The following is a 57671-nucleotide window of genomic DNA, read 5'->3' as shown; positions in this document are numbered from 1 at the left end:
CACGCTGGTATTATCGGGTGCGATTAATCCCAGGCAGTAATTATCTGCTATATCCAGGCAATCCGAACCATATTTTCATAAAATCCGCCCTGCCCGCTAAACAAATAATGCCATTATTTTAATTTATGGCACTTATTGCGAAAAAATATTTTTCCATTTTGGCAAGATTTATCCAAAAACTGCTTTTTTTAGCAGTTAATGCTTTCGGATTCTTCAGAAATAAGATGAGTCATTCACTTTTATAAAACTTGAGGCATAATGTTTACGGTATGTTAAGTACGAAGGCAATATGCCTGATGGCAGACTCACGGAATCAGCCTTCATTTTCTCCAGACTGGTAAATGTCTGCTTCATCATCGATGAACTTCTATTGCTGGTTGCAGGGCCGCAATCACTCGAGCCTGGTGATTATAAATTACGTGCGCAACATACGTACTCAATCAAGTCAGCTGTAAATTCAACCTTCAGTTAATTCTGGTATGGCGATATTTTGCGGCTGAAGATGCTATTTGTGGAATGAAAATGGTTGAATAAAAAATTTTCAAAAAGTTTTCATAGTAATAATTTCAACTCCTTCACCAGCTGCTGTTATTGGTGATTTTGAATCTATGGCCAATTTGTCTATGTCTGAAACAAGCTCTATTCATTCACTTCCAATGCGATATGCGGATTTTCCATCTCTCGTTGAGGCGCTGGATTACGCGGCTCAGGGAGAAACCGGAATGAACTTCTACGACCGCAGGAACCAACTTGTGGCAGTGCTGGAGTACCGTACTCTGAAAGAGCGTGCAATGCTGGGGGCCCGCCGCCTGCTGTCACTCAACCTGAAAAAAGGGGACCGTGTCGCACTGATTGCTGAAACCAGCACAGGCTTTGTTGAGGCGTTTTTCGCCTGCCAGTATGCCGGTTTAATCGCCGTGCCTTTGGCTATTCCGATGGGCGTAGGGCAGCGCGATTCATACATTGCCAAACTGCAGGGTTTGATTCATAGCTGCAACCCTGCCGCAATCATCAGCGGTGAGGAGTGGATTCCACTGATTAGCTCAGTCACTGCCAATGCGCAGCAACTGCATATTCTCAGTGATGACGATTTCCGTGCGCTCCCGGCGCAAGACATGGAACTGCACCTCCCTGCCCCGGATGATATTGCCTACTTGCAATATACCTCGGGCAGTACGCGCTTTCCTCGTGGAGTGATTATTACTCACCGTGCAGCGATGTCTAACCTGCACGCTATCAGCCACGATGGCATCAAATTACGCGCCGGTGACCGCTGTGTCTCATGGCTGCCTTTCTACCACGATATGGGCCTGGTCGGTTTTATGCTGACGCCGGTCGCCACCCAGTTGTCCGTGGACTATTTGCGCACCCAGGATTTCGCCATGCGCCCGCTACAGTGGTTAAAACTCATCAGTAAAAACCACGGTACGGTCTCTGTTGCGCCGCCATTTGGTTATGATTTATCGCTGCGCCGGGCCAGTGAAAAAGAACTGGCTGAACTGGATCTCTCCAGCTGGCGTGTAGCCGGTGTAGGAGCCGAGCCCATCCCGGCCGAACTGCTGAGCCAGTTTGGTGAACACTTCAGCCAGGTTAACTTTGATAAAAACGCATTTATGCCTTGCTATGGCCTTGCTGAAAACACCCTTGCGGTAAGCTTTTCTGAGGCAAATAGCGGTTCACAGGTGAACGAAGTTGACCGTGATATCCTTGAATATGAAGGCAAAGCTGTTGCACCGGGGAAAAATACCCGCGCGGTATCCACTTTTGTCAATTGCGGCAAGGCACTTCCCGGCCACCATATTGAGATTCGCAATGAACTGGGCGCGGTGCTGCCAGACCGCCAGGTTGGGCAAATCTATATCTCCGGCCCAAGCCTGATGAACGGTTATTTCCGTGATGCCGCTTCACAAGAAGAGATTCAGTCTACCGGCTGGATGGACACTGGCGATTTGGGCTACCTGCTTAATGGCTACCTGTATGTCACCGGGCGTAAGAAAGACCTGATTATCATTCGTGGCCGTAATATCTGGCCGCAGGATATTGAATACGTTGCAGAATCCGAACCAGAGATCCGTTCAGGTGATTCTATTGCTTTCGTTAATGAAGAGCATGATGAAGGCGCGAAAATTATTCTTCAGGTGCAATGCCGTGTAACCTCAGAAGAACGCCGCGAACAGATAGTGCATTCTTTAACAGCACGCATTCAGAGTGAATTCGGTGTCGCAGTGGATATCGTCCTGCTGCCGCCACACAGTATTCCCAGAACATCTTCCGGGAAGCCTGCCCGTGCGGAAGCCAAGAAACGCTATCTGACAGAGGCTATTGGCGCACCGCTGAAGTTAGCGGGTTTTGCTCAATGAGCCACACCGTTGCGGTGACGGGTGCGACCGGTTTTATTGGTCGCCACATCACCCAAAATTTGCTGGCGCAAGGGTTTACCGTGCGGGCCCTTACCCGGACCGCGGGTAAACCGCCAGCAGCCAACTTAAGCTGGGTGCACGGTGACCTGGATAACCGCGATTCACTTGCGGAATTACTCAATGGTGCAGATTACGTTGTTCACTGTGCGGGCCTGGTTCGCGGGCATAAAGAAGAGACGTTTACACATTGCAATGTGACGGGCAGCCTGCGTCTGATGCAGTTGGCCCGGCAAACAGGCAGATGTAAGCGCTTTTTATTTTTATCCTCGCTTGCTGCCCGTCACCCTGAGTTGTCCTGGTATGCGAATTCAAAATACGTTGCCGAGCAACGTTTAATCGCAATGGCCGCCGCACATATGTCGCTGGGCATTTTTCGCCCGACTGCGGTCTACGGGCCGGGTGATAAAGAACTTAATGCACTGTTTAGTTGGTTATTACGTGGGTTACTTCCCCGCTTAGGGGGAGAAGACTCAACGCTGTCTTTCCTTCATGTTAGTGATTTAGCGCAGGCTGTGAGCCAGTGGTTACTGGCGGAAAAACCGCAGTCGAATTGTTATGAGTTGTGTGACGGGTTTGCCGGGGGCTACACCTGGCAGAACTTACAAGAAATTGGAGCCCGGGTGCGCCATGGCCGTGTGCGCCTGGTTGCAATCCCTTTCCCCCTGCTGAAACGCCTGGCAGATATCAGCATCTTCGCCAACCGCCTTGCCCGGAAAGAGCCGATGCTGACACACAGCAAACTACGCGAACTAACACATCCAAACTGGTCAGCAAGCAATGAACGCTTATCTGGCGATATTAACTGGTTTCCTGAGATCAGCTTGGAATACGCACTGCGTGAAGGGTTATTTTAATTTTATCGAGTAGAGGTATGCCAAGATTTCTATGGTGAATCGCGATGCTGTTATGGAGTACATCCTTTCCTGCTTAAGAGAAACGCTGGAAAACGGACCTGAAGTTAAACCGGATAGCGACCTGGTCAATGATCTTGGTCTGGAATCCATTCGCGTGCTGGATCTGTTAATGAAACTGGAAGATGAATTTGATATTTCTATTCCTATCAACATCTTATTAGACGTCAGGACACCAGAACAGTTACTGAATGCACTGATCCCTCATCTGGAGAAAGCTCATGGGACTTTATGATAAGTTTGCACGCCTTGCTAACGACCGCGAGCAATTCCAGACTTCAGGGCTGAACCCGTTCGGGACCTGTATCGATGAAGTGTACTCAGCAACTCAGGGCCGTATTGGCAATCAAAAAATTGTTCTGGCAGGTACTAATAATTACCTTGGGCTGACATTTGACCAGCAAGCCATTGCCGAAGGCCAGGCTGCGTTAGCTGCGCAAGGCACGGGTACCACCGGGTCCCGGATGGCAAACGGGAGTTATGGCCCGCATCTCACCCTGGAACATGAACTGGCAGAATTTTTTGACCGCCCTACAGCTATCGTGTTTTCAACCGGTTATACCGCCAACCTGGGTGTTATCAGTACGCTTGCCGGCCCGGGTTCTGTCGTATTAATCGATGCCGACAGCCACGCCAGCATTTATGATGCCTGTGCGTTGGGTGGTGCCGAAATCATTCGTTTTCGCCACAACGATGCCAAAGACCTGGAACGCCGCATGGTTCGCCTGGGTGACAGAGCCAAAGAGGCATTGATTATTGTTGAAGGCATTTACAGCATGCTGGGTGATGTCGCACCGCTGGCGGAAATCGCAGATATTAAACGCCGTTATGGTGGTTATCTGCTGGTTGACGAAGCGCACTCTTTCGGTGTGATGGGTGCAACTGGCCGCGGTCTGGCTGAAGAGCTGGGTGTTGAAAAAGACGTGGATATCATCATGGGGACGTTCAGCAAAAGCCTGGCTTCCATTGGTGGTTTTGCCGTTGGTAATAAAGATATGGACGTTTTGCGCTACAGCAGCCGCCCTTATATTTTTACCGCATCGCCTTCGCCATCCAGCATCGCCTCGGTTCGCGCTTCATTGAAACGCATTGCAGAGCACCCGGAACTGCGTGAAAAATTGTGGAGCAATGCCCATCGCCTGTATAACGGGCTGGCTAAACTGGGTTATGAGTTGGGGCCGCGCATCAGCCCTGTAGTACCGGTTATGATCGGCTCAAAAGAAACCGGCCTGCAACTCTGGCGTGACCTGATTACCCATGGTGTTTATGTCAACCTGGTTCTGCCCCCGGCAGCTCCGGCAGGTATTACATTGTTGCGTTGTAGTGTTAATGCTGCTCACAGTGATGCAGAAATCGATACAATTATTCAGGCCTTTGCTGAACTGAAAAAATAACTTTCATTACGTTAAAATAAATGCTGCCATGGGGTGATAAAACCGGGCAGCATTTATTTTGTTGCAGCCAAACACTCGCCAACAGTTCATCAATGTGAAGTAAGGCTGAATATAAAAATCTGTATTAATGCCTTGTTCCACCACCTGCACATTTATTTAATTTTTCCACTACTCCGTACTGCGCTGAGCAAGACACTGAACAGCACCAGCTCTCCATGCCGAAAATATATCGGCACGGAAGCTGTTATTTTCATATACAAAGAAAATGAATGCAGTATTAGCGGGTGGCTACCGGCTCAATATTTTCTGAGTGCGAGTAACCGTGGCTTTGCATAAATTGTGCAATGGCAGCTTCAGCCGCAGCAATCACTTCATCTATCGGTTTATTGGCATCAATATCCACGATATCTGCCCCGGAAAAAGTAAGTTGCGGTGTAATAGCAATTTTTTTCGCCAGTGATTCTCTGCGGTGATCTGGTTTACGGGCACAGGCCACATCCAAATCCACATTAAGCTTTATCACTAAATCAGGCTTATAACTCGCCATCCAGTGAAATGCGTTACTTTCTTTACCCGCCAGCCATTTAACAAAACGGCTTCCTTTGGTTTCCTCCGGAAATGATGTGCCATCATAGGCTCCCGGAATCTGGTCCTGTGGATAACGGTCGGCAAGGATAATCACCCCCTGGCGGCGGAACGCCAGCATACGCCGAAAACGCCATAACCTGCGTAAAACAAAGGAATAAATCACCAGTGCTGGCAACAAATTCACCTCTGATTTTGCTGATTTGATTTTCTTTGTATTGCTGGCAATAGACTTGCCAAACGCCTTGCCGATAAATGGAAGCTGTGAAACGGCACGCCCTACATTACCTGCCTGCTTTCCCAGGTGAACTTTCACGGCCGGGCCATATTTTTTCACATAGACAATAAGGTGTTCGCTAACCGTAGACTTCCCAGAACCGTCACTGCCTATAATCGCAATGAGCGGAGAATTTGGTTGATTCATAATAATTCACTCTTTCTAGTTACCAGAGAAATGTACCATTTTTCAGGCAAAAAGTCGCTGAGACTTGTTATTTCATCAACATTTAATAAATAGAATGTGTGTCATACAACAAAAAAATGGTAATTAGCACGAATGAATAAGAAAAATAGCATAAAATGTTAATCAACTTTCCACTACTATCCATTAGTTGCGGTTATCCTGACATCCTCTTTTCACTCTGTACAGAATCCAATATAATGTTGCTTTTATTATTGGATCTATTATTGTGAGTCACAAGATAATCCCTGCAGCTCCTCATTCCACTGTGCGCGTAATAGCAATAACTGGCTGTGATGGCTCGGGAAAATCGACTTTGGCTACCAGCCTGGTCAACCATCTTTCACAACAAGAACCCACAGAGTTGCTTTATCTGGGCCAGTCTTCCGGGCGAATAGGTGAGTGGATAAGTAGTTTACCGATTATTGGTGCTTCCTTTGGGCGTTATCTGCTTAAGAAATCAGATACTGTTCACGAAAAACCTTCCACACCACCTGGGAATGCCACTTCACTGGTTATTTTTCTGCTTTCCTGCTGGCGGGCATATAAATTTCGCCGCATGCTGAAAAAAAGCCGCCAGGGAAAACTCCTGGTCACTGACCGTTACCCGCAGGCAGAAGTGGCAGGCTTTCGTTTCGATGGCCCTCAGTTAGCCAAAACCGTTGGCGGGAATCAGTGGGTGCGCTGGTTACGTAACAATGAACAAAAATTGTACCAGTGGATGGCATCTTACCCACCGTTACTGCTGATTCGCCTGGATATTGATGAACAGACTGCCTTCTCGCGCAAACCCGACCACAAGCTTTCCGCTCTGCGCGAAAAAATAGCCGTCATTCCAAACCTGACATTTAATGGTGCCCAAATTCTGGACCTCAATGGTCGCGAACCGGCAAATAAGATACTGGATGAATCCTTACAGGCCATTCAGATTTCACTCACATCGTCAAAGCGGTAATCCTTTAGCCAACATGTTGTGTTGAAACCCATGAAAACAGATAACGAAAACAGCAAAAATACATCACCCATTACCTGTATCTCCGGGCTGGTTGCCGTAGTTGGTAGCGATGGAACAGGGAAATCGACGCTTACTAACGATTTAGTAAAAAATCTTAAAAAACAATTTATTACTGAAAGGCGTTATTTGGGGCTTATTTCCGGGGAAGATGGCGACAAAATAAAACGCCTGCCGGTCATTGGCACCTGGCTTGAACGTCGCCTGGCGGCAAAATCAGACAAAACACAGCGCATGAGCAATAAAGCTCCGGCACTGTGGGCCGCACTGATTATGTATGGTTTTTCTTTGTGGCGCGCTTCTAATCTCAGAAAAGTACAGCGGCTTGCACAAAGTGGAGTGCTGGTGATTAGTGACCGCTACCCACAGGCTGAAATATCCGGTTTCTATTATGACGGGCCGGGCATTGGGCCGGAGCGTGCTAAAGGCTGGTTATTAACCCGCCTGGCAGAACGCGAACGCCGCCTGTATCAACAAATGGCTTTGTTCCGCCCGGAATTAATTATCCGCCTTGATATTGATGCCGATACTGCCTTTTCACGCAAGCCAGACCACAGCTACGAAGAACTGAAAGATAAAATCGCCAACATGGTAAAACTGAATTACAACGGTTCCCGAATAGTTGAGCTGGATGCGCGCGCTCCTTACGATGAAGTACTTGAAAATGCACTCAATGCGATATACCCGGTTATAGAAAAATCCCAACGCCGGGAAGTTAATGCATAACGCTTTGCTAAGCGCTGACACCAGGCCCAGGCAACACCTGAGCGGGTTGTTTTTCCATTTAGCAGCGCAATTAACAGAGTGCAGGCAAATAGCATCTATGAATAAAATTGCCCGGGGTATAACAGAGTATTATCGAAAAGTCTGTATGCCCTGCATCTTACCCGGTAGTGCTGTTACCAGCCACCGATGTAACCAAACCTGTTACAGGCTGTGACCAGATACCCGTTTATCAAGGTATTACGTCTGTCACGCCAGCGGAAAAATCTGCAAGGCGTGCTTATAGTTTGTTAGCGATTACTAACCGGAATTACCGAGCATGGCTGGTTTTTTATTATGAAGCATTGGTTTTCTGATGGCGCATTTCGGGCCATTTTGCGTAACGCCGCTTATCTTGGCTCCGGAAGTGTAGTCAGCGCATTACTTGGTTTACTCGCCCTCTCCTGCGCGGGTAAAGGTATGACGCCGGAGTTGTTCGGTGCGCTGGTTGTTATTCAGGCCTATGCAAAAGCAGTCAGTGACTTTATTAAATTTCAGACCTGGCAATTCGTGGTCCAGTTTGGTACACCTGCGCTGGAAAAGCAGGACACACAACGATTCCGTGACGTTATTGCGTTTTCATTTGGCCTGGATATCGCCAGTGGTCTTGTTGCTGTACTCGGCGGCATGGCCTTATTGCCTTTTCTTTCCCATGCACTAGGGCTTGAAGGAAAAAATTTTTGGCTGGCAATTTTATACTGCACCTTAATTCCTTCAATGACAGCCGCAACCCCTACAGGGATTTTGCGTGTTTTTGACCGCTTTGATCTGATTGCCGTTCAGCAGGCAACAAAACCATTTTTACAAGCCGCCGGTAGTGTTATTTCCTATTATTACAACCTGGGCTTCACTGGTTTTGTCATTACCTGGTATGCCGCTAATTTATTTGGCGGGACATTATTTTGGTGGTTTGCTGCAAGAGAATTGCGCGCCAGAAATATCCATAACGCATTAAAGCCACGGCTTTTCAAAGTTGCACGCAATATAGAAGGCGCCTGGAACTTCGTGTGGACAACCAATTTTGCGCACACTATTTGGGCCGCGCGTAATTCATGCAGCACCGTTTTGGTAGGACTGGTTTTAGGGCCGGCACCTGCTGGTTTGTTCAAAATTGCCATGACATTTTTTGATGCCACGGGAACCCCGGCCAAATTACTGGAGAAAAGTTTCTATCCTGAAATCATGCGCTTAGACCCAAGAACAACCAAGCCATGGTTACTGGGTCTGCGTTCAGCATTACTGGCTGGCGGCATTGGAATCGCGGTAGCACTGCTGGTTATTCTGGTTGGCAAACCGTTAATTTCGCTGGTCTTCGGTTACAAATACCTTGAAGCATATGATTTAATCCAAATAATGCTGGGCGCCATCATTGTTTCAATGGTTGGTTTCCCCCAAGAATCGCTGTTATTTATGGCTGGGAAACAACGGGCGTTTCTGGTCGCACAAACTATTGCTTCGGGTTCATATATTGTTCTGCTGGTTGCCATGTCGCATCTGTTTGGTGTGCAGGGTGCCGCTTTTGCTTATTTTGGTGGGCAATGTCTGGATGTGTTGTTATCACTTGTTCCAACATTAAGTGCTTACCGTAATCGTTATTTACTGGGGTTCAATGTCCCCAGAGAGAGTAATCAATGACGAATAATACGTGGGAAAAATTCCCCGAAGACACCATCGAGTTGTTATTCACAGCAGTAGAAGAGGATGACAACGTTGATGAACACACCAGCCTGCCAGGTGTGATCGATTTGCGATGCCCCCACGAGAATATCTACCAAAACTACGCTCTGTGCCTGCAGTTTTGGCGTGATGGTTTTACTCGTGAAGAGCTGCTGGGTTTGGTAGAGAAATTCATTAAAAACCCTGACTTACCTCAGGCGGTACGGATGCGTTACAAATATATCCGCGCACGCTATAAGCATTTGCGTTTTGCTCAGCGGTTGTACAGCAAGAAACACCAGTCTTTTGGGTTGTTTAACACCACGACAGTAGTGTTGGGCCATTTTCAGGATGCATTTCGCAACGGTAACCAAAAAAACCTGAAATATTACGGCGCTATTTTGCGCATCCTGCTCAGTAAGCCCATCTGGTCCCTGGTCAGCTATGCAATGAGCCACTTTGAGCTGGAAACCGAGAGTGGGTTTATTGCCTACCGGCAGTCACAAATTCGGACTCTGGGTACGCTTATCAATCATCCGCAGCTTACCGGGGAAGAATTCCACGATGTGCGCAAGATTGTCAGCCAGCAGGTTTCTTTTTATGACACCCTGCGTTCAATTAATCCCGGCAACCAACAGGCATATGAGATGTCCAGGTTCCTGGCTGCAATTAACGGCATTATGGGCGACCAGCACGATGTGATGGTGGCAGATAAACTGTCAGGCGGTTCGATGTATGACGAAGCAACAGCGCTGGAACCGGATTTGCGCCTGCGCCTGGAACAGCTTCTGGCCCACTACCCGCAGTGATCCACTGGCCGTAAATTCCCTTTTACGGCCATGCACCTTAGCAAGAACACAATCCGGGCCAGGCAACGGGATGTAATAACTTCAGAATGTTCTTTACAGCCTTTGGGTAAAAAAAACCGGAAAAAATGTTTATTATCAAAATATTGCCGGTTATCAACTTACCAGTAACAAGGAGGCGGATATGACTTTAGGTAAATTTTTGGCAGTGCCATTCCTTCTTTTGCTTCCGGTAATCGCCTTTGCACACAACTTTGTTATTGGCAAACCCGTTACCCCGGTGATGATTAGCGAAAAAGGTGAGCTAATCCTCAAAGATGGTGATTTTACCTGGAAGAAATGGAACACCGCAGAGTTCGCTGGAAAAGTGCGGGTAATACAGTATATTGCTGGCCGCAAATCTGCCAAAAAGAAAAACTCGCTGCTGATTAATGCCGTCAAAGATGCAAATTTTCCTGAAGACCGTTTCCAGCCCACCACTATCGTAAATACTGATGATGCTATCCCGGGTTCCGGTTTTTTCGTCCGTGGCAAAATAGAAAAAAACAAAAAGAACTACCCATGGGCGCAGTTTATTGTCGACAGTGACGGTCTGGCCCGTAAGGCCTGGCAACTGAAAGAAGAGAGTTCCACCATCGTGGTGCTGGATAACCTTGGCCGGGTTCGCTGGGCAAAAGATGGCGCGCTGACGCCAGATGAAGTAACGCATGTGATAACGCTGATACACCAGCTTATTGCGGCAGAAAATCCATGATGCCCGGATCACACCCATTGCTGAAGACCGGTAAACACATTGGTTAATAAAGGATGTAGATAAGCGATGTTTTTAATTGAGCGTTATATCCTGGCTGAGGTTCGCCGGTTAACCATTATCATTGTGTGTTTTCTGGTCTTCATGTTTGCCTGTTTTTCTGCGCAACGTTACCTGACAGACGCGGCGAATGGCACGCTGGCGCTGGAAGTTGTTTTCAATGTTGTGTGTTATAAGGTACTGATAGCTCTGGAAATGCTGCTACCTGTTGGGTTATATGTCGCGGTATCAGTGGCGCTGGGCCAGATGTACACCGATTCAGAAATCACCGCTATTCTGGCCTCAGGCTCCAGCCCGGTGCGAATCTACCGGGCGATTCTGGTTCTGGCTATTCCGCTGGGGATCGTGGTCACCTTTATTTCTTTATATGGCCGTCCCTGGGCCTATGGGCAAATTTACCAGCTTGAGCAGCAATCCCAGTCTGAGCTGGATGTCAGCCATTTACAGGCCAATAAGTTTAATACCAACAGTGATGGCAGAATGGTGCTGGCAACGAAGATAGACGCAGCACACAGTCACCTGGCTGATGCACTGATTTATACTTCTTCACCGAACAAAACCAGTATTTATAAAGCCGGGTCTGTGGATGTCATTGACCCATCGCCAAAAAGCCCCACCGTCATGCTCCACAATGGTACTGGTTATGTTCTGGACAGAAACGGGCAGGATGACCGGAAAATGGTGTACCGCAACCTGCGAGTAGACCTGAAACCGGTGGTTCAAAGCCTGGATGTAAGACGAAAAGCGGCTTCTGTGGCGCAACTGGCACGCTCATCTGACCCCGCAGATTATGCAGAACTGCAATGGCGCGAAAGCCGTGGGTTAAGCACACTGCTAATGGTGTTACTGGCAATACCATTAAGCAGAACCCGCCCTCGCCAGGGGCGTTTCGCCACCCTGCTACCGCTGACTATTTTATTTGCTGTGATTTTCTATGGCAGCAATATTTGCCGCACGCTGATTGCGAATGGTTCGATTCCAGGCGTTCCCGGCATGTGGTCGGTGCCGTTAATTATGTTATTCGGGCTGCTGGCGCTGCTTGCTTCTGAATTCTCTTTGCTGAAGAAAAAATCCCGATGAACATTTTCAGCCGCTTTTTAATCCGCAATGTCTTTATCGGCTTCGCTGCCGCCGCCGGGTTGTTAATTCCGTTGTTTACCACATTCAACCTGATTAACGAGCTGGAAGATGTTACTCCTGGTGGCTACCTGTGGACTCAGGCGTTGTGGGTTACATTGATGACCCTGCCGCGCACGCTTATCGACCTGGGGCCTTTTGTCGCGCTTTTTGGTGGGATAATCGGCCTTGGGCAACTGTCGAAAAGCCTGGAGTTAACCGCGATACGTGTGGCAGGCGTGTCAATTATGAAAATCGCCAGTGTTATTCTGTGCGCAGGGCTGATGCTGACGGTTACATTTGCGGTACTTGATGAATGGGTGGCATCCCCGTTGCAACAGTACGCACTAAGGCTAAAAGATGCAGCACTGGCGCACTCGGGCAAAACTGACAATGCCGGTAACGAACTGTGGGCCAGAAAGGGCAATGAGTTTGTGACAGTAAAATCCCTGGATGAACATAATAACCCGCAGGGCATTGAGATTTTCTATTACCAGCCGGATCTGTCTTTGCAATCCTATATTTATGCCAAAACCGCGACGATTGACGACAAACACACATGGACACTGCACCAGGTTTACCAAAAAAACTGGGATGGCGATAAAGAGAGTGTACAGACGGCAGACTCACTGCAATGGCATTCTGTCTTTACCGGCATGAGCCTCGCGGAACTGACCATGCCCAGTGACAGTTTCTCCATTGTTCAGCTAAACCGGTACATTAAGTATTTGCAGGGCAGTGGGCAACCGAGCATGGAGTTCAGAATTGCGCTGTGGCAAAAGCTGGGCCGCCCAATATTAATTCTGGCAATGATCCTGCTGGCCGTGCCCTTCACTTTTGGTAATGCACGTGAACCCGGGTTAGGAAGCCGCCTGGCTTTGGGCGTAGTCGTTGGCCTGCTGACCTATATTGCCTACCAGATTGCCGTCAATTTAGGGTTATTGCTGTCACTCAACGTTCAGTTCACCACTCTTTCTCTGCCAGTGGTACTTCTGCTTGTGGCTCTGGGCTTAGTCTGGCGGTTTGATAAGCGCCATTAGCTTTTTCAGCGCTTCAGCCGTTCCAGGAATCAGGGAGCGGTTGCCTGCTCAAGGTTTATCAGCCAGGTCATTGCGGCTTCGCGGTTGGTGGAGCACATCTCGAAGGATGGTTGCAGGCTCGCGCAAACTACCGGGCGTAAATCGGAGCCAAAGATGTTACACCGGTTATCCTCAGATAACTGAATACACCTCACGTTCGCCGGTTTGCCATCAGGCATGCCAGGAATGGGGCTGCTAATTGAGGGCGCGATACAACAGGCTCCACAGTCTGGGCGGCAATGCATAGTCATTCTCTTTTCATATTGGCCCGCTACTCTACCAGCCGCTGGCAATAAGAGAAATCCCTCCTGCTACCATTACAGCGTATATATGGCGAATTCCACTTGCCTGAAACTCAGGGCGCGAGTAACGTGTCGCGATATTTTAATCAACCCTGGCCCGCCAGGACGACCAGACAGGATAGCCCCATGGCAAGAGCGAATGAAATCAAACGCGGTATGGCTGTGAATTACAACGGCAAGCTGCTGTTAGTGAAAGATATTGATATTCAGGCACCCAGTGCGCGCGGTGCTGCAACACTGTATAAAATGCGTTTTTCCGATGTCCGTACTGGCCTGAAAGTTGAAGAGCGTTTCAAAGGCGATGACCTGCTGGACACCATTACACTTAGCCGCCGTGCCGTTAACTTTTCCTATATTGATGGCAACGAATATGTGTTTATGGACGACGAAGACTACACGCCGTACATCTTCAATAAAGAACAAATTGAAGAAGAACTGCTGTTTATTCCGGAAGGCGGGATCCCGGGAATTCAGGTTCTGACCTGGGATGGCCAGGTACTGGCGCTTGAACTGCCGCAAACTGTCGATATGGAAATTGTTGAAACTACGCCAGGGATCAAAGGCGCGTCCGCCAGTGCACGCACTAAGCCCGCAACGATGGTTACCGGCCTGACCATTCAGGTGCCTGAGTATTTGGGTAACGGCGATAAAATCCGTATCCATATTGCTGAACGCCGTTATATGGGCCGGGCAGACTAACACGACGGGTTATTTGCCGGTTCTGCCTGTTCGGGTAGCTTCTGGCTCCCGAACAGAAAAAGAAAAGCACTGCCGCAGGGTAGTGCTTCAGATTGATGAAAAAGAAGGAAAAAACGTGGTTTTTCCTTCTTTTTAGTTAGCAGCCGAAAATCAATGAATTGATTTTCCTGTTTTTTATTGGGTGACATCCTTTCGTTCTGTGCGGACATGAGGTTTATCATCAGACTCAAGCACTGCCGCAGGGTAGTGCTTTTTTATATTTTCGTTCAGCGCAGCACAAAAAAACGCGCCAGACCAAAACGGCCCGGCGCGCATTGTCACCCAAAAACAGCACAGCGAGTTTAAACACAACCCGCCTGGTTTTTATCAGAGCAAATCAGGGAATAAGGTTTTTTTCAGTGCCAGCTCAACACCGCGCACTTCAGCCAGGCCTTTTAAGCGGCCAATAGCTGAGTAACCTGGGTTAGTTTTCTTACGCAGGTCATCCAGCATCTGGTGGCCGTGATCCGGGCGCATTGGAATAGCCCGTTTATCACCCGCAGCCACACGGCGTTGCTCTTCTTTCAGAATGGCATGCACCACGCCAACCATATCGACATCACCCTGCAAATGTGCCCCTTCATGGAAGGTTTTCGGGTTGTCTTCGCGGCAGGTAGCACGCAGGTGAGTAAAGTGAATGCGGTCGGCAAAGGTTTCAACCATCGTCACCAAATCGTTATCTGCACGGACACCATAAGAACCGGTGCACATGGTGAAACCATTGTTAATGCTGTCTACGGTTTCTTTCATCCATTGCATATCTTCGATGGTTGACACAATACGCGGCAGGCCAAGGATTGGGCGCGGCGGGTCATCCGGGTGCACAGCAAGGCGCACGCCACTGGCTTCTGCTACCGGCACAATCGCTTTCAGGAAATACGCCATATGTTCGCGCAAACTTGCTTTATCGATGCCGTCGTATTCCGCCAGACGGGCACGGAACTGGTCCAGAGTGTAGCCTTCTTCCGCACCAGGCAAACCGGCAATAATATTACGGGTCAGCAGGTCGATATCGTCTTGCGACATCGCTGCGAAATAATCCTGAGCCTGGCTTTGCTCTTCCGCCGTGTAATCGGCTGCGGCTCCCGGGCGTTTAAGGATGCACAATTCAAAAGCCGCGAAAGCGATTTGGTCAAAACGCAGTGCTTTCGAGCCATCTGGCAGAGTGTACGCCAGGTCGGTACGGGTCCAGTCCAGTATCGGCATGAAGTTATAGCACACCGTATCGATCCCACATTCCCCCAGGTTGCGAATACTCTGCTGATAATTCGCAATCCAGGTATCATACTGGCCGGTGTGGGTTTTAATGTCTTCGTGCACCGGAATACTTTCCACAACAGACCATGTCAGGCCTTTTCCCGCCAGTAACGCCTGGCGCGCCTTAATCTCTTCCACCGGCCAGACCTGGCCATTTGGAATGTGATGCAGTGCCGTGACAACGCCTGTTGCGCCTGCCTGACGCACATCATCCAGCGATACAGGATCATTCGGTCCATACCAACGCCAGGTTTGTTCCATGACAGATACCTCTGTTTAAGCTGTTATACCAATTTATTTTGACTACTACCATACATGTTTAACAGGCAGAGTCAATTACGCGCCCTGCCAAGAATTGATCCAGTTCACAATCCCCCTGAATTTTGCGGTATGCCAATTTAATTTGTTGTCATATAACTTTAGACTAGAGATGTTAATTAATCGTTAAACAGGATTCTGTTATGGCAACTGTCGCATCCGTTTCCCTTCCCGCTTTTGTTCAGCTTCCTCAGTATGACCGCGCTGCTCTGGCATCACGCATTGTGCATTTAGGTTTTGGGGCCTTTCACCGCGCGCACCAGGCGTTACTGACCGACCGGGTGCTTAACCAAAGTGGTGGAGACTGGGGGATTGCGGAAATCAGCCTGTTCAGTGGCGACATTATGATGCAGGCATTACGTGAGCAGGACCACCTGTTCACTGTGCTGGAAAAAGGGCCAGACGGGAATCAGCCTATTGTTATCGGTGCAGTCCATGAGTGCCTGAACGCAAAACTGGATGGCATCGAAGCTATTATTGAGAAGTTTTGCGAACCTCAGGTTGCCATTGCCTCACTGACAATTACCGAAAAAGGCTACTGTATCGACCCGGCAACAGGAAAACTGGATACCGGGAACAGCCGGATTGTTCACGACTTAGCTCACCCCCATGAACCCCACTCGGCCCCCGGGTTACTGGTTGAAGCACTGTACCGCCGCCGTGAACGTGGCCTCTCGCCATTTACCGTACTGTCGTGCGATAACATCCCTGAAAATGGGCATATCGTTAAACATGCGGTGCTGGGTATGGCAAAACAGCGTGACAGCGCGCTGGCAAGCTGGATTGAACAGCACGTTACCTTTCCTTCCACTATGGTTGACCGTATCGTGCCCGCTGCCACAGAGGAAAGCCTGAAAGAAATTGCCGACCTGTTGGGTGTGGCAGACCCCTGCGCGATAAGCTGTGAGCCCTTTATCCAGTGGGTGGTTGAAGATAATTTTGTGGCTGGCCGCCCTCAATGGGAAAGCGCTGGTGTGCAAATGGTAAGTGATGTTCTGCCATGGGAAGAAATGAAATTGCGCATGCTCAATGGCAGCCACTCTTTTCTGGCCTGGCTTGGCTATGTTGCCGGATACCACTATGTGAATGTATGTATGGAAGATGCGGCGTTCCGCGCAGCTGCATTAAAACTGATGCTGGAAGAACAGGCGCCCACACTGCGCATTACCGGGGTTGATTTGGCCGACTATGCCAGCCAGTTAATTACCCGGTTCAGCAACCCGGCCCTGGCACACCGAACCTGGCAAATTGCTATGGATGGTAGCCAGAAATTGCCACAACGTATGCTGGACAGTATTCGCTGGCATCTTAACCAGGGCAGTGACTGGCCTTGCCTTGCGTTGGGAGTGGCTGGCTGGATGCGCTTCGTCAGTGGTGTCGATGACGCCGGGCAGCCTGTTGAAGTAAAAGATCCTCTGGCCGATATCATTCAGCAAAAAGTGCAACAAAGTACAACGGAAAACCGGGTAGCCGCACTGCTGTCACTGACTGCTATCTTTGGCGAAGATTTAGCAAATAACGCTGAATTTACTCGCCAGATTGAACATGCCTGGCAGTTACTGGTAAGTAAAGGTGCGCACGGTGCGGTTGCCGCACTTGTGGCTGGCGATTAACCGCACAAACAGATCTTCTCTTCATTCGTTTTTTTCGTCATGATCAGCACGTTTTTCTTTATTCCTGGGTGGGAACAGGAAAAACGTGTTGCCAGCCTGCAACACGCATTCCCCCAGGTACAGACAGCATGTTTGCTGGTCAATTTTTCTGGTCAATGACATAACCAGAGCCTGCTTCTGGTTATGTCTGTTGCCCGGGCAGGGAGGAGTTGTGACAAAAACCAATCTGATTACCGGTTTCCTTGGCAGCGGTAAAACCACCACCATTCTTCATTTGCTGGCAAACAAACCAGAAAATGAAAAATGGGCGGTGCTGGTGAATGAATTTGGTGAAATTGGTATTGACGGCGCGCTGTTGTCTGACCGTGGCGCACTCTTAAAAGAGATCCCCGGTGGGTGTATGTGTTGTGTGAATGGCCTGCCCATGCAGGTGGGGCTGAACACATTATTACGCCAGTACAAACCAGACAGACTGCTGATTGAGCCAACCGGCCTGGGCCACCCCCGGCAAATTCTTGAGATGCTGACAGCCCCGGTGTATGAGCCCTGGATTACCCTTCAGGCCAGTTTTTGCCTGCTGGACCCGCGCCAGCTGGCAGATGACAAAGTGCGCATGAACGAAAACTTTCGTGACCAGTTGGCAGCCGCCGATATTGTTATCGCCAATAAGCAGGACCGGTCCAATGCTATATCGCAAGCAGCTCTGGATACATGGTGGGCTGAGCAGGGTAATGGCCGTTTACTGGTGCACTGCTCACAGGGCGCGATAGACCCAGCCCTGCTGGATACCCCGCGTACCCGCGATACACTGCCGCCGGCCAGCGCAGCACACCACCACCATTCAACCCCAACAAGCGGGCTGGCCGCGTTATCTTTGCCTGAGCATCAACGCTGGCGCCGGGTGCTTAACCAGGGCCAGGGGTATACGGCCTGCGGGTGGATTTTCGACGCCGATACCGTCTTTGATACCACTGGAGTTCTTGAGTGGGCCCGCCTTGCCCCGGTGGACCGGGTAAAAGGGATATTTCGCATTCCTGAAGGCCTGGTGCGCATTAACCGCCAGGGGCTGGATTTGCATATTGAAACCCAGCCAGTTGCCCCACCGGACAGCCGGGTTGAGCTAATTACGGCACAGGAAACTGACTGGAATGCCTTGCAAACAAGTTTGTTGAGGTTACGTTTAGCCGCGCAGGCGTAGTCTGGAAGGTTATTGTTAAAAGAAATTGTTACCTGAATATTTATGAAACGTACTTATTTATTACCCATCCTGGTGATGAACCTGCTGGGTTTCGCGCTGTTTTTCTCCTGGTACCTGCCACCTTCACACGGGTTCTGGTTCCCCATCGACAGTGGGTTATATCACTTTTTCAACCGGCTGATTGTTGAAAACCACACATTCCTGTGGCTGGTTGCCATTACCAATAATCGCGCATTTGATGCCTGCTCATTGCTGTGCATGGGGCTGGTAATGCTGCATTACTGGCGTGCTGAATCCGCCTGTGGGCGCCGCCGCATTGTAATTATTGGCCTGGTTATGCTGCTGACTGCGGTTGTGCTTAACCAGTTAGGGCAAAATATACTCCATCTGGAACGCCGTAGCCCTTCGCTGTTCTTTACGGATACCGTCCGGGTCAGTGAATTGCTGCCCTTTCCAACGAAAGATGCCTCAAAAGACAGCTTCCCTGGTGACCACGGTATGATGCTGCTTATTTTCTGTGGCTTTATGTTGCGTTATTTCAGCGTACGCGCGTTCGCTATTTCCCTGGCTATCTTCGCCGTGTTCTCGCTGCCACGAATGATGATTGGCGCGCACTGGTTTACAGATGTTTTTGTGGGCTCATTAACGGTGGTACTGGTTGGCCTGCCCTGGTGTTTATTAACGCCGCTGAGCGACAAACTGGTTAACTGGTTTAATTTGCGCCTGCCTGGTAAAAATAAACACCCGGCTAACAATTGATTGAAAAACGCCCAAAAAGTTGCGCTATTAGTTATATTGCTATTTCTGATAGCGTGACTTAATTCAAATTGGCTGTTCTGCAAATTTCTCCTGAGCATTTTTTTTCTTTTGATTCATGATATTGCTGTTTTTTTCTTCTTACCTGGTTATTATTTCACCATATCCGTTCAGCACGACAAAACATCACAATTTCTTATAAAATTATCTGCAAAATGACTCGCTATGTTTTTTTTGATCGGGTACTCTCGGGAATATTCTGTGCAACGTGTCAGGCAAACGCTTAACACGAATAAAATTGTGCGTTTTGCCACATTTTTATCCAGAAAGCGTTGTTGTTGTGCAGATTGCTAATTAGTCTCGTACCGTTTGGCATTTTTCTAGCGGCTCTGTCGCTAAGGACATCAAGGGATAATAAACAATATGGTCAAGTCTCAACCGATCTTGAGATATATCTCGCGGGTGTTACCCGCCGTTGCTGTGGCGGTTTTGCTTTCAGCATGTAGCGCAACGAATAGCGCAAAAAATATGCGTACTGAGACGCATGCAGTTGGCGATAATGACAGTTATTTACTGCAAGCTTCTCAGGACGAATTTGAAAAGATGGTGCAAAACCTCGACATCAAATCCCGTCTGATGGACCAATACGCAGACTGGAAAGGGGTTCGTTACCGTCTTGGTGGTGACACCAAACGTGGTATTGATTGCTCTGCATTTGTTCAACGTACTTTCCGGGAACAATTCGGACTTGAACTGCCTCGTTCAACTTACGAACAAGAAACCATGGGTAAGCATGTTGCGAAAACTGCACTGCGAACCGGTGATTTAGTGCTGTTCAGGGCAGGTTCTACGGGCCGTCATGTCGGTATCTATATTGGTAATAATCAGTTTGTTCACGCCTCCACTTCCAGTGGTGTAATGATCTCCAATCTGGACGAGCCTTACTGGAAAAGGCGGTATAACGATGCGAGACGTGTACTGAGCCGCAGCTAAACATTTTTAATCCCTTGATAATGCTAAGCTGAGACTATTAAAAACGCCGCCCAAAGCGGCGTTTTTTCATTTAGTTACTCCCCATTCTCCCCAGTCTGTTTTATTCTTAGAACAATAAAAATAACTGCACCTGCTGTTAACAATGGAGCTTTGTGACTGTGGTGTCTCCCTCCAATAAACTGCATTTTTTCCCGGAACAAGGAAAAAACCTGGCCACCAGCTTACTTCTGGGACTTGTGGTAGCACTTTGTATCAGTGCTCTGGTGCTGGCAATAACGCATCTTCAACGCATGAAGCGGCTCGAAACACTGGCAGATAATTTCAGCCAGTATATGTACAGTTATGCTGTTGATTTACAGGATTCGTCATATAAATTACTGCCGCTGGCGCAACAGCCCTGCGAGCGGGTGATTCCAGAACTAACCAGCTCTGCCGCATTTAAACTCCATGTGCGTGCCGCACTGTTGGTAAAGAACAGCACAGCAGAATGCTCCTCTGCTACTGGCAAAATGTCCTATCCACTGGCAAAACTGGTGCCTGATATCAATATCAGCAAACGCCGGGATCTGGCGATTTTAGCGGAAACCCCGCTAATGCCCGGCAAGCCTGCACTGGCATTTTGGCTGGCAGACCCGCACCACGCAGGCGATGGCATTATTACGACCATTAACCTGAATATTCCCCCTTATTTGTTGTTCAGTGCGCAGAAAGAAGGCGTCTCCGGGATAGCCCTTGCAGTGCGTCAGGAAGCCATTGGTATTTACACCGGCCAGGTCACCCCGGTGGCGCAGTTAGGGAAGCCCCGCCTGGAGCGATCTTTGCCAGATTTCCCAATAAAATTGTTGATCTTTGCTCCCCGCTGGCAACCTCAGTTGATCCAGTTTTCCCTGCTGGTTGGCTTAGCCGCTGGTATTGTAAGCGCACTATTGTGCTTCTATTATTTAACAGTGCGTATGAGTTCGGGCCGCGAGATCCTGGCCGGTATTAAGCGCCACCAGTTTTCTGTTGTGTACCAGCCAGTAATGGATACACAACATCAGGACATTAAAGGCGTGGAAGCCCTGATGCGCTGGCACCACCCGGCCGCAGGCCCTATTCCCCCGGATGTTTTCATTCAGTATGCAGAAGCACAGGGGCTTATCGTTCCACTGACCCGCCATTTATTCAGCCTGATAGTCAAAGATCTTCCGGTATTACAACAATGCCTGCCTGCAGGATCCAAACTGGGAATAAACCTTGCGCCGTCACATCTTAAAGCCGCGTCTTTTCAGAGTGATATCACCCAGTTTGTGAACCAGCTTCCCGGCAACTACTTCAGGTTATTGTTAGAAATGACAGAACGCGCCATGCTGGAAGGCGATGATGTTCTGGAAAGTTTTAACTGGCTGCACGAGCAGGGTTTTGACATTGCTGTTGATGATTTTGGTACCGGCCATTCCGCACTTATCTATCTGCAACGTTTTCCCTTTGATTACCTGAAAATTGATAAAGGATTTATCAGCGCTATTGGTCAGGAAACCGTGACATCACCTGTACTGGACGCAGTCCTCAACTTAGCCCAGCGCCTGAAAATGGAAACGGTTGCTGAAGGTGTTGAAACTGCAGACCAGGCGGCATGGCTTGCCAGGCGCGGTGTAACCTATATGCAGGGCTACTATTTAGGCCGCCCGATGTCTGCACAACAGTTGAATGAATGGTACTGTAAACTACCCACAAACTCTGGTGGGTGATACAGTCAGCACTCCCTGCCCGCAAATACCCAGGCGGGGTTCTGGTTACTGTTTTTTTATTGCGTGTCATACTGCCCCGTTACTGTGTGACGGTGGCCTGATAAGGATCTCACTGACGATGTTGCTGCGTTGTCTGGCTGCTTGTTTACTGGTGATTGCCAACCTGAGCTATGCCGCCCCCCAAATTGAAGAGAGTTATTCTTTTGCCGTATTAGGGGAACCTAAATACGCAGTAGATTTCACGCATTTTGATTATGCAAACCCTGCGGCCCCCAAAGGGGGAAGCATGACGCTGGCAACGATTGGTACGTTTGATAACTTCAACCGTTTTGCTTTGCGTGGTAACCCGGGTATCCGCACCGATGCCCTGTATGACAGCCTGTTTACCACCTCTGACGACGAACCCGGGAGTTATTACCCACTGATTGCTGAAAGAGCCCGTTACCCGGATAACTTCGCCTGGGCGGAAATTGCCATTAACCCGGAAGCCCGGTTTCAGGATGGTTCCCCGGTGCGCGCCAGCGATGTCGCCTTCACTTTCCACAAGTTTATGACTGAAGGGGTTCCTCAGTTCCGCATTTATTATAAGGGCGTAAAAGTTAAGGCCATTTCGCCACTCACAGTGCGCATTGAACTGGCAGCCCCATCAAAAGACATGCTGTTAGGGCTACTGACTTTGCCCGTTATGCCGGAATCATTCTGGAAAGATCACAAGCTGAGCGACCCTTTGTCTGTGCCACCGCTCTCTGGCGGGCCTTATAAAATCACCGCATGGAAAATGGGCCAGTACATTGTGTATTCGCGGGTAAAAAACTACTGGGCTGCCAATTTACCGGTTAACCGCGGGCGGTTTAACTTTGACACCCTGCGTTATGATTATTACCTGGACGACAATGTCGCCTTTGAAGCCTTCAAAGCCGGTGCCTATGATTTTCGCAGTGAAAGTAGCCCCAAAAACTGGGCGACGCGCTATACCGGCACCAACTTCGACAAACATTACATCCGCAAAGAGTCCTGGCCAAACCAGGGAGCTGTAGATACGCAATGGCTGGCATTTAATATACAAAGGCCAATGTTTACCGACCGGCGGGTGCGTGAAGCCATTGGCCTGGCCTTTGATTTCAACTGGTTTAATAAAGCCTTGTTTTACGGTGCTTACCAGCGGCCAGACAGCTATTTTGAAAATACCGAGTACGCGGCACGCAACTACCCCGATGCCAGTGAGTTAACTTTGCTGGCGCCGATGAAGGCACAACTACCGCCAGATATATTCACCCATATCTGGCACCCGGCACAATCTAAAGGCGATGGCTTCGACCGCGCTAATTTGCTCAAAGCAATAGCGCTACTGAAAGACGCAGGCTGGGAGATTCGCAACCAGCAACTGGTGAATACCAAAACAGGCAAGCCATTCCAGTTTGAGTTACTACTGGGCAATGGTGGCAATGACCAGTGGGTTTTGCCATTCCAGCATAACCTGCGCCGCCTTGGCATAGCGATGTCCATCCGCCAGGTTGATAACTCACAACTCACTAATCGCCTGCGCAAACGGGATTTTGATATGCTGCCTTCCCGCTACCAGGCCATGCCGTGGCCCTCTTCTGACTTACAGATTTTGTGGGCATCACAATATATCGACTCAACCTGGAACCGCCCGGGTGTGGCAAACCCGGTGGTAGATAAGCTGACGGCAGATATTGTTGCTCACCAGGGGGATAAAGCCGCGCTGGTAACCCTTGGCCGTGCACTGGACCGGGTGCTGACATGGAATTATTACATGATTCCCATGTGGTATATGCCCACACGCCAGTTAGCCTGGTGGGATAAATTTTCTCACCCGGAAATTCAGCCTGTTTACTCTGTCGGGCTGGACTCCTGGTGGTACGACGTCAACAAAGCCGCGTCATTGCCGGCTCAACGGCGCTAAGGAGGAGGCTCGTGGGTGCGTACCTGGTTCGTCGGTTACTGCTGGTTATTCCTACGTTGTGGGCCATCATCACGCTGAATTTTTTCATTGTGCAGATAGCGCCAGGTGGGCCAGTAGACCAGGCCATCGCCGCCATTCAGTTTGGCGGCAACACGGGTGTGCCAGGGCTGAGTAACAATTCAATGGAGAGTACTCACCGGGCAACCGGAGTCAGTAATGCCGCTGAAGGGCAGTACCGCGGGGCTCGAGGTCTGGACCCGGAGGTTATTGCTGAAATCACTCACCGCTATGGCTTTGATAAACCCTTGCATGTGCGTTACTTCAACATGCTCAAAGACTACCTGAGCTTCGATTTTGGTAACAGCCTGTTCCGTAGTGCTTCCGTTATCAGCCTGATTAAAGACAGCCTGCCGGTTTCGGTTTCTTTAGGGCTGTGGAGCACGCTGATTATTTACCTGGTTTCCATTCCGCTGGGCATTCGTAAGGCAGTGCATAACGGCAGTGCATTTGATGTGTGGAGCAGTGCGCTGATTATTATTGGTTATGCGGTTCCGGCTTTTTTGTTCGCCATTATGCTGATTGTGGTGTTTGCCGGTGGGAGCTACCTGGACTGGTTCCCGTTGCGCGGGCTGGTTTCCGCACATTTCGATGCACTCCCCTGGTATAAAAAAATTACCGATTACCTGTGGCATATCACTCTGCCGGTACTGGCGACGGTGATTAGCGGGTTCGCGGCGCTGACAATGCTCACCAAGAACGCTTTTCTGGATGAGATCCGTAAACAATATGTCGTCACAGCCCGCGCCAAAGGTCTGGGTGAAAAGCAGATCCTGTCGCGCCATGTTTTCCGTAATGCCATGCTACTGGTTATTGCTGGTTTTCCGGCCACCTTTATCAGTATGTTCTTTACAGGGTCGTTACTGATAGAGGTGATGTTCTCACTTAATGGCCTTGGGTTGCTGGGTTACGAATCAACCATTTCGCGGGATTACCCGGTGATGTTTGGCACACTGTATATTTTTACCCTGCTCGGGTTGCTGCTTAATATTCTCAGTGACATTACCTACACCCTGGTAGACCCACGTATTGATTTTGAGGGGCGCAAATAATGGCTCTTAGCCCTTTAAACCAGGCCCGCTGGCGCCGTTTCAAACATAACCGCCGTGGTTACTGGTCTTTCTGGATTTTTATCGTGCTGTTTGCCATCAGCCTGTGTGCAGAGCTTATCGCTAACGATAAACCACTGGCGGTACATTACGATAACCACTGGTATTTCCCGGTGGTAAAAAACTACAGCGAGCAGGATTTCGGGGGCGCATTTCCTACAGCCGCCGATTACCAGGATCCCTGGCTGGCAACACGCCTGGCGCAACAAGGCTGGGTATTGTGGGCACCGATTCGTTTTGGTAACCAGTCGATCAACTTCGCCACGACTCAACCCTTCCCTTCCCCACCTTCGGCACAAAACTGGCTGGGTACTGACGCAACAGGCGGTGATGTGCTGGCGCGGGTTATCTACGGCACACGTATCTCACTCATTTTCGGCATTATGCTGACGCTGTTTTCCAGTGTGATTGGCGTAGTGGTTGGCGCGGTACAGGGTTATTACGGTGGCCGTATAGATTTATGGGGCCAGCGGTTAATTGAGGTGTGGTCTGGCATGCCAACCCTGTTTCTGATTATCCTGCTCTCCAGTGTTGTGCAGCCAAATTTCTGGTGGTTACTGGGCATTACCGTATTATTTGGCTGGATGGCACTGGTTGGTGTGGTACGTGCGGAGTTTTTGCGTACCCGTAATTTTGACTACATTCGCGCAGCTCAGGCTTTGGGAGTCAGTGATGGCACGATTATGTGGCGCCATATGCTGCCGAATGCCATGGTTGCCACACTGACCTTCGTGCCATTTATTCTGTGTGGCTCCATTACCACACTGACCTCACTGGATTTTCTGGGTTTTGGTTTGCCCGTTGGCTCGCCTTCACTAGGCGAGTTGTTGCTGCAGGGCAAAAACAACCTGCAGGCTCCCTGGCTTGGGATCACCGCATTTGTCGTACTGGCGTTGCTGTTGTCTCTTCTGGTGTTTACGGGCGAGGCAGTCCGTGACGCATTCGACCCCAATAAGGCAGGTTGATATGTCCACGCCTTTACTTGATATACAGAATCTCTCGATTGCCTTTCGCCGCGATGATACAGAACAGCGCGTCGTTGAAGAGTTATCGCTACAACTGGAAGCCGGGCAAACGCTGGCACTGGTGGGGGAATCAGGCTCCGGGAAAAGTGTGACGGCATTATCGGTGTTACGCCTGCTGCCATCACCCCCGGTCAGTTACCCCGAAGGCGATATTCAGTTTGCCGGGCAGTCCCTGCTGCGGGCACCTGAATCCACACTGCGAGGGATTCGGGGCAATAAAATTGCCATGATCTTTCAGGAACCGATGGTTTCACTCAACCCACTGCACACAGTGGAAAAGCAATTATATGAAGTGTTATCACTGCACCGGGGCATGCGCAAAGAGGCTGCCCGGGGAGAAATACTGGATTGCCTCGACCGTGTAGGTATTCGCCAGAGCCGCCAACGGCTAAATGACTACCCGCACCAGCTTTCCGGTGGTGAGCGCCAGCGTGTAATGATTGCTATGGCGTTGCTGACCCGCCCCGAGTTGTTAATTGCCGATGAGCCAACCACAGCACTGGATGTCACTGTGCAGGCCCAAATCTTACAGTTGCTGCATACTCTGCGCCAGGAGCTCAATATGGGGATGTTGTTCATCACCCATGATCTGAGCATTGTGCGCCAGTTGGCTGATAATGTTGCGGTGATGCGCCGCGGCCGTTGTGTCGAACACAATGCAGCCCAGGCTTTGTTTCAGGCACCTCTTCACCCTTATACCCAGGAATTATTAAATGCCGGGCCGCAAGGTGAGCCGGTTCCACTCGATGAAACTGCCGAACCACTGCTGCAGGTCAATAATCTGGACGTATCGTTTCCTGTCCGCAAAGGGATTCTGCGCCGGACTGTGGGTTACCACCGTGGTATATCGGGGCTCTCTTTTGCTTTACGCCCGGGGGAAAGCCTGGGTCTGGTAGGGGAATCCGGGTCCGGGAAGAGCACTTCCGGGCTGGCTATTTTGCGCCTGATCCATTCCCAGGGAGACATTGTGTTTGGCGGCCAGGCATTAGGCGGCCTCAGCCGTAAACAACTGTTACCTGTACGCCGCCGTATTCAGGTTGTGTTTCAGGACCCTAACTCTTCACTTAACCCACGGCTTAATGTGCTGGATATCATTGCCGAAGGGTTAAAAGTTCACCATCCTCACCTGGATGCCGCCACACGTGAACAACGGGTTATTACAGCGATGGAAGAAGTTGGGCTCGACCCGGCAACCCGGCATCGCTACCCGGCTGAATTCTCTGGCGGCCAACGCCAGCGTATTGCCATTGCCCGGGCGCTTATTTTGCAACCGTCGTTGATTGTGCTGGATGAACCCACCTCTTCTCTTGACCGCTCTGTGCAGTCGCAAATTCTGGCCTTGTTAAAAAACCTGCAGGCACGCCATAAGCTGGCATATATTTTTATCAGCCATGATTTGCAGGTAGTGCGTTCGCTCTGCCATCAGGTGGTGGTGTTACGGGCGGGAGAAGTGGTTGAGCAAGGCGAGAGTCAGCAAGTGTTTACCAACCCACAACAGGACTACACACGCCAGTTAATGGCGGTGCGCAGCCCCGATTCTTCAGCGGGGTAATTCACAAAAGGGTTCGGCAATCGCCACACCAAAATTTTTCAGGCGGCAGGTTGCCGCGAACTCATCCTGTTGGTTCACAAACAGGCAGGGTTCACCTTCACATTCCAGAACACAGCACTCCAGTGCAATGTCGTTCAGTGCCTGGCTTAATTTGTACATAACAGGCCAGGCTTTATCTCCATCATGGCTGAGCAGTTTGAGGCCGACAAGGTTATCCTCTCCCGCAGGGCCATTTTGCGGAATCGGTTCAACTTTTGAGCCAGCGAAACCTGCGGACCACTGATAGCCCTGCGGTAAACGACTGACGATAGAATGTTGTAACGTATTCACTGTTTGTCCCCGGAAGTCACAATAAAAATCGCATGATTTTTACTTAAAGGTTAATACATTGTTGCTAAATTGCTTCTTATAAGAATAAAAAAAAGACGCCCGAAAACCGCTTTACAGGCTACCACTTAATTATTCAGTGGTTATTTTTAGCGACAGATCACATTTTTGGGCTATATGTAACCCTTTCCCTCTGCCATTACAACTATTTTTACTACAAAGCTGTGACTTTTTACACAAGCAATTTTTACATAATAGAAACAATTCTATGTAATTCAGACTGCCAGGACGTTGACATGGATTAAGAAAAACAGCGAAGAAATGGATGTTTCGTGCTAAATCGCCCCTTGCCGGCTCAAACCAGCAAGGGCGCAGAAGGCGGTTCAGGCGGCGTGGCGATGTTTGCGCCGGGCAATGAGGTAGAAGAATAACGACGCAGTGGCGCAAGCACTTATTGCTATTACCATGGGCCAGGCCGTATTCATTGTAGTGAGTGATAACAATGCGCCAACCAGCGCACCAATGCCAAAACGAAACGTTCCGGCAAGAGAAGATGCCGTTCCGGCCATATGAGGGAAAGCATCAAGAATAGAAGCCATGGCATTCGAAGACACCATTGAAACACAGCCAATATAGACGGCCACACCCAGCACCAGCGCCCAGAACCCGAGCCCAAACAGGCTGCTCCCCACCAACCAGAGCGCCATCAAGAACTGTACACACAAACCAAACCGAAATAGCGCAGTTACCCCGAAGCGGCGTACACAACGACTGTTGATTGCCGTCATCATAAACAGGAACACCACATTCAGTGCGAAGTAATAGCCGAAATGCTCCGGGCGCACATGGTTGAGTTCAATGTAAACAAACGGCCCGGTGGTTAAAAAGGCAAATAACCCGGCAAAGCTGAACCCACTGGCAAGCATGTAGCACAGCACCTGACGGTGGCGAAACAGGGCTGCAAAGTTTGTCAGTGTGGTAGCCAGACGAAAACGCTGGCGGCGCTCAGGCGGCAAAGTTTCCGAAATCAGCAAGAAGATCATGACACTGGCAAGCAAAGCGAGGCCCGCCAGTATCCAGAAAATGCTCTGCCAGCCAAACCAAACCAGAACCACACCTCCGGCAATAGGAGCAACCAGTGGAGCAATAGTGGTAACCAGCATGACAAAAGACATCATGCGGGAAAATTCTTCCCGCGGGTAGATATCACGCATCAGCGCATTGATAACAACACTGGCTGCTGCGGCTGAAAGGCCGTGCAAAAAGCGCATCACAATCAGTTGCTCAACAGATTGCGACAATGCACAGGCTACGGCTGCACAGGCAAAAACCAGTGTTCCCCCCAGAATCACAGGCTTACGCCCCAGGCTGTCTGCCATAGGGCCATACAGCAACTGCCCCACAGCAAACCCTAAAATATAGGTGCTGAGTGTCATTTGCGTACTGCCAGCAGAGACACCAAACTGGCTGGTTATCACTGGCAATGCGGGCAGATACATATCAATGGAAAGCGGCATTAACATTGCCAGCAGACCAAGAATAAACACAATACTTACTGAGGAGCGCTGCGGGGATGACACGTAATCTGTTCCTTAATCAGGTCACTGGCAGGCCGATACTGGCCACTTCATCTTCAGTTAATGGGCGGTACTCGCCTTCTTCCAGCTGGCTGTCCAGCTCAATGCTACCAATCCGTTCGCGGTGCAGAGCTTCAACATGGTTTCCCACGGCGGCAAACATGCGTTTGACCTGGTGATACCGGCCTTCACTGATAGTCAGGCGCACATCTGTCGGCCCCAGAATTTCCAGGGTAGCTGGTTTTGTCAGGTCTTTTTCATTATGTAGCTGAATGCCATCAGCAAACACACTAACCAGCGCTTCATCAACCGGAGACTCCAGTTGGACGCGGTAAGTTTTCGAACAATGGTGACGTGGCGAAGTAATACGGTGTGACCACTGCCCGTCATCCGTCAGCAACACCAGACCCGTGGTGTCGATATCCAGCCGGCCTGCTGCATGCAACTTATGAGCCGCAGGTTCATCAATGAAATACAGGATGGTTGGGTGATCCGGGTCATCCGTAGAACACACATAGCCCTGGGGTTTATTCAGCATAAAGTAACGCGGGCCATGTTGCTGCGCCAGTGGGGTGCCATCGTAGGCCACCTGATGCTCTGGCTTCAGTTTATAGGCGCTGTCTTTCACAATCTCGCCATCTACCGTGACATTGCCACCACGAATTTCACGGCATGCAATCGCCCGGCTGATACCAAGCTGGTGGGAAAGAAATTTATCAAGTCTCATGGGAATTTCACTGCCTGTCATACCGGGCCCTGATTACAGTAGCATTGTCTTTACTGTAGTGGATGCCGGTGTCGATAAGAGAACCAGTGCGCAAGTATAACGACACGCGGTCTGGTCACAAGGCAAAAATAGGTTTGTGCCAAAATCGTGGCATAATTTACACGTTTTCTCTTACAGGCAGGTTATTACCCTCACAACGTTATGTCTTTTATACTGCGCCCATACCAACAAGAAGCTGTCGATGCCACTGTGCAATATTTCCGCCACCATACATCGCCGGCGGTTATTGTGTTACCTACAGGTGCGGGCAAAAGTCTGGTGATTGCCGCACTGGCACGCCTGGCGAAAGGCCGGGTTTTGGTGTTAGCTCATGTAAAAGAACTGGTGGAACAAAACCACGCCAAGTATGAGGCGCTGGGCCTCAGTGCAGATATTTTTTCTGCCGGTTTGTTACGTAAACAAAGCCAGGGCAAAGTGGTGTTTGGCAGCATTCAGTCGGTTGCCCGGCACCCGGAAGCCTTTAATGACGCCTTCTCGCTGGTCATTATTGATGAGTGCCACCGTATTAGCGACGCACAAGACAGCCAGTATCAACAACTGCTGGCGCACTTGCGCAGCCATAACCCGTCACTGCGCCTGCTCGGGCTGACAGCCACACCATTTCGCCTGGGTAAGGGTTGGATTTACCAGTACCATTACCATGGTATGGTGCGCGGCGATGACCAGGCCTTTTTCCGCGACTGTATTTATGAACTGCCATTACGTTACATGATTAAACACGGCTTCCTTACGCCACCAGAGCGCATGGATATGCCGGTTGTCAGTTACGATTTCAGCCAGTTGCAGGCGCAAAGTAACGGTTTATTCAGTGAAGCAGATATCAATGCTGAGCTGAAAAAACAAAAGCGCGTTACCCCGCAAATCATCCGCCAGATTATCGACTTTGCCGCCAGGCGCTGTGCGGCCATGATTTTTGCTGCCACTGTCGAACATGCCAAAGAAATCACTGCGCTGTTGCCCAAAGGTGAAGCGGCTCTGGTCACCGGTGATACCCCGGCCCGTGAACGCGACCAGTTAATTCTGGATTTCAAACAACAAAAACTCCGTTTTCTGGTGAATGTCTCGGTACTGACCACCGGGTTTGATGCCCCGCATGTTGACCTCATCGCTATATTGCGGCCGACAGAATCAGTAAGTCTTTACCAACAAATCGTTGGCCGTGGTTTGCGCCTGTTTCCCGGAAAAACTTCTTGCCTGATTCTGGATTATGCCGGGAACCCCCATGACCTCTATACACCCGAGGTCGGCCAGGCGAAAAAAACCAGTGACAATGTCCCGGTACAGGTGTTTTGCCCGTCCTGCGGCTTTGCCAATACCTTTTGGGGGAAAACCACCCAGGATGGCACACTGATTGAGCATTTTGGCAGGCGTTGCCAGGGCTTACTGGAAGATGACGAAGGCAACAGAGAACAGTGTGATTTCCGTTTCCGCTTTAAAAACTGCCCAAATTGCCACGCAGAAAATGATATTGCGGCACGCCGTTGCCATGCCTGCGATACGGTACTGGTTGACCCAGACGATATGTTAAAAGCCGCATTGCGTTTAAAAGACGCACTGGTATTACGCTGTTCAGGAATGGTTCTGGCTGGGGGCTCAGACGCCAAAGGGCCATGGCTGAAAATCACTTATTACGATGAAGACGGCGCAGATGTAAGTGAGCGCTTCCGTCTGCACACACCCGCTCAGCGTACCGCTTTCGAACACCTGTTCCTGCGCCCGCATCAACGTGCGCCAGGCGTGACATTCTCATGGTCCACCCCGGAGTCTGTTATCGGGCAACAAGATTTACTGCGCCACCCGGATTTTGTGGTCGCCAGGAAACAAGGGCAGTTCTGGCAAGTTCGCGAAAAGGTTTTTGATTATGCGGGCCGTTTCCGCCGTGCGAATGAATTGCGTGGTTGATACCCGCAGGGTAAGCATTTACATCTGCAACAGAGCAGAGATAGCAGCCCACCTGGTAATAGTAAAGAAAGTGGCGCTAACGCTTTATTGCCCGATGGCAGATTACCCGCTATAATGCCGCCCGCTTTTGCATCCGTAAAAGCTGAATATTTGCCTGCTACTGGGTCGCCTGTTGCAGGATTCACTATAGAGAGATTGTGATGTTTACTATCAATGCAGAAGTACGTAAAGAGCAGGGTAAGGGTGCGAGCCGCCGCCTGCGCATCGCGAACAAGTTCCCGGCCATCGTTTACGGCGGAACTGAAGCGCCTGTTGCTATCGAACTGGACCACGACCTGGTTATGAACCTGCAGTCCAAACCTGAGTTCTATGAAGTTCTGACTCTGGTTATCGAAGGCAAAGAAGTGAAAGTAAAAGCTCAGGCTATGCAACGTCACCCGTTCAAGCCGAAACTGATGCACATCGATTTCGTTCGCGCTTAATCGTTCGCTTCAAATAAAAAACGCCGCTTATGCGGCGTTTTTTATTGTCTGCAATTTATGATGCGGCCCCGCCAGAGGCCACACATGCTTAGTTACCGCCAGATGTGCGGCGCTGTAACTGGTCGCGCAAATTCGGAGGCGTGCCTTTAATGGTCAGCGTATCTGTTGCCGGGTCCCAGAAAATGCGTTCTCCTAATAACATGGCATCGAAGCTAATCGTCAACCCACCGCCGCTACCAGCAAACTTGGTCAGCTGTTTTAGCGTGCTACGGTCTGCCGGGAAAGTTTCTTCCAGCTCATAGCCCTGGGTTTCAGCAAAAGACTGAAAGTTTTGTTCGCCCAACACCGGGATTTCACCCGCCAGCGCCGAAAGCGCAATTTCTTCACCCGATTGCAGTTGCTCGTTACAGTAGGTGTAAACCTGCTGGCGCACATTCTGGCGTTCGCCTTTATCGAGCTCACCTTGCGCTGCATAATCTTCCACTGCCTGAAGCAGGCCACGGTTTTGCGCTTTGGTATCCAGGCCTTCACTGGCGCCCAGAAAATCCATGAAGAAATCAGAGACCTTACGCCCTACCCGCCCTTTCAGGAACGTCAGGTAGCGTTTAGATCCCGGGTTGGTTTCCCATTCCGTGAGATCAATACGCGCCACGATATCGGCATGGTTAATATCCAGATAATGCGTGGTGCTCAAATCTAGCTGTTCATTCACCCGCATACTGCTGAGGTTATTCAGCACGGCGACTAACAGATACTCCACAGCCAGGTAACGATACTGGCAAAACAGGACAATACCGCCATCTGCAAACGGGTATTTGCCCAGCTCATCACGCAGGCGGCCGGTTGCCGCACGGCTGAATGCCAGAAAATCATCTTCGCCCTTGCGGCAATTTTGCAAAGCGACAGCCAGTTCACTTTCAGGTGAAAACAAACCATAGGCTTTACTTTTTGCGCTATATACCCGGTGCAACTCCGCCATCATGTCGACCACGACGCCTGCCGGTTCGAGCAGCGTGTCGCGCAACACCAGCTCGAGATTTTGTTCATCACGCTTTATCAGTTGATGTAAAGCTAACTGGTCGATATCCAGACTCATGGTACACTCTCCTTTAAAGGCGGTATTCAATCACCAGTCTCGCCCCGGTGCAACCTCAGATAAAAATGCGGAAAACCTGACGCCATTACGGTAATATGACGCACTTTGATAAAACTGAATGATACTGATTTATGCCACAAACATCCCGTTATAGTGACGAACGTGTTGAAAGCCTGCTTACTGAGCTGGCGAATGTTCTTGAACAACACAAAGCCCCGACTGACCTTTCACTGATGGTGCTGGGTAACATGGTGACTAACCTGATAAACTCCAGTGTCGCACCTGCCCAGCGCCGGACCATTGCCCGTTCGTTTGCTGAAGCATTGCAATCTTCAGTGCGGGACGAAAGCGCACATTAAAGATAACAAGGACTGAACGCATCACTATGGTGAACAGGCATCAGCGTTATCGTGAAAAAGTCTCCCAGATGATCAACTGGGGGCACTGGTTTGCGCTGTTTAATATTTTACTCGCCATTGTGCTGGGTAGCCGTTACCTGTTTGTCGCCGACTGGCCTGCCACACTCCCGGGCCGGTTATACTCCTGGTTCAGTCTGGTTGGGCACTTTAGTTTTTTGGTGTTTGCCGGTTACCTGCTGATTCTGTTCCCGCTGACTTTTGTGGTCATGTCGCAACGCCTGATGCGTGTGTTGTCCGTCACCCTTGCGACTGCGGGAATGACACTGTTGCTGGTAGACAGCGAAGTATTCACCCGCTTCCATTTGCACCTTAACCCCATCGTCTGGGAAATTGTGGTTAACCCACAACAGTCTGACATGGGCCGCGAAGGGCAAATGATCTTTATTGCCGTCCCGGTTATCCTGCTGATTGAAATGCTGTTTGCCACCTGGAGTTGGCAAAAATTACGCAGCCTCAACCGCCGCAGCCACTTCGCCAAACCGCTGGTGGTAGCGTTCTTTATTGCTTTCTTCAGTAGCCACCTGATGTACATTTGGGCGGATGCCAATTTCTACCGCCCAATCACCATGCAGCGGGCCAACCTGCCCTTCTCTTACCCAATGACTGCCCGCCGTTTCCTGGAGAAACACGGTCTGCTGGATGCCCAGCAATACCAGCGCAGGCTGATTGAACAAGGGAACCCGGAAGCACTGTCCGTGCAATATCCACTGGGCGAGCTGCGTTATGGTGGCATGGGAACCGGGCAAAACGTACTGCTGATAACCGTCAGTGGGCTGAACTATGGCAGTTACGCGAAAAACATGCCTTCACTGGCCGCTTTTGCGAACCAGAACATTCGCTTCACTCACCACATGAGTGCCGGTAACCAGGCAGACAATGGCGTATTTGGGCTGTTTTATGGTATTTCACCCACCTATTTCGATAGCGTGCTGTCTGCCCGAATCCCTGCGGCACTGATCACCGCATTCAACCAACAAGGTTATCAGTTGGGGCTATTTGCCTCCGATGGCTTTAAAGGTCCGTTATACCGCCAGGCATTGTTATCTGATTTCTCTCTGCCGGAAGCGCGCACCCGTACCGACAAACAAACCGCCACGCAGTGGATTAACTGGCTGAACCAGTATGCCACTGAAGATAACCGCTGGTTCTCGTGGGTGGCGCTGAATGGTACAGATGGTGCCAGCCAGAATGCCCTGCCCGCCGCAGAGGGCCAGGTTGATGCGCAAATTAGCCGTATCCTTGATGCCTTACAGGCACAGAATCGCCTTGAGAATACCGTGGTGATTATCACTGCAGACCGGGGTATTCCGGATAAGCAACACCAAAATACCTTTGCCTGGGACCGTACCCGTATCCAGGTACCGCTTATTATTCACTGGCCGGGCACGCCAGCCCAACAGGTATCAAAACTGACCAGCCACCAGGATATCATGGCGACCCTGATGACCCGCTTGCTGGACGTAAAAACCCCAGTGAATGAGTACTCTCAGGGGGAAGACCTGTTTGGCGCCACACGTCGGAATGACTGGGTAATTAGCGCAGATAACAATACGCTGGCTATCACAACGCCGAAGATGACACTGGTTCTGGATAACAACGGTAATTACCGGGCCTGGGACCGCTCTGGTGAAATTATTACTGATAAAGCGCCACAATTACGCCTGCTGTTACGTGCACTGACCGACGAAAAACGCTTCATTGCTAACTGATTGATTAATTAACCCTCACTCAGTTAGCTACCCACTTGCAATGCCGCGGAAAACGGGTAGTATTAGCGCCCATCGGCACGTAGCGCAGCCTGGTAGCGCACCGTCATGGGGTGTCGGGGGTCGGAGGTTCAAATCCTCTCGTGCCGACCAAATTCCCCAAGAAAACCAGCCTGTTAAGGCTGGTTTTTTTATGCCTGCAGTTCCTGTAGTTTGAGTGGGAAATTACTGGCTAACCCAACCACGCCAGTTCTGACCGCAAACACACTGAAGCAGTACCGGCCACAAATCATATCCCTTCTCACGCTTATTGACTGAAATACCCGCAAATATTGACCAGAACAAAGTCTCCTGGCTATGCTGACTTTTTAGCACAAATGGTCATTAACCGCTGTTCTGGCACGAAAAGTGTGAACTCTTGTTCTCAATTCGTGGAAAATGGAACCTGACGTGTTGATCCACACGGCGCATCACTTATTTCTTATTTCAGGTAACTCAACATAATGAATGCTAAAAATGCCCCACGTCTTTCTTCTTGTGGACTGTTATTGAGCCTTTTACTCACCGGATGCGCAACATCAGAAGGACTTACCACACACAACAGCGTACTGTCGCCTGACTCACTTCAGGCACAAAAAAGCCTCGCTGGTGTGCATTTCAGCCCGGCGGCATGGCCACAGCAAGCCTGGTGGAAAAACTTTAATGACCCACAGTTAAACCAGCTAATTGACCAGGCGCTTGCCAGCAGCCCAGACCTGCAAATTGTCAACGCTCAGGCAGCGAAAGCCAATGCAGCAGTCGTTGCGGCAGAAGCCGCCCGGATGCCAACCCTTGATGCTGATGGTAGCGTCACCCGTTCACGCCTTGCCAAAGTAGATGACCCGCTGCTGGAAGGCCACCGCTATGCCACACTGCGCTCTGCTTACCTCAGCGCCAGCTATACGCTGGATTTGTGGGGCGGCCAGAAAGCTGCATGGGAATCTGCTTTAGGGGCAGCCCGTGCCAGTGAAGTGGATAAACAAGGTGCCCGGTTGACTCTGGCCGCGAATGTCACACGCGCCTATATCAACCTGAACCTGAATAAAGAGCTGGAGAAACTGGCAGAAGATAACGTTAAACGTACTGAGTCTATCAGCCAGTTGCAGCAGAAATACTTTGCGAATGGTCTGTCTACCCGTTACCAGTACAACCAGGCCCGTGCCACGGCGAAAAGTGCTGAACAGGCATTAACAGCCGCCAAACAAGCCACTGTTGATGCCGGTATCAAGCTCTCTATTTTGCTTGGGAAAGGTCCGGATGCATGGCGTAGCCTCAAGCAGGTTCAGTTAAGCGTACCGCAAAATATGACATTGCCTTCCGATATCCCGGCAGACCTGGTTGGCCGCAGGCCAGATGTTGTGGCTGCGCGCTGGCGGGTTGAATCCGCTGAGAAAAATATCGCGGCGGTCAAAACCGAATTTTATCCCAACATTAACCTGGTCGCTGAAGCGGGTAGCCGTAACCTGTTAGGTGATGCGTTCTTTGGCGCACCCAGCCAGTTCTTTAATATTGGGCCAACATTGTCTTTGCCTATCTTTGATGGCGGCAAACGCCGCGCCGACCTCGCCACCAGCAATGCGGACTGGGATCTGGCCGTAGCTCACTATAACAGTACCGTTATCAGTGCACTGGGTAACATCAGCGACAGCATTGTGTCGATGAAATCCCTGGGTGAGCAAAATGACCAGGCACAGCAGGCGAACCAGCTGGTTCACAGTGCGTGGGATGACGTATCCAAAGAGTACAGTGCAGGTCTGAGACCTTTCCTTGATGTGTTATCACTGCAAAGTCAGTTAATTGAATCGGACCAGCAGGTTGCTGAGTTAAAAGCGCAGCAACTGAGCCAGGCCGTCTTGTTGATTGAACAACTGGGCGGTGGGTTTAAGGCCTGATTTGCTGAGCGATATCTAAATAAAACGCCGCCAGTGGCAAAACCTGGCGGCGTTTTTTATTTCAGGAATAAGGCAAATCAGGCGGGTATTTGCTGAGTGATGCAGTGAATGTTACCGCCACCCAATAAAATTTCCCGTGCGGGTACACCTGTTACCAGGTAGCCCGGATACATCTCATGGAACAGTGCCTGCGCTACAGTATCTGTTCTGGCATCCAGCAATGGGTAAATAATTTGCTGGTTGCTTATCAGGTAGTTCACATAAGAGCCAGCGAGGCGATTTCCCTGCTGGCGCTCAATGGCGCTTCCGGAATGAACACTGGCTGTTTCTTCTTCGCTGGCAAATAACGGGCCGGGAGCCGGCAATTTCCAGACTTTCAGTTTACGGCCACGGGCATCCGTCGCCTGTTCAAGCACGGCCAGTGCTGCCTGAGAGCGGGCATACTGCGGGTCCTGTTCGTCATCTGTCCAGTGCAGTGCCACTTCACCCGGGCGCACAAAACAGCACATGTTATCGATATGGCCATCGGTCTCATCATTAAACACGCCATCTGGCAGCCAAATGAAACGCTCAACACCCAGGTAGTCACGTAAATGCTGTTCAATTTCAGCTTGCGACAAATGCGGGTTACGGTTCGGGTTCAGCAGGCACTCAGCGGTGGTCAGCAATGTGCCTTCGCCATCAACATGAATAGATCCCCCTTCCAGTACCAACGAAGTTGGGTAACCGGCAAAACCATGATATTGCAGCACCTGGCGGGCCACAGCCTGGTCTTTATCCCAGGGTGCATACAGGCCGCCCTGCTCGCCGCCCCAGGCATTGAAAGCCCAGTCCACACCGCGCCGTTCACCTGCGTTGTTGACGACAATAGTTGGCCCGGTATCACGCATCCAGGCATCATCACTTTCCATTTCTACCAGCGTAACACCGGCAGGCATAGTAGCCTGTGCTTTGCCAAGCTCGCTGGCAGGCACAGCCATAAACACGGGTGTAGTTTGTGCAATAGCACCAGCGACTGCGGCAAAAGCCTGCTGCGCTGGCTTACCTTCATTGCGCCAGTTGTCTGTGCGGTATGGCCAAATCATCCACACTGCCTGTTGTGGAGCCCACTCGGCAGGCATCATAAACCCATCACCACGGGGCGTTGTCATCTCAGACATAGCTTATCTCCGGGTTGTGCCATCAGAAGTGGCAATCGCGCTGTACATTTCCGGGCGGCGGTCGCGGAACAGCCCCCAGGATGCACGTTGTGCAGCAATGGCGTCGAGGTCAAAGGTATACACCAGTATGGACTCGTCCGTTTTGTTTGCCTGTTTAACCAGTTCACCTGTCTGGTCAGCAATAAAAGAAGAACCATAGAATGTCATTTCCAGGCCTTCTATATATTTACTGGCTTCAGTACCAATACGGTTGGAAGCAATAACCGGAACCAGGTTTGCTGCAGCATGGCCTTGTTGAACGCGAGTCCAGTGCGGCTGGCTGTCGATTTCCGGGTAAGCAGGTTCAGAACCAATTGCAGTTGGGTAGAAAATAACTTCTGCGCCCTGCAATGCAAGGCTCCGGGCGGTTTCCGGGAACCACTGGTCCCAGCAAATCCCCACACCCACTTTGGCATAGCGCGTATTCCACACTTTAAAACCCGTGTCACCAGGAATAAAAAATTGTTTTTCCTGGTAAGCCGGGCCGTTAGGAATATGGGTTTTACGGTAAATATCCATCACCGTGCCATCGGCATCAATCATGACCAGTGAGTTGTAATAGGCATTGTTCGCTTTTTCGAAGAAGCTCAGTGGCAGCACCACTTCCAGCTCTTTTGCCAGTGCAGAAAAATGGCTAATTAGCGGGCTGTTCGCAACATCCTGCGCCAGCGCGTAATGTTCCGGGCTTTGATCAATGCAAAAGTAAGGCGCGGCAAAGAGTTCCTGAATCAGGATAATTTGCGCCCCCTGGGCATGGGCTTCACGCACCAGTCGCTCAGCATTGGCAATGTTGTTGTCCAGTTCCCAGCTACAGGCCATTTGAGTGGCAGCGACAGTTACATTTCTCATTAAAAAATCTCCTGATGTTAGAGAGTGGTGCTTACCAGACTGCTTTTGTCCCACAGCCTGCACCTGGTGCAGCATTTGCCCACCAGGCGATAAAAATTCTGTTCAATAGTAGCAGACTCCCCGGGCAGGCCGAAAACATTGCCATTGCGCGCAGAAGTTATGTGCCTCTTTTAAACGCAAACCAGCGGTATTCAGCACGGGCTGCAAGGGGTGAGACACTATACGGATCCCGGCTCTCAGACTCAATCTGTCCCGTGGCAAATTCTGATGCATTGCCGTTTCACAACGCACTCCAATGACACACATACTCAAGAACCGCTAAACAATAACCGCTACCCTCACACAGCATGTTGTTTATTTGTTACAAGCCAGATTACTTACCTTATCTACAATCAGGCACGAGAAATTTCTCCAATAGCACGAATAGATAATTTATCACTATGATTTAATAAATTTTTTCCATTCGAATAAACTTTATCGAAATGATACCGTAGAATTAATAATTGATTTGGAATTATTCCGAATCAATACATCTGGGCAAATGTTATCCAGATGCTAAAAATGAAAGGCCATCTATAGTCAAGGAGTGCAAATGAAAGCAGCCGTTGTGAACAGTCATCACCATGTTGATGTCGTCGATAAAAAACTTCGCCCACTGGAACATGGTGAAGCGTTACTGTCGATGGAATGTTGTGGGGTTTGCCACACCGACTTGCATGTAAAGAATGGCGACTTCGGAGACAAAACCGGGGTTATTCTTGGTCATGAAGGGATTGGGGTAGTCAAACAGATTGGGCCGGGTGTCAGTTCACTGAAAGTGGGCGACCGTGCAAGTGTTGCGTGGTTTTTTGAAGGCTGCGGGCACTGTGAATACTGCACCAGTGGTAACGAAACGCTGTGCCGTAACGTGAAGAATGCAGGCTATACCGTTGATGGCGGCATGGCAGAAGAGTGCATTGTAGTGGCAGACTATGCGGTGAAAGTACCCGATGGTCTGGATTCTGCAGCAGCAAGCAGCGTGACCTGCGCTGGTGTGACCACTTACAAAGCCGTGAAAGTATCAGACATCAAACCTGGCCAGTGGATTGCCATTTATGGTTTGGGTGGCCTGGGCAACCTTGCACTGCAGTATGCAAAAAATGTTTTCAACGCCAAAGTCATTGCGGTGGATGTAAACGATAACCAGCTGGCTTTCGCTAAAGAAATGGGCGCTGACCTGGTGATTAACTCCCGCACCGAAGACGCGGCGAAGTTCATTCAGGAAAAAACCGGTGGCGCGCATGCCGCAGTGGTTACAGCTGTGGCTAAAGCTGCTTTTAACTCCGCTGTTGATGCCGTCCGTGCCGGTGCCCGGGTGGTTGCAGTAGGTTTACCGCCAGAATCAATGAGCCTGGATATTCCTCGCCTGGTGCTGGATGGTATTCAGGTGGTCGGTTCACTGGTTGGCACACGTAAAGATCTTACTGAGGCGTTCCAGTTTGCCGCTGAAGGTAAAGTGGTTCCCAAAGTAACCCGCCGTCCCATCGAAGATATCAATACTATTTTTGAAGAAATGGAACAGGGAAAAATTCAGGGCCGTATGGTGATTGACTTCGGGCAGAAATAACCCCGATATAAATAAAGGCGCTGCGGCGCCTTTCAGATTGATGAAAAAGAAGGAAAAAGCGTGGTTTTTCCTTCTTTTTAGTTAGCAGCCCAAAATCAATAAATTGATTTCCCTGGTTTGTTATTGGGAGACATTCTCTCGTGCTGTGCGAACATGAGGTTTGTCATCAGACGCCTTTATTTTTGTGCAAATAGCAATGTATTAATGTCATTAATCAGTTAAGCGATAGTAATAATAAATTTAGTATTACTTAATTATTTTTCTATTAAAAATCAAAATCTTACAACTACCCCTTTGGGGTAATATTTTAGTAAAGTTCCCCCCGGCATACACCGATAACCTCTTTACGCTTGTAAAAAAAAGAGGTTGCCACGTATGTCATGGATTTACCGAATCTCAATAAGAAATAAGCTGTTACTGGTATTATTACCTTTAGTTTTGGCATTATTGGGGGTAGCAGGAAATGGGTTTATGGCCCATTACTCTGTCGAAAAGCAAATGAAAACCGTTGCTGAACTCACTCATATTGCCGCCACATTGGGTGACACAATACATGAACTCCAGAAAGAACGCGGCCTGAGTGCAGGCTACCTGGGCAGCAAGGGCCAGCAATTTCGTTCTGAGTTAACCACACAACAGCAACTCACTGACCAGGTGCTAAAGAAAGCCGAAAACAGCCTGGCACAACTTGCTGGAACTGAGAATTTAGGCAAACTGACAGAACTTGTTAACCAGTTTTCACAACAGCAGCAGACAATAAATACGTTGCGAAGTGGTGTCAGTAACTTATCCATCGCCACACCACAGGCGCTGGCCAGCTATACCAGGATGGTGAATATTCTGTTGGATATTGTCGGCAATATCAGCCACCTGCCCCAGCCAGGGGTAATTCTCAACGACCTGATGACCTATTACGCGCTATTAAACATCAAAGAACAGGCAGGCATTGAGCGCGCACTCCTCGCTAATACTTTTTCGGCAGGCAAATTTATGCCGGGCATGTTTCAACGTTTCAGTGAGGTTGTTGGGAAACAAACCGCGTGGATAACAGCCTACCAAACTTTCGCCACGCCAGATGACCTGAAACTCTGGCAGCAAACCGAAAACCAGCCCACAACCCAAAAAGCACTAGCGATGCGCCAGCAGGCGTTTATTCACGCTGCAGATAACCAGTTTGGTATTCAGGGGCCAGACTGGTTCGCCGCCCAGACTGAGCGTATCAATTTATTAAAAGACGTAGAAAATACCCTTGCCGGCCAGTTATCTGGCGATGCACAGCGTATTGCTGAAACTGCCCGTATTGACTGGATGGGCTACCTTGCAGCAACAGTACTCGCACTGCTGGTTTCGCTGGGGTTTGCCTTGCTGATTACCCGCAGCATTGACCGGCAACTTAAAACAATCCTGCACAAAATTCACACCATGGGTAACGACCTCACCCAACGGTTACCTGTCCCTGGAACTGACGAACTTTCCCGTATCAGCATGGCCTGGAACGCGATGACCGATAATCTCCGGTCTACCGTCATGGAGATAAAGCAAGGTGCGGATGTACTGTTAAGTGCCAGCGATGATATTGCCCGGGGCAACCAGGATTTAGCACAACGGACTGATGAGCAGGCAGCTTCACTGGTAGAAACAGCGGCCAGCATGGAGCAGATATCCACCACCGTAAACCAAACCGCTGAAAGCGCCCGCCAGGCACAATTACTGACAACTGAAATGGAAAATGAGGTTCAGGAGGCAGACAGCATTGCAATTGAAGCCAGCCGCAGTATTGAGGCTGTGCGTGAGTCCAGTGAGCAAATTTCCCATATCATCAGCTCTATTGATGAAATATCCTTCCAGACAAATTTGCTGGCGCTGAACGCAGCCGTTGAAGCCGCACGGGCAGGTGAATTGGGTAAAGGCTTCGCGGTTGTTGCTGCCGAAGTTCGCAGCCTGTCCCAACGTTGTGCCCGGGAAGCCGCATCCATACGTGATCTGGTCACTGTGACCATGGGGAAAATTAACGAAGGTGTTGAAAAGGTAAATGCTTCTGGTGAAACCCTGCACCTTGCGGCCGCCAATACCAGCAGAATGCGGCAATATGTAACCGATATTGCCCACGCAGCCAGTGAGCAGTCTCTGGGCATTAAGCAAATTGATTTGGCTTTGCACCAGCTTGAACAGGTGACTCAGCAAAATGCCGCACGGGTTTCAGAGGCTGCCACAGCCAGCCAGACGCTGAACCAACAGTCTGAAGCAATGACGTCACTGGTTGACCGTTTTACCCTGAATTAACCAGCCAGAGGATGGCAGCAACAGGCTGCCATCCTCGTTAAAAAAACGTAAAAACTGGTAAATTTCGGGTATTCGCTGTAGTATGCCCACCTTTCTCAGGCAGTGTTTGCCTGCCATCGCAGCCATTTCTGGCACCCCCGTAAAAACAACGAAACCTGCACAACAATGAAAACATTACCTGATAACCCGACAACGGCTGTGTCAGTTGCCGATGTCTTACGCTCACCAGGGCGTCTGTTTCGCGAATCTCTTGCCGGTGTGCTGACCGCACTGGCACTGATCCCTGAAGTTATCTCTTTTTCGGTGATTGCCGGGGTGGATCCTAAAGTAAGCCTGGTTGCTTCTATTGTGTTGTGCCTGTCCATGTCGGTACTGGGTGGGCGCCCGGCAATGGTTACAGCGGCTGCAGGTTCCGTCGCGCTGGTGATTGGGCCAATGGTGCGCGACCACGGTGTGGGCTATATCATGCCAGCGGTGATTCTTGCCGGTATTATCCAGATAATGTTCGGTACCCTGGGGCTGGCCAGAATGATGCGCTACATTCCCCGCTCGGTGATGACCGGTTTTGTTAATGCGTTAGGGATCCTGATTTTCTTCGCCCAGGTTCCCCATGTGTTAGGGCAAAGTACGCTGGTCTGGGCGCTGTTTGCCGCCACACTTGCCATTGTTATCTTGTTACCCAAGGTCTTCAGCGCGATTCCTGCACCGCTGGTAGCGGTGGTACTGGTTACCACGATATCTATTTCTATGGGTCTGGCTTTACCCGTTGTTGGCGATGAAGGCCCGATGCATGCAGGCCTGCCATCCATTAACAGCCTGATGGTTCCCCTGAACCTTGAAACACTGAAAATTATCTGGCCCTGTGCGCTGAGTGTTGCATTTGTTGGCCTGATGGAATCACTGCTCACCACGCGCCTGGTGGATGACCTGACAGATACACCGTCCAGTAAACGCCGGGAAAGCTGGGGGCTGGGTGTCGCCAACATTTTTGCTGCATTTTATGGTGGTATAGCCGGTTGCGCCATGATTGGCCAGACCATTGTTAACGTTGAACTGGGCAAAGCCCGTACCCGGGTTTCCACTATTGCCGCCGGGTTGTTTCTGCTGCTAATGGTAACCGGGCTCAGTGAAATAATGGCGAAAATACCCATGGTGGTACTGGCAGGCATCATGATGATTGTGGCCTACAAAACCGTTGACTGGCACAGCCTGCAGCCCAAAACTTTACGCCGCATGCCACTGCCGGAAACCCTGGTGATGGTAGTGACGGTTATTACTACAGTCTGGACAGGTAACCTGGCAATCGGCGTGGTTGGCGGCGTTATCTTTGCCACCCTGTTGTTCGCCCGCCGAGTGGCCCATGTGATTCATGCAGAACGCCTGCTGGATGAAGCAAACCAGACAGTGCGTTACCAGGTACGTGGCCCACTGTTTTTCGCCAGCAGTAACGACTTGTTTGAACACTTCAACTACGCGGAAGACCCACAAAACGTGGTGATTGATTTAACCCATGCACAAATCTGGGATGCATCGACAGTCGCTGCACTGGATGCCATTGAACACCGTTACCAGAAGCACGGCTGCCAGGTTTCATTTGAAGGGCTGGATATGCGCAGCAGTGAATTCCACGCTCGCCTGTCTGGAAAGATTTAAGCGGTAATAACCGGGCGGGATCCTGCCCGGTTCTGGTGTTACAACAGGAAAATGGTCGCCAGGCCAAGGAAAATAAAAAAACCGCCGGTATCCGTAATAGCGGTGATCATTACACTGGATCCGACTGCAGGATCACGTCCCAGCCGGTACATAGTCAACGGGATCAATACGCCCATGATCGCCGCCACTAACAAGTTAAGCACCATAGCCAGCGTCATCACGCCACCCAGTTGCGGGTCCTGATATAAAAGCCAGGTCACCACGCCCATCAGGCCGCCCCAAATCAGGCCATTGATCAGCGCCACACCCATTTCACGAAACAGCAAAAACATGAAGTTTGCCGGTTGAACCTGCTGCAAAGCCAGCGCCCGGACAATCATCGTGATAGTCTGGTTGCCGGTATTGCCGCCAATGCCCGCCACTATTGGCATCAGAGCTGCCAGTGCTACAAGCTGGGCAATCGTGTGTTCAAAGCCATCAATCACCCGGGAAGCGATAAACGCGGTACACAGGTTGATGGCAAGCCAGGCCCAACGGTTTTTTACCGCTTTGCCTACCGGAGCAAAGACATCTTCGCCACTACTTAAGCCCCCCATACGCCGCAAGTCTGAATCTGTTTCTTCGTAAACCACGTCAACGATTTCATCAATGGTCAGGCGCCCCATCAGTTTTCCCTGGGCATCCACAACTGCGGCACTGATGAGGTTATCACGTTCGAAGGTGCGGGCTGCCGCCTCGTCGTTATCCAGCGGAGAAAAGGTGGTTGGGTCAGACACCATGACATCACTAACCAGCGCCTTGGGCGAGTGCAGTAAAATACTGGTGACGCCCAGTTCCCCGGTAAGAATACGATCCCGGCCAACCACAAACAGTTTGTCAGTGTTTTCCGGCATTTTTCCCCGGCGGCGTAAATAGCGTTGTACGGTTTCCAGCGTGATATCAGAACGGATGGTGATCACTTCAAACTCCATGATCGCCCCAACGCTGTGTTTTTCGTACCCCATAACCTGGCGGACACGATCCCGCTCCTGGGCAGGTAGCGACGCCAGCAACCGGCCAGTAAGATCACGGGGAAGGTGTTGTACCAGATAGATCTGTTCGTCGATATCCAGTGTGCTGAGTGCGGTCATTAACGCCCGGTCACTCATTTCATCAATCAGGTCATCCCAGACACTGGCAGAGGCTTCAACCAGCACTTTACCGCGCTTTTGAACCGCTACCAGGTGCCATAAAGCATGGCGCTCTTCCGCCGGTAAACCTTCCAGGGTATCCGCCAGATCAGGTGCAGGCAGGCGAGCCACCAGTTGGTTCATTTCACTGATATCGTCATTTAACCGGCCCAGAGTATGCGGTTCACCCTGGGGGAGTTTGCCTAAAATGGCAGGCACCACCATTTTATTGGTGGAAAAGATAGATAAGATGCGCGCGCGGTCTTCAGCGCGATGCCGGGCGCTTTGATTGATAAGTAATGACATGAATAAAACCTTCCCTGCAGACAGTTATCACCACGTGCACTCCGGGCAAGTGGCTAAGGCATACCGCTGCAGGTTAACGTTTTCCCGTTATGCACTGCAACGACAGGCTATAGTGTAACAGGCCGCCCCTCTCACCCCTATAAACCCTTAACCTTTTCAGTAAAAAAAACCAGCCCGAAGACTGGTTTTTCGCAAAAAAATTAATTTGCGGTGCGGGCAACTGCATCGCGTGATGCCTGTTCCCGCTCGCTCCCGGTCAGCTCACTGAGCAGCCCCTGGCGCATTTCAAGCAAGCGATCAGCGTGAATAAAGTAGTGGTCATCGTGGCTGATGGCAAAAATGGTCTTCCCTTTTTCCTGAATTAAAGGCAGGAGAACCTGGTAAAACTCACGGCGAAAGTGCGGGTCCTGGTCTGCCGCCCACTCATCCAGCAAAATAATATCGCGCTGTTCCGCCAGTGCCAGCAATAAAGCCACCCGCTTTTTTTGCCCTTTTGAAAGGTTCAGGTTGTTGATTTTACCCTGGTCAATTTGCAGTTTACCTGCCATCTTCAGGCGCTGTAACCACTCATCCACTAATGCCGGGTCAGCTGTTTCCCCCCGGGGTCCCAAAAGTGTCTCGAACAACCACACATCAGTGAACACTGCTGAAAAAAGTTGCCGGTAAGCATCCATATTGCTGTCATCAACCGGTTGTCCATCCAGCAAAATTGAGCCAGATACAGGCTGGTAAAGCCCGGTTAACAACATTGCCAGCGTGGATTTTCCGCTCCCATTGCCGCCAATCAAAAAAACCTTTTCCCCACGCTTCAGGGTGAGATTTATCGGCCCGACATGAAACTGGTTATCCGGGTAGTGGAACACCACATCCCGTAATTCCAGGGTTTGCCAGGGCTTGCTGGCTCCGGGGCGCGGGAACTCTGGCTGGTAATCAGCAAGGGAGAACTGTTTTAGTTTATTGAAGGCAACCTGAGCACTCAGCAACGTGGGTAATGCACCTACGGCAGAAAGCAGCGGCGTGCGCAAAAAGAGCAGTGTCAGTGAATATGTGGCGGCCACATTGGTATTGGCCCAGCCCAGGCTGTTCGCCATCCAGAAAACCAGACCAATAGCGCCCAGCATCATGATATTCGACCAGTTAACAGCACTGAGGTGGTAGGTGTCTGCGCAGATAATATTTTTGCGGTAATGGACGGCGTCCGGCAGATAAATTTGTTGGTAAATATACTCGGCACGTTCCCGGTTAAGCGCCAGTTCTTTACGCCCTTCCAGCACTGTCTGGTAATCCTGATACAGCCGGTCTTCAGTTTCACGTAACACAGCCATATGGCGGTAAACCCGTGCAACCAGAACAAAACCACCCAGAATAGTCACCACCAGCCATACAGCAGTAATCAGCAACATTTTCGGCGATAGCCAGGCAAGCCATACTGCAGAACCCAGGGTTAAAATAATCCCCTGAACCAGTTCAGGCAGGCGCACAAAAGCAATGGTGATGTTGCGCACATCACTGGTCAGCCCGGCGAGTAACGAGGCACTACCCATGCTTTCAATACGTGCTATCGGGGTATCCAGCAAACGTTTAATAAATTCACCGCGCAGGCGGAAAACGAAATGGTGACCCAGTGTGGTTAACGCCAGTTGCGACCCCAGCGTCACCGCCATCAGTAACACCAGTACCCCCAGGAACTCAGGCAGCACACTCAAAGAGCGGTCCGCCACTTCGATAAGGCGCTGATTAATAAACGCGATTAAGCCGATTCCCAAAGCAGCACTGGCAAAACTGAGCGCCATAACACCAATAAATGGCCAGCGATATTGCCGCCAGACAACACGTAATAATTCCATAACCCCTCAAGCGCAACCCATTAACCAGCGGGCAGTTTAAACGGATCACCTTTCAGGGCAAGAATAATTCTTATTTTAATTCGCTTTAACAGGTTTTACGAAAGGTCAGATTGTAGCGTACAGCACCAGCATCCGGGTGAATGCCTTCTTTTAATGGCTGGACACCATGGTAAAACAACCGTGATGGTCCACCCCAGACCACAACATCCCCGTGTTCGAGTAAAACCCGTTGAAGCGGAGACTGCCGGGTTGCGCCACCAAATTGAAATACGGCAGGTAACCCCAGAGATACCGACACGATAGGTGCTGTTCTGTCCTGTTCGTCTTTATCCTGGTGAAGTGAAAGCCGCGCGCCTGGCACATAACGGTTAACCAGGCAGGCATCCGGGTGAAAATCCGGGTAACCCGCTTCTTGTGCGGCCCGTTGCGCCAGCACACACAAATTAGCAGGCATAACCGGCCAGGGCTTGCCAGATAATGGGTCGTGCGTGGTATAGCGGTAGCCATGAGCATCACTGTGCCAGCCCTTTTCACCACAGTTGGTCATTGCGACTGACATCGCCAGGCCACCGGGGGTGACCAGGTGGCGGAAAGCCGCCTGTGATGCCACTGCCGCGATCGTTTCTAATAACGCTGAAGCCTCATGAAGGGCAAAGCGGTGGAGCACCACCGCACCTGGTAGCAGGTCAAAACGCCAGGGGAGTTCATCGGCGAATAAGCTCATCAACAGATTCCTCTTCCAGTAATGCATTCTGGTTTTGGTTACGTTCCTGAGCCAGTAATGCCGCCTTGCGGGCAACGCCCCAGCGGTAACCCGCCAGAAGTCCGTCATGGCGCACTACGCGGTGGCAGGGAATAATCAGTGCCAGTTTATTCGCCGCACAGGCACTGGCAACCGCCCGGAAAGCAGCAGGACGCCCCAATTCCGCCGCCACTTGCTGGTAAGTGCGGGTTTCACCATAAGGAATACGCTGTAGCTGCTGCCAGACTTGTTGCTGGAATACCGTGCCACGAATATCCAGTGGCAACTGAGCCAAAAGCGTATCGCCCTGAGATTGTGATTCAGCAAGCAGTGCCAGCGCCTTGCGAAGTAGCGAGTCCTGAGCCAGGTCTGCTGGCAGGCACTGCATTGCCGGGAACATACCATGCAGTTGAATCGCTAATTCAGTAGCCCGTTCCCCCAATAACACCGCGCAAATTCCCTGTTCGCTCCGGGCAACCAGGCAACGGCCAAATGGTGAATCTCCGGCAGCCCAGTACAAGACCTGGCGAGCACTTTGCTGGCGAAACTGCCGCCCGGTCATCCCCAGTGCAGTTGGTGCCTGTTGGTAATAAGGCGAGAACGAATTGAACCCGGCATCCAGCACAGCCTGAGTTACCGTTTTCCCTGCCACCAGGCCTTCCCGCAAACGTTGGGCACGCAGCGCTCGTTGCCATGCGGCAGGCGTTAACCCGGTAACCGATTTAAACTGGCGGTGAAAATGATATGGGCTGAGTGAGACGGCCTGGGCAACAGCCGCCAGAGAGAGGGTTTTGTCACTTTCAGACATCATTCGGCAGGCCAACGTGACACGCTCAACCACCGGTGTTGCATCATGCTTCGTTGGCTGGCAGCGCTTGCATGGCCGAAAGCCTTGTTCCTGCGCAACACCCGCATCCGCGAAGAAACGCACATTTTCCCGCAGCGGGTGTCTTGCCGGGCAGGACGGGCGGCAAAAAATGCCCGTTGTAATGACTGCAAAAACAAATTGCCCGTCCTGCCGGGCATCCCGCACCTGTACTGCCTGCCAGCGTTGTTCATCATTAAGTTGCATAATCACGCCTCCTGTATTCAGTACAGTTTGCCGGATGGGCTACAGGATACCTGCTGTTTCTTGCTGTTTAATTTTTCTCACTTAACAAGAACGTTTTGAACTGCGGAGACATCCAGGTTTTAAAACCGTTACCCTCTTTATAAATAAGGTAGACCGCCAGACCTTCTTTCTCTGCTACTGCCTGCGCTTTTTCGGTACCGAGTACCATCAGGCCAGTATCCCAGCCATCTGCCTCCAGTGCCGTTGGGGAAATCACAGTCGCAGAAACCAGTTTATGCTGAATGGGGCGCCCGGTTGCCGGGTCTATCACATGGGAGATGCGTTTGCCGTCCAGCTCGTAATAGTTACGGTAACTACCAGACGTACTGATACCATGACCGTTCAAATCAACCACCGCCTGAACGGCATTTTCCTGGTCAGTAGGTTTTTGAATAGCTACACGCCAGGGTTTGCCTTCCGCATTTGTGCCACGCGTCATCACTGCTCCGCCGACAGAAACCAAATAACGCCCGATCCCTTCCTGCTCCATTAACCGTGCAAGGTGATCAGCGGCATACCCTTCCCCCACCGTTGAAAGATCGACATACAGATCAGGGATGTCTTTCTGGATCCACTGTTTGTCTGCACGGTTAATCACTGTCAGGTGTTGTAACCCTGTTTTTGCCTTCGCGGCATCAATTTCCGCCTGTGTTGGCCACTTGACCGGTTGTTTATCTGGCCCAAACCCCCACAGATTTACTAATGGACCAACAGTAATGTCCATCGCTCCGTCTGTTTTCGCGCCAATACGCAACGCACCGGTAATGATATCTGCCATTGCTTCACTAACCGGCCAGGGTGCAGTACTGGTGGACTGGTTGAATTTCGACAGCGCTGAATCCGGCTTCCAGGTAGAAAGCATCTGGTCATCGCCATCCAGTTGCGCCTGAATACGGGTGCGCAACTCAGTTCCCCGCTCTGGGTCTACACCCGCAAGGCTTACACGCCAGTAGGTACCCATGGTTTTGCCTTCCAGTACCAGAGCCTGTGAAGAATCAATCCGGCTGCTTTCATCGCAACCACTCAGTAGCAGTGCCCCAGCAAGCAAACCGCAACTCAAAATCGTCCGCATTTGATTATCTCCTTTTAAACCCGCGCAAGAGTACAACAAAACAGGCTTCAGCGGGTTAAACATCAGGGCAATACAGTGCAAAAAGCATCAGCAGTTAAATGCAAAAAAAGTAAACAAGTATTGAGATGAATGGCATAAGTGCCAGTTGGCGCGGGCAGTGAAGCAGATACGAATTTTACTTATGGCGTAAAAAAAGGAGCCATCAGGCTCCTTTTATCATTCAGCATAACAGGGTATTAGAACTGGTAAACTGCACCCAGGCCTACGATGTTATCTGTGCTGGTGCCAGATGCTCTGGTGAAGTCATTGTCATCCAGCAGGTTGATTTTGTAATCAACATAGGTAGAGAAGTTTTTGTTGAAGAAGTAGGTAGTACCTACATCAATGTATTTCAGCAGGTCCTGGTCACCGTAGTCGGTAGTACCATTGGTGATGTCTTTACCGCGAGACTGCAGGTAAGCAATGGAAGGACGCAGGCCGAAGTCGAACTGGTACTGAGCAACCACTTCGAAGTTCTGCGCTTTGTTAGCAAAGCCATATGCATCAGAGCTTGAGCTACCACCGAAACGGGTTGCGTTATAAGTCTGGGTATACTGTGCTGCCAGGTAGATGTTGTTAGCATCATATTTCAGGCCGCCAGTATAAGCTTCTGCGTGGTCACCGTTACCGTAGATACCAGCCATATCGTTCTGGTCAGCAGTACGTTTGGAGGTTGCCATCGCGCCGCCCAGGCTGAAACCAGCACCGAGATCATAAGTTGCAGACATTGCGAAACCGTCACCATTCTGTTTCAGAACAGAACGGCCAGTGCTGTCTTCACCGCTTACGCTACCGTTTTTACCCTGGTACTGCAGGGCGAAATCCAGGCCGTCTACCAGGCCGAAGAAATCACTGTTACGGTAAGTCAGCAGGCCATTAGCACGCTGCATCATGAAGTTATCAGAACCGTAGGTATCACCACCGAATTCAGGCAGGACGTCGGTCCAGGATGCGATATCGTAGATAGCGCCGTAGTTACGACCATAATCCAGAGAACCCGCATCACCCACTTTCAAACCCGCGAATGCTACACGAGTCCATGCGTCATTTTCAGATTCAGTAGTGTTACCCTGCACCTGATATTCCCACTGGCCGTAACCGGTCAGTTGGTCATTAATTTGGGTTTCACCTTTGAAGCCCAGACGGATATAGGTCTGGTCGCCATCATTGCTGCTGTCTTTGGAGAAGTAATGCAGGCCGTCAACTTTACCGTACAGATCTAATTTGTTGCCATCTTTATTATAGATTTCAGCCGCGTGAGCTGCGCCTGCTGCCAGCATAGCCGGAACCAGCAGAGCCAGTACTTTAGCTTTCATGTTATTACCCTCTGTTATTTGCCTTTATTTATTATTGCCACTGCATACTGATTACGGAACCAGTCGGCAGATGCCATTGTCTTAAACCAATACAGATTAATCCAATGGGATTTTGATACTAAAACTTTTGTGGTGTTTCATTATACTTTTCATATGTAACAAATTGTAAATATCAGGGAACTTTTTTTAGCACCAATAGATAAAAATATTCGCACTAAAAATCAAAAAATATTTCATATTCATTAAAATCAAAGGCTTAAATTAAATTCCAATCGCCGCACTGAATGTTAAACACACCGTCCTAATTCATCCTAAAATTATCAACGCTATCATCATTAACTTTATTTATTACCGTCATTCAGTTCTGAATGTCTGTTTACCCCAATTTCTTGCCGAATGTCTTACATTCGGCTTTTTTTTTGCCTCAGCCAAACAATGCCATCGATTGATAATTAACATTAAAAATTGTAACGACTATTAACTATTTACCACCATTATTAGACAAAGCAAATTTCATCAACTATACTTTTCTTATCTTTTTGTGCTTTTAATTATCACTTCAACATTATCTCTTCTTACCAGCCACAATCTTTCGGATAATTCCTTACCGCAATAAAGTAAAAAATGAGGTTTATCTGATGGTTATTTTTGCTACGACAGGCAAGGTATTGCGCATGTTCAATTGGCCGCATACCTGTGCGTGTTGGCATATTGCGCTATACAATGAGTAGAAACGATATTCCGCAGCAGCAACCAGTAATGGCATCATCACGTAACCTGGCTGCCTGGGTAAAAACGGCCTGAGTGCAGTTTTGCATACTCCAGCCAGGCCTGGTTTAACCATGCTGGTGAGTGATGTGGTTGCAAAGACGAAATCCCTTGTACCACGGGAAGGCGGGATATGTGATGATACGCTTTTCAGCCTGGTTTCACGCTATTGCAGTGGCTGGTCTTCACTAACTGATAATAAAGAAATATTCAGAGGCTATGAACCCGAATAAGTTTTCCTTAAAACCAGGCAGCATATCGCGCTACTTCATCCTGTTGATCGTTGTGTTACTGGTTACGCTGGGCGTAACACTTCAGAGCGCGGTCAACACCTGGCTGAAGGACAAGAGCCTGCAGGTAGTGGATGTAGCTCAGTCCATGCACAAGCGCATTGAGACCTGGCGTTATGTTACCTGGCAAATTTATGACAATGTTGCAGCAGCCCCTGCCAGTGCCAGTAACGAAATTCAGGAAACCCGCCTGCGCCAGGATGTTTATTATCTGGAAAAACCACGGCGCAAAACCGAAGCGCTTATTTTTGGCTCACATGACAGCAGCACGCTCGCCATGACGCAAAGAATATCCAATTATCTGGATATTCTCTGGGGCGCTGAATCAGCTCCATGGTCAATGTATTATCTGAATGGCCAGGACAACAGTATGGTTCTGGTCTCCACGCTGCCATTAAAAGACTTAACCTCTGGTTTTAAAGAATCCAGTATCAGCAACATGGTCGATCAACGCCGGGCAGAAATGCTGCAACAGGCAAACGCACTGGATGAACGGGAAAGCTTTTCCGGTTTGCGGCAAATGGAGTGGCAAAACAACAATTACTTTACTGTGCGCACCACCTTTAACCAGCCGGGGCATCTGGCAACTGTGGTTGCCTTTGATATGCCGGTTAACGATTTACTCCCCGCCAACATGTCTGTGGATGACTTCCGCCTGGATAACGATGAACAGGCGCATTTAAAAACTACCAAGAACCAGTCTGAAGGCCTGGTGAGTATTGGCTTCAACGGCGGGCATATTGAAATCTCAGTACCTGTTGTCACAACAGGTATGAAGCTGGTTTGGGAAGTACCTACCGGCACTATGATAATGGAGACATTGCAAAATGTTCTCCTGGGCGTATTGCTAACTATTGGTCTGATTGCACTGGCTATTTTTGGTTTAATCACTTTCCGCCAGCAGCCTTCACGCCAGACATCAGATAACTCGCCTGCATCTAACGGGAAAGAATTACAGGCGCTCAGGGCGCTGAATGAAGAAATTTTGTCTGTCGTGCCACTGGGCATTCTGGTTCAGGATATTGAGAACAACCGTACAGTTATCAGTAATAAAATGGCCGATAACCTGCTGCCACACCTTAACCTGAAAAATATTATGTCCATGGCAGACCAGCACCAGGGCGTTATTCAGGCAACTGTGAATAATGAACTGTACGAAATCCGCCAGTACCGTAGCCAGATTGTTTCACGGGTACAGATTTTCATTATCCGCGACCAGGATAAAGAAATTCTGGTAACGAAGAAACTGCGCCAGGCACAGCGGCTGTATGAGAAAAACCAACAAGGCCGAAGTGCTTTTATGCAGCATATTTGCCATGCACTTAAAGGCCCTATTGACTCGCTGGCAGAAAAAGCATCAGGGCTGCAAACCCCCGAGCACCTCGCGCTGGCCGACGACGCTGACCGCCTGGCTCACCTGGTGGATGAAATGCAGCTACTGAACTTGCTGGAGGATGACAACTGGAAAAGCAGCACTTCCTGTTTCTCCCTGCAGTCTTTGCTTGATGATGTTGTGCCTGCGATTTTACCAGTCATTAAGCGCAAGGGTTTGCAATTACTGGTTAACAACCCAATTCCTGCCACGGAAAACCGCCATGGTGACAGAGAAGCCCTGCACCGTATGCTACTGATGTTGTTGCATTATGCTGCCACCACAACTGAAATTGGCAAGATAACCCTGGATATTACTCAGGACGAAGGCATAGATGACGGGCTGATTTTCCGTATCACCGATACCGGGCGCGGAATCAGCGATGATGAAGTTGATAACCTGCACTTCCCGTTCCTTAACTCCACCACGGAAGACCGTTATGCACAGGCCAACGGCCTGACATTTTTCTTGTGTAACCAGTTAGCCCGTAAAATGGGTGGCAACCTGAGTATCAAGTCAAAAGATGAGCTGGGTACTCGCTATACCCTGCACCTGCGCCTGCCACAAGAAGGCAAACAAGCAGTACAGGAACAGGAAGAACGCCTGCTGGATGATGTTGTCGCTCTGGTGGATATTGCTTCACGTGATGTCCGTAACATTGTCACCAGGCAGTTAGAAAGCTGGGGCGCCGCCTGTGTTGCACCTGATGAGCAATCATCAAGTCAAGCATTTGATATATTTTTAACAGATAATCCGTCTAATCTTACTGCATCGGGCTTGCTTTTAAGCGATGATGAGAACGGTTTACGGAAAATCGGAAATGCCCGTTATCGTGTAAACTTCAATATGAGTAATGCAATGCAGGACGCAATACTTCAGCTTATTGAAGCGCAAATGGCTAATGACGATGCGCAAGAAAGTGGCTCAGGAGTGAGTGATGAAACTGCTCAACTTCATGCAAGTGGTTATTATGCGCTGTTTGTAGATACCGTGCCCGACGATGTAAAACGTCTGCAAAATGAGTCACAGGCAAACGACTTTTTAGCGCTGGCCCAAACGGCACACAGACTTAAAGGCGTATTTGCTATGCTGAATCTGGTACCAGGGAAACAGTTGTGTGAAACGCTGGAGCATCACATTCGTGAAAAAGATGCACCTGCCATAGAAAAATATATCAGTGATATTGATACTTACGTCAATAGCTTACTGTAAAAAGGTAACCTAAAACATGAACAATATGAACGTAATTATTGCCGATGACCATCCGATCGTTTTGTTCGGGATTCGCAAATCTCTGGAACAAATCGAGTGGGTTAATGTTGTTGGTGAATTCGAAGATTCCACAGCACTTATTAACAATCTTCCAAAGCTGGACGCGAATGTCCTGATTACTGACCTTTCCATGCCTGGGGATAAATACGGCGATGGGATTACGCTTATCAAATACATTAAGCGCCATTTCCCGTCAATTTCCATTATTGTACTGACGATGAACAATAACCCGGCCATTCTGAGTGCTGTGCTGGACCTGGATATTGAAGGTATTGTACTGAAGCAAGGGGCGCCAACAGACCTGCCTAAGGCTCTGGCTGCTTTACAGAAAGGCAAAAAATTCACACCGGAAAGTGTCTCCCGCTTACTGGAGAAAATCAGCGCAGGTGGGTATGGTGACAAACGCCTGTCACCCAAAGAGAGCGAAGTATTACGCCTGTTTGCTGAAGGCTTCCTGGTAACTGAAATTGCCAAAAAGCTTAACCGCAGTATCAAAACTATCAGTAGCCAGAAGAAATCAGCCATGATGAAACTGGGCGTGGATAACGATATTGCTCTGCTGAATTACTTGTCATCTGTGACATTAACACCAGCCGATAAAGAGTAGTTTTTTTACTTCCCTCTTCACTAAAACAGCAGGGATCCCCTGCTGTTTTTCGTTGTACCTCCGCGCTGCTTTTCTCCCTTTCCCCGCCTGTAATATCTCAGCAAAAATCAAAGAAAGCAGACAACGCACAAATCCAACAGCCACACCTGACAACACAAAAAACCCCGCTACTTGCAGCGAGGGTTGTGTCGCGTAAGACCGGTGAACCGCAGAAAGGAAGACAAGGTTATTCCGCCCGGATGGCGGAATAAGGCGAACCGAGGCATGGATGCCGAGTCGAGCCGGCCGCAGGCTGACTGCCCGGAGGTGAACGCAGTGCGCAGCACCGGTCGCCCGCGAAAACGGGGATTGCAAAG

General features: G+C 50.0%; 46 protein-coding genes and 1 tRNA gene. 32 read left to right on the top strand and 15 right to left on the bottom strand.

The genetic code is table 11. The features are described 5' to 3' along the window. Positions 1-623: 623 nt before the first annotated feature. The 4 genes from DT73_RS16195 to DT73_RS16180 are packed head-to-tail and all read left to right on the top strand — an operon-like array spanning position 624 to position 4725. Entirely contained in the window at positions 624-2360 is a 1737-nt protein-coding gene (locus tag DT73_RS16195; RefSeq protein WP_200874797.1) for a fatty acyl-AMP ligase, read from the top strand. Next, positions 2357-3274, top strand: coding sequence for an NAD(P)-dependent oxidoreductase (locus tag DT73_RS16190; RefSeq protein WP_036111582.1), 918 nt, complete (start codon positions 2357-2359; stop codon positions 3272-3274). The genes DT73_RS16195 and DT73_RS16190 overlap by 4 nt, the downstream gene beginning before the upstream one ends. Positions 3275-3305: 31 nt before the next feature. Then, positions 3306-3566, top strand: coding sequence for an acyl carrier protein (locus tag DT73_RS16185; protein ID WP_036111580.1), 261 nt, complete (start codon positions 3306-3308; stop codon positions 3564-3566). Further along, entirely contained in the window at positions 3553-4725 is a 1173-nt protein-coding gene (locus DT73_RS16180; protein WP_036111578.1) for a pyridoxal phosphate-dependent aminotransferase family protein, read from the top strand. Before DT73_RS16185 ends, DT73_RS16180 begins: the two co-directional genes overlap by 14 nt. A gap of 277 nt (positions 4726-5002) precedes the next feature. On the opposite strand, the gene DT73_RS16175 is transcribed toward DT73_RS16180, so the two are convergent. Further along, a complete protein-coding gene (locus DT73_RS16175) occupies positions 5003-5734 on the bottom strand; it encodes a dTMP kinase (RefSeq protein WP_036111576.1) in 732 nt (243 codons plus the stop codon). 304 nt (positions 5735-6038) lie between these two features. On the opposite strand from DT73_RS16175, the gene DT73_RS16170 reads away from it, so the two are divergent. The 7 genes from DT73_RS16170 to lptG all read left to right on the top strand — a co-directional run bounded on the left by DT73_RS16170 (position 6039) and on the right by lptG (position 12973). Next, positions 6039-6725, top strand: a complete 687-nt coding sequence (locus DT73_RS16170) for a dTMP kinase (RefSeq protein ID WP_152552537.1) — start codon at positions 6039-6041, stop codon at positions 6723-6725. Positions 6726-6755: 30 nt separating this feature from the next. Further along, positions 6756-7508 carry a hypothetical protein gene (locus DT73_RS16165; RefSeq protein WP_036111571.1) on the top strand — a complete coding sequence of 251 codons (753 nt, stop codon included), beginning with the start codon at positions 6756-6758 and terminating at the stop codon, positions 7506-7508. Between the two features lie 333 nt (positions 7509-7841). Beyond that, positions 7842-9179 carry a lipopolysaccharide biosynthesis protein gene (locus tag DT73_RS16160; RefSeq protein WP_036111568.1) on the top strand — a complete coding sequence of 446 codons (1338 nt, stop codon included), beginning with the start codon at positions 7842-7844 and terminating at the stop codon, positions 9177-9179. After that, entirely contained in the window at positions 9176-10009 is an 834-nt protein-coding gene (locus DT73_RS16155; protein WP_036111565.1) for a hypothetical protein, read from the top strand. The genes DT73_RS16160 and DT73_RS16155 overlap by 4 nt, the downstream gene beginning before the upstream one ends. A gap of 181 nt (positions 10010-10190) precedes the next feature. Further along, a complete protein-coding gene (locus tag DT73_RS16150; protein WP_036111562.1) occupies positions 10191-10760 on the top strand; it encodes a YtfJ family protein in 570 nt (189 codons plus the stop codon). Between the two features lie 66 nt (positions 10761-10826). Beyond that, positions 10827-11897 carry an LPS export ABC transporter permease LptF gene (gene lptF, locus DT73_RS16145; RefSeq protein ID WP_036111559.1) on the top strand — a complete coding sequence of 357 codons (1071 nt, stop codon included), beginning with the start codon at positions 10827-10829 and terminating at the stop codon, positions 11895-11897. Further along, positions 11894-12973 carry an LPS export ABC transporter permease LptG gene (gene lptG, locus DT73_RS16140; protein ID WP_036111557.1) on the top strand — a complete coding sequence of 360 codons (1080 nt, stop codon included), beginning with the start codon at positions 11894-11896 and terminating at the stop codon, positions 12971-12973. The genes lptF and lptG overlap by 4 nt, the downstream gene beginning before the upstream one ends. A gap of 29 nt (positions 12974-13002) precedes the next feature. Here lptG and DT73_RS25630 read toward each other — a convergent pair whose 3' ends face one another. After that, positions 13003-13257, bottom strand: a complete 255-nt coding sequence (locus DT73_RS25630) for a YkgJ family cysteine cluster protein (RefSeq protein WP_072006981.1) — start codon at positions 13255-13257, stop codon at positions 13003-13005. A 183-nt stretch (positions 13258-13440) separates the two neighbouring features. Here DT73_RS25630 and yeiP point away from each other — a divergent pair, with 183 nt between their 5' ends. Next, positions 13441-14013, top strand: a complete 573-nt coding sequence (yeiP, locus tag DT73_RS16135; RefSeq protein WP_036111555.1) for an elongation factor P-like protein YeiP — start codon at positions 13441-13443, stop codon at positions 14011-14013. 366 nt (positions 14014-14379) lie between these two features. On the opposite strand, the gene uxuA is transcribed toward yeiP, so the two are convergent. Beyond that, a complete protein-coding gene (uxuA, locus tag DT73_RS16125; protein ID WP_036111549.1) occupies positions 14380-15570 on the bottom strand; it encodes a mannonate dehydratase in 1191 nt (396 codons plus the stop codon). A gap of 200 nt (positions 15571-15770) precedes the next feature. On the opposite strand from uxuA, the gene DT73_RS16120 reads away from it, so the two are divergent. The 9 genes from DT73_RS16120 (at position 15771) to yejF (ending at position 27587) form a co-directional block, all read left to right on the top strand. Then, on the top strand, positions 15771-17240 hold the full coding sequence (locus DT73_RS16120) for a mannitol dehydrogenase family protein (protein ID WP_036111546.1): 1470 nt from the start codon (positions 15771-15773) through the stop codon (positions 17238-17240). A 211-nt stretch (positions 17241-17451) separates the two neighbouring features. Beyond that, positions 17452-18438 (top strand): GTP-binding protein, encoded by a 987-nt coding sequence (locus tag DT73_RS16115; protein ID WP_036111543.1) that lies wholly within the window; start codon positions 17452-17454, stop codon positions 18436-18438. Between the two features lie 42 nt (positions 18439-18480). After that, the gene (locus DT73_RS16110; protein WP_036111541.1) at positions 18481-19197 is read left to right on the top strand and encodes a phosphatase PAP2 family protein; all 717 of its coding nucleotides are present in this window, start codon (positions 18481-18483) and stop codon (positions 19195-19197) included. Positions 19198-19617: 420 nt separating this feature from the next. Continuing rightward, complete coding sequence (mepS, locus tag DT73_RS16105) at positions 19618-20187, top strand: bifunctional murein DD-endopeptidase/murein LD-carboxypeptidase (protein WP_036111536.1); 570 nt, start codon at positions 19618-19620, stop codon at positions 20185-20187. 152 nt (positions 20188-20339) lie between these two features. Continuing rightward, positions 20340-21917, top strand: a complete 1578-nt coding sequence (locus DT73_RS16100) for a cyclic di-GMP phosphodiesterase (protein ID WP_235234524.1) — start codon at positions 20340-20342, stop codon at positions 21915-21917. Positions 21918-22035: 118 nt separating this feature from the next. Then, the gene (locus DT73_RS16095) at positions 22036-23844 is read left to right on the top strand and encodes an extracellular solute-binding protein (protein WP_036111534.1); all 1809 of its coding nucleotides are present in this window, start codon (positions 22036-22038) and stop codon (positions 23842-23844) included. An 11-nt stretch (positions 23845-23855) separates the two neighbouring features. After that, positions 23856-24953 carry a microcin C ABC transporter permease YejB gene (locus DT73_RS16090; RefSeq protein WP_036111531.1) on the top strand — a complete coding sequence of 366 codons (1098 nt, stop codon included), beginning with the start codon at positions 23856-23858 and terminating at the stop codon, positions 24951-24953. After that, positions 24953-25975, top strand: a complete 1023-nt coding sequence (locus tag DT73_RS16085; protein ID WP_036111528.1) for a microcin C ABC transporter permease — start codon at positions 24953-24955, stop codon at positions 25973-25975. Before DT73_RS16090 ends, DT73_RS16085 begins: the two co-directional genes overlap by 1 nt. A gap of 1 nt (position 25976) precedes the next feature. After that, positions 25977-27587, top strand: a complete 1611-nt coding sequence (gene yejF / locus DT73_RS16080; RefSeq protein WP_036111526.1) for a microcin C ABC transporter ATP-binding protein YejF — start codon at positions 25977-25979, stop codon at positions 27585-27587. Here yejF and DT73_RS16075 read toward each other — a convergent pair. From DT73_RS16075 to rsuA, 3 genes are all read right to left on the bottom strand, one after another. Beyond that, complete coding sequence (locus tag DT73_RS16075) at positions 27576-27917, bottom strand: YejG family protein (RefSeq protein WP_036111523.1); 342 nt, start codon at positions 27915-27917, stop codon at positions 27576-27578. The two genes, yejF and DT73_RS16075, sit on opposite strands and share 12 nt — an antisense overlap. A gap of 380 nt (positions 27918-28297) precedes the next feature. Beyond that, positions 28298-29494 (bottom strand): Bcr/CflA family multidrug efflux MFS transporter, encoded by a 1197-nt coding sequence (locus DT73_RS16070; RefSeq protein WP_036111520.1) that lies wholly within the window; start codon positions 29492-29494, stop codon positions 28298-28300. Between the two features lie 16 nt (positions 29495-29510). Continuing rightward, positions 29511-30218: a 16S rRNA pseudouridine(516) synthase RsuA gene (gene rsuA, locus DT73_RS16065; protein WP_036111651.1), complete on the bottom strand. Its 708-nt coding sequence runs from the start codon at positions 30216-30218 to the stop codon at positions 29511-29513. A gap of 201 nt (positions 30219-30419) precedes the next feature. Between rsuA and DT73_RS16060 the strand changes: the two genes are divergently transcribed. Beyond that, positions 30420-32180, top strand: coding sequence for a DEAD/DEAH box helicase (locus tag DT73_RS16060; RefSeq protein WP_036111515.1), 1761 nt, complete (start codon positions 30420-30422; stop codon positions 32178-32180). A 200-nt stretch (positions 32181-32380) separates the two neighbouring features. Beyond that, the gene (rplY, locus tag DT73_RS16055; protein WP_036111511.1) at positions 32381-32662 is read left to right on the top strand and encodes a 50S ribosomal protein L25; all 282 of its coding nucleotides are present in this window, start codon (positions 32381-32383) and stop codon (positions 32660-32662) included. An 88-nt stretch (positions 32663-32750) separates the two neighbouring features. On the opposite strand, the gene yejK is transcribed toward rplY, so the two are convergent. Next, the gene (gene yejK, locus DT73_RS16050; RefSeq protein ID WP_036111507.1) at positions 32751-33758 is read right to left on the bottom strand and encodes a nucleoid-associated protein YejK; all 1008 of its coding nucleotides are present in this window, start codon (positions 33756-33758) and stop codon (positions 32751-32753) included. A gap of 131 nt (positions 33759-33889) precedes the next feature. On the opposite strand from yejK, the gene DT73_RS16045 reads away from it, so the two are divergent. The 4 genes from DT73_RS16045 to DT73_RS16030 all read left to right on the top strand — a co-directional run bounded on the left by DT73_RS16045 (position 33890) and on the right by DT73_RS16030 (position 37814). Continuing rightward, entirely contained in the window at positions 33890-34117 is a 228-nt protein-coding gene (locus tag DT73_RS16045) for a YejL family protein (RefSeq protein ID WP_036111504.1), read from the top strand. A gap of 26 nt (positions 34118-34143) precedes the next feature. Then, complete coding sequence (gene yejM / locus DT73_RS16040; RefSeq protein WP_036111502.1) at positions 34144-35886, top strand: LPS biosynthesis-modulating metalloenzyme YejM; 1743 nt, start codon at positions 34144-34146, stop codon at positions 35884-35886. Between the two features lie 73 nt (positions 35887-35959). Next, positions 35960-36036 (top strand) — tRNA-Pro (locus DT73_RS16035). A 350-nt stretch (positions 36037-36386) separates the two neighbouring features. Further along, positions 36387-37814, top strand: coding sequence for an efflux transporter outer membrane subunit (locus tag DT73_RS16030; RefSeq protein WP_051691422.1), 1428 nt, complete (start codon positions 36387-36389; stop codon positions 37812-37814). A 77-nt stretch (positions 37815-37891) separates the two neighbouring features. Here the strand turns inward: DT73_RS16030 and aguA are convergent, their stop codons facing one another. Further along, positions 37892-38974: an agmatine deiminase gene (aguA, locus tag DT73_RS16025; protein ID WP_036111501.1), complete on the bottom strand. Its 1083-nt coding sequence runs from the start codon at positions 38972-38974 to the stop codon at positions 37892-37894. Between the two features lie 3 nt (positions 38975-38977). Beyond that, the gene (aguB, locus tag DT73_RS16020) at positions 38978-39862 is read right to left on the bottom strand and encodes an N-carbamoylputrescine amidase (RefSeq protein WP_036111498.1); all 885 of its coding nucleotides are present in this window, start codon (positions 39860-39862) and stop codon (positions 38978-38980) included. 592 nt (positions 39863-40454) lie between these two features. Between aguB and adhP the strand changes: the two genes are divergently transcribed. From adhP to DT73_RS16005, 3 genes are all read left to right on the top strand, one after another. Further along, positions 40455-41468: an alcohol dehydrogenase AdhP gene (gene adhP / locus DT73_RS16015; RefSeq protein ID WP_036111495.1), complete on the top strand. Its 1014-nt coding sequence runs from the start codon at positions 40455-40457 to the stop codon at positions 41466-41468. Positions 41469-41939: 471 nt separating this feature from the next. Beyond that, complete coding sequence (locus DT73_RS16010; RefSeq protein ID WP_235234522.1) at positions 41940-43751, top strand: methyl-accepting chemotaxis protein; 1812 nt, start codon at positions 41940-41942, stop codon at positions 43749-43751. A 165-nt stretch (positions 43752-43916) separates the two neighbouring features. Continuing rightward, positions 43917-45404, top strand: coding sequence for a SulP family inorganic anion transporter (locus DT73_RS16005; protein ID WP_036111491.1), 1488 nt, complete (start codon positions 43917-43919; stop codon positions 45402-45404). 38 nt (positions 45405-45442) lie between these two features. On the opposite strand, the gene mgtE is transcribed toward DT73_RS16005, so the two are convergent. The 6 genes from mgtE to ompC all read right to left on the bottom strand — a co-directional run bounded on the left by mgtE (position 45443) and on the right by ompC (position 53006). After that, positions 45443-46879 (bottom strand): magnesium transporter, encoded by a 1437-nt coding sequence (gene mgtE, locus DT73_RS16000; RefSeq protein ID WP_036111487.1) that lies wholly within the window; start codon positions 46877-46879, stop codon positions 45443-45445. A 200-nt stretch (positions 46880-47079) separates the two neighbouring features. Further along, on the bottom strand, positions 47080-48726 hold the full coding sequence (locus DT73_RS15995) for a multidrug ABC transporter permease/ATP-binding protein (protein ID WP_036111485.1): 1647 nt from the start codon (positions 48724-48726) through the stop codon (positions 47080-47082). A gap of 85 nt (positions 48727-48811) precedes the next feature. Next, the gene (gene alkB / locus DT73_RS15990) at positions 48812-49453 is read right to left on the bottom strand and encodes a DNA oxidative demethylase AlkB (RefSeq protein WP_036111482.1); all 642 of its coding nucleotides are present in this window, start codon (positions 49451-49453) and stop codon (positions 48812-48814) included. Next, entirely contained in the window at positions 49431-50540 is a 1110-nt protein-coding gene (ada, locus tag DT73_RS15985) for a bifunctional DNA-binding transcriptional regulator/O6-methylguanine-DNA methyltransferase Ada (protein ID WP_051691421.1), read from the bottom strand. The genes alkB and ada overlap by 23 nt, the downstream gene beginning before the upstream one ends. A gap of 67 nt (positions 50541-50607) precedes the next feature. After that, the gene (gene apbE / locus DT73_RS15980) at positions 50608-51651 is read right to left on the bottom strand and encodes an FAD:protein FMN transferase ApbE (protein ID WP_036111479.1); all 1044 of its coding nucleotides are present in this window, start codon (positions 51649-51651) and stop codon (positions 50608-50610) included. 236 nt (positions 51652-51887) lie between these two features. Beyond that, positions 51888-53006: a porin OmpC gene (gene ompC / locus DT73_RS15975; RefSeq protein ID WP_036111477.1), complete on the bottom strand. Its 1119-nt coding sequence runs from the start codon at positions 53004-53006 to the stop codon at positions 51888-51890. Between the two features lie 987 nt (positions 53007-53993). On the opposite strand from ompC, the gene rcsD reads away from it, so the two are divergent. Further along, positions 53994-56648, top strand: a complete 2655-nt coding sequence (gene rcsD / locus DT73_RS15970) for a phosphotransferase RcsD (RefSeq protein WP_036111474.1) — start codon at positions 53994-53996, stop codon at positions 56646-56648. Between the two features lie 16 nt (positions 56649-56664). After that, the gene (gene rcsB, locus DT73_RS15965; protein ID WP_036111472.1) at positions 56665-57315 is read left to right on the top strand and encodes a response regulator transcription factor RcsB; all 651 of its coding nucleotides are present in this window, start codon (positions 56665-56667) and stop codon (positions 57313-57315) included. Positions 57316-57671: the final 356 nt, after the last annotated feature.

It is taken from the genome of Mangrovibacter sp. MFB070, from assembly GCF_000705335.1.
Taxonomy (GTDB): Bacteria; Pseudomonadota; Gammaproteobacteria; order Enterobacterales; family Enterobacteriaceae; genus Mangrovibacter; species Mangrovibacter plantisponsor.
This window is presented reverse-complemented; position numbering and strand designations above follow the sequence as displayed.

Bases quoted from the DNA above. Each gene is read 5' to 3' on its own strand.
- DT73_RS16195 (WP_200874797.1), top strand. From the start codon at position 624: ATGTCTGAAACAAGCTCTATTCATTCACTTCCAATGCGATATGCGGAT.
- DT73_RS16190 (WP_036111582.1), top strand. From the start codon at position 2,357: ATGAGCCACACCGTTGCGGTGACGGGTGCGACCGGTTTTATTGGTCGC.
- DT73_RS16185 (WP_036111580.1), top strand. From the start codon at position 3,306: ATGGTGAATCGCGATGCTGTTATGGAGTACATCCTTTCCTGCTTAAGA.
- DT73_RS16180 (WP_036111578.1), top strand. From the start codon at position 3,553: ATGGGACTTTATGATAAGTTTGCACGCCTTGCTAACGACCGCGAGCAA.
- DT73_RS16175 (WP_036111576.1), bottom strand. From the start codon at position 5,734: ATGAATCAACCAAATTCTCCGCTCATTGCGATTATAGGCAGTGACGGT.
- DT73_RS16165 (WP_036111571.1), top strand. From the start codon at position 6,756: ATGAAAACAGATAACGAAAACAGCAAAAATACATCACCCATTACCTGT.
- DT73_RS16160 (WP_036111568.1), top strand. From the start codon at position 7,842: ATGAAGCATTGGTTTTCTGATGGCGCATTTCGGGCCATTTTGCGTAAC.
- DT73_RS16155 (WP_036111565.1), top strand. From the start codon at position 9,176: ATGACGAATAATACGTGGGAAAAATTCCCCGAAGACACCATCGAGTTG.
- DT73_RS16150 (WP_036111562.1), top strand. From the start codon at position 10,191: ATGACTTTAGGTAAATTTTTGGCAGTGCCATTCCTTCTTTTGCTTCCG.
- lptF (WP_036111559.1), top strand. From the start codon at position 10,827: ATGTTTTTAATTGAGCGTTATATCCTGGCTGAGGTTCGCCGGTTAACC.
- lptG (WP_036111557.1), top strand. From the start codon at position 11,894: ATGAACATTTTCAGCCGCTTTTTAATCCGCAATGTCTTTATCGGCTTC.
- DT73_RS25630 (WP_072006981.1), bottom strand. From the start codon at position 13,257: ATGCATTGCCGCCCAGACTGTGGAGCCTGTTGTATCGCGCCCTCAATT.
- yeiP (WP_036111555.1), top strand. From the start codon at position 13,441: ATGGCAAGAGCGAATGAAATCAAACGCGGTATGGCTGTGAATTACAAC.
- uxuA (WP_036111549.1), bottom strand. From the start codon at position 15,570: ATGGAACAAACCTGGCGTTGGTATGGACCGAATGATCCTGTATCGCTG.
- DT73_RS16120 (WP_036111546.1), top strand. From the start codon at position 15,771: ATGGCAACTGTCGCATCCGTTTCCCTTCCCGCTTTTGTTCAGCTTCCT.
- DT73_RS16110 (WP_036111541.1), top strand. From the start codon at position 18,481: ATGAAACGTACTTATTTATTACCCATCCTGGTGATGAACCTGCTGGGT.
- mepS (WP_036111536.1), top strand. From the start codon at position 19,618: ATGGTCAAGTCTCAACCGATCTTGAGATATATCTCGCGGGTGTTACCC.
- DT73_RS16095 (WP_036111534.1), top strand. From the start codon at position 22,036: ATGTTGCTGCGTTGTCTGGCTGCTTGTTTACTGGTGATTGCCAACCTG.
- DT73_RS16085 (WP_036111528.1), top strand. From the start codon at position 24,953: ATGGCTCTTAGCCCTTTAAACCAGGCCCGCTGGCGCCGTTTCAAACAT.
- yejF (WP_036111526.1), top strand. From the start codon at position 25,977: ATGTCCACGCCTTTACTTGATATACAGAATCTCTCGATTGCCTTTCGC.
- rsuA (WP_036111651.1), bottom strand. From the start codon at position 30,218: ATGAGACTTGATAAATTTCTTTCCCACCAGCTTGGTATCAGCCGGGCG.
- DT73_RS16060 (WP_036111515.1), top strand. From the start codon at position 30,420: ATGTCTTTTATACTGCGCCCATACCAACAAGAAGCTGTCGATGCCACT.
- rplY (WP_036111511.1), top strand. From the start codon at position 32,381: ATGTTTACTATCAATGCAGAAGTACGTAAAGAGCAGGGTAAGGGTGCG.
- yejK (WP_036111507.1), bottom strand. From the start codon at position 33,758: ATGAGTCTGGATATCGACCAGTTAGCTTTACATCAACTGATAAAGCGT.
- DT73_RS16045 (WP_036111504.1), top strand. From the start codon at position 33,890: ATGCCACAAACATCCCGTTATAGTGACGAACGTGTTGAAAGCCTGCTT.
- yejM (WP_036111502.1), top strand. From the start codon at position 34,144: ATGGTGAACAGGCATCAGCGTTATCGTGAAAAAGTCTCCCAGATGATC.
- DT73_RS16030 (WP_051691422.1), top strand. From the start codon at position 36,387: ATGAATGCTAAAAATGCCCCACGTCTTTCTTCTTGTGGACTGTTATTG.
- aguA (WP_036111501.1), bottom strand. From the start codon at position 38,974: ATGTCTGAGATGACAACGCCCCGTGGTGATGGGTTTATGATGCCTGCC.
- aguB (WP_036111498.1), bottom strand. From the start codon at position 39,862: ATGAGAAATGTAACTGTCGCTGCCACTCAAATGGCCTGTAGCTGGGAA.
- adhP (WP_036111495.1), top strand. From the start codon at position 40,455: ATGAAAGCAGCCGTTGTGAACAGTCATCACCATGTTGATGTCGTCGAT.
- DT73_RS16010 (WP_235234522.1), top strand. From the start codon at position 41,940: ATGGCCCATTACTCTGTCGAAAAGCAAATGAAAACCGTTGCTGAACTC.
- DT73_RS16005 (WP_036111491.1), top strand. From the start codon at position 43,917: ATGAAAACATTACCTGATAACCCGACAACGGCTGTGTCAGTTGCCGAT.
- mgtE (WP_036111487.1), bottom strand. From the start codon at position 46,879: ATGTCATTACTTATCAATCAAAGCGCCCGGCATCGCGCTGAAGACCGC.
- DT73_RS15995 (WP_036111485.1), bottom strand. From the start codon at position 48,726: ATGGAATTATTACGTGTTGTCTGGCGGCAATATCGCTGGCCATTTATT.
- ada (WP_051691421.1), bottom strand. From the start codon at position 50,540: ATGCAACTTAATGATGAACAACGCTGGCAGGCAGTACAGGTGCGGGAT.
- apbE (WP_036111479.1), bottom strand. From the start codon at position 51,651: ATGCGGACGATTTTGAGTTGCGGTTTGCTTGCTGGGGCACTGCTACTG.
- ompC (WP_036111477.1), bottom strand. From the start codon at position 53,006: ATGAAAGCTAAAGTACTGGCTCTGCTGGTTCCGGCTATGCTGGCAGCA.
- rcsD (WP_036111474.1), top strand. From the start codon at position 53,994: ATGAACCCGAATAAGTTTTCCTTAAAACCAGGCAGCATATCGCGCTAC.
- rcsB (WP_036111472.1), top strand. From the start codon at position 56,665: ATGAACAATATGAACGTAATTATTGCCGATGACCATCCGATCGTTTTG.